Consider the following 57,448-nt stretch of genomic DNA (forward strand, 5'->3'; position numbering starts at 1 on the left):
TGCAAGGTGCGCTGCCGGTACATCTGGTGGCCCGTGACGGCCTCGAGGCCGCGGGCCTTGCGCCATCGGCGGTCAGCTGGGCCAAGGCCAACGGCTTTTCCGGCGAGGCAGGCAGGATGCTCGCCTTGCCCGGCGAAAACGGCGCGCTTGCCGGCGCGCTGTTCGGCATCGGCGACGGGGAGGGCGCGCTCGCGCTCGGCGCACTGTCGAAAACCCTGCCGGAAGGCGACTGGCATTTCGCCTCCATTCCTGCCGAGCCGGAACTCGCGGCAATCGCGCTGGCGCTCGGCGGCTATGTCTTTACCCGTTACGGCAAGAAGCCGGGCAAGGCGCTGCGTTTCGACGTGCCGGCCGGTGTCGACGCGGCGCGCGTTCGCCGCATCGCCGATGGCGTCTTCCTGGCCCGTGATCTGGTCAACACACCGACCAGCGACATGGGACCGGATGATCTGGAGATGGCGGTGCGCACCTTGGCCGCGGCTCACAAGGCCGAAGTCTCTGTCACCAAGGGCGACGATCTGCTGACGCGGAACTTCCCGATGATCCACGCCGTCGGTCGTGCTTCGACCGGCGCGCCGCGTCTGATCGACATGATCTGGGGGAACCCGGGCGCGCCGAAGGTGACGCTGGTCGGCAAGGGCGTCTGCTTCGACACAGGCGGTCTCGACATCAAGCCGTCATCCGGCATGCTCTTGATGAAGAAGGACATGGGCGGTGCCGCCAATGTGCTTGGCCTGGCCTCGATGATCATGGCCGCCGGGCTGAACGTGCAGCTGCGCGTGCTGATCCCCGCGGTCGAGAACTCGATTGCCGGCAACGCTTTTCGACCCGGAGACGTGCTGACGAGCCGCAAGGGCATCACTGTCGAGATCGGCAACACCGACGCTGAAGGCAGGCTCGTGCTGGCGGACGCGCTGGCGCTGGCCGACGACGAGGAGCCGCAGCTGCTGGTCGACATGGCGACGCTGACCGGAGCTGCCCGTGTCGCGCTTGGCCCCGATCTGCCGCCTTTCTATACCGGCGACGAGGCGCTGGCCTCGAACCTCGCCGCGGCGTCGCTGGCTGTCGAGGATCCGCTGTGGCGCATGCCGCTGTGGCGGCCCTACGATGCGAAACTGTCGTCGAAGATCGCCGACATCAACAATGTCACCACGGATGGTTTCGCCGGTTCGATCACGGCGGCGCTGTTCCTCAAGCGCTTTGTCGAGAAGACGGCGAGCTGGGCGCATTTAGACATCTTTGCCTGGAACCCCGCCGACCGTGCGCATGGCCCCGCGGGTGGTGAGGCGCAAGGCATTCGCGCTTTGGAGCGGATCATATCGACACGCTTTGGCTGATGGGGTGGTAGCAAGCAGAGCCGGCAAATCGCTAAAAACTGAAACGGAACCGAAACAATTTGCCGTCATGCTGGCGCGATGTCGATTGCGATGCGCCCGAGCCAGGCCTTGCGACTGTGGCAGCAAGTGATGCTGTCGCAGGTGCGCGACGACGCGCCAGACCTGACCATGCGCCAGACGGCGATCCTGTTCACCATCTATCTCGATCCGCCGCCGCACACCGTGCGCGGGCTCGCCGCCCGCCTCAATGTCACCAAGCCGGTGATCACCCGCGCGCTCGACACGATGGGCGCGCTGAAGCTGGTGTCGCGCCATCGCGACGAACTCGACAAGCGCAACGTGCTGATCAAACGCACGGTCGAGGGCGCGCTCTTTGTCGAGCGCTTCGGCGATGGTATCATCGCCAGAGCCCATGAACTGCCCATCTGACCGTTTGCCCATACAACAGGGTTGCCGATTTTGACCGCTCACGATTCCCGTCTCCACGCCTTCCGTTCCGACCTTGCCGACGCAAGGCTGAAAGGCGAGGTTTCTGCCGAGCGCTTTGTCGCCGGCCGGCCGGCGCGGATCTCGGCCTCGGTGGCCGACATCCGCAAGGCGCCGCGTGCGGATGCCGGCATCAACACACAAGCCCTGTTCGGCGACGATGTGCTGGTTTTTGAGGATGCCGAAGACTGGGCCTGGATCCAGGCCGAACGCGACGGCTATGTCGGCTATGTCGCCAACACCATGTTGGGCGGACGCGACCATGCACCCACCCATATCGTCTCGGTGCCCCGCACCTTTCTCTATCCCGGTCCGGATCTGCGCTTTCCGATCGCGGGACAGCTGTCGATGGGGTCGACGGTGACGGTGACGGGCGCCGCCGAGACGCGCGGCACGCACTATGCCGTCCTGCCGTCGGGCGAAGCGATCATCGCTGGCCACCTCAGGCCAATCGGAGAAAACGCCGCCGACTATGTCGCGGTTGCCGAGACGTTTCTTGGCACACCCTATCTGTGGGGCGGCACATCCGGCTTCGGCATCGATTGTTCCGGCCTGGTGCAACTGGCGATGCGCATGACGGGCGAAAACGTGCTGCGCGATTCCGACATGCAGGCGGCAAGCGTCGGCGAGCCGCTCGAACCCGGCCCGGACTATGCCGGATTGCGCCGGGGCGACCTCGTCTTCTGGAAAGGTCATGTCGCCGTCATGACCGACGCCGAGACCATGATTCATGCCAACGGCCACACCATGCTGGTCTCGCGCGAAGGCCTGAAGGACGCCATCGCCCGGATAGGCTATCTCTATGGCGGGCCGACAGGGTTTCGCAGGCCGTAGCACAAGCGCCTGTCCTTCCCCCAAAAGGGGAGAAGGGAAGAGCGATCCCCTTTTGTTCCGATTTTCCTTGGCGATCGCCCGTAGCCGCGCTAACTCTGGCGCGTGACAGTTGAGCCGCGCCTTGCCGAGCAGAATGCCGCTATTGCCCTGCCTGAGCCATTCCTCAGATGGTTCGGCGAGAAAGGCTGGTCGCCGCGCGCTCATCAGGTCGAATTGCTGGCGAAGGCCCAAGGCGGCCAATCGGTGCTGTTGATCGCCCCGACCGGGGCCGGCAAGACGCTGGCCGGTTTCCTGCCTTCGCTGATCGAACTGGCGGTGAGGCCAAGGCGTAAGCCCGGGCAGGCGCATCGCGGCATCCACACGCTTTACATCTCGCCGCTCAAGGCGCTCGCCGTCGACATCGAGCGCAATCTCGGCAAGCCGGTCGAGGAGATCGGTCTGCCGATCAGCATCGAGACGCGCACCGGCGACACGCCCTCCCACAAGCGCCAGCGCCAGAAGCTGGTGCCGCCGGATATTTTGCTGACCACCCCGGAACAACTGGCGCTTCTGATTGCTGCAGGCGACGCCAGACGCTTCTTCCAGGACCTGCGCTACGTCGTCCTCGATGAGTTGCATTCGCTGGTAACGTCCAAACGTGGACACCTTCTGGCGCTTGGCCTGGCACGGCTGCGCAGCTTTGTTCCAGGCTTGCAGACGATAGGCCTGTCGGCGACGGTGGCCGAGCCGGACGAACTGCGACGCTGGTTGGTCAACCAGAATCCACCCGGCGACATGTCCGAATTGATCGTCGTCACGGGTGGGGCGAAGCCTGAGATTTCCATCCTCGATTCCGAAGAGCGCGTGCCTTGGGCGGGACACTCGGCGCGCTACGCCACGCCGGAGATCTACCGCGAGATCAAGCGCCACAAGACGACCCTGCTGTTCGTCAACACCCGCAGCCAGGCGGAGCTGCTTTTCCAGGAATTGTGGCGGGTCAACGAGGACACCTTGCCGATCGCGCTTCATCACGGCTCTCTCGATGTCGGCCAGCGGCGGCGCGTCGAGAAGGCGATGGGCGAGAACGCGTTGCGCGCCATTGTCGCGACATCGACGCTCGATCTCGGCATCGACTGGGGCGATGTCGATCTGGTCGTGCATGTCGGCGCGCCGAAGGGGGCGAGCCGGCTGGCGCAGCGCATTGGCCGTGCCAACCACCGGATGGATGAACCGTCCAAGGCGATCTTGATCCCTGCCAACCGTTTCGAGGTGCTCGAATGCCGGGCTGCCCTCGATGCCAACTATCTTGGCGCGCAGGACACGCCGCCGCTGGTCGATGGCGGCCTCGATGTGCTGGCGCAACATGTGCTCGGCTGCGCCTGCGGCGCACCGTTCCGTGCCGACGATCTTTATGACGAAGTACGAGCGGCGGCACCCTACACCAGCCTCGATAGGATTACCTTCGACCGCGTCATCGATTTCGTCGCCACCGGCGGCTATGCGCTGAAGAATTACGAGCGCTATGCTCGTATCCGCCTGAACAAGGACGGGTTGTGGCGCGTCTCCAACCCGCGCGTGGCTCAGCAATACCGGCTGAATGTCGGCACCATCATCGAAGTGCCGGCACTCAACGTGCGTTACGTCAAAGCAGGCAGCAAAGGCTCGGCCACACGCGGCGGCGCCGTCCTCGGCAAGATCGAGGAGGCCTTCCTCGAAACGCTGACGCATGGCGACACCTTCATGTTCGCCGGCAAAGTGCTGCGCTTCGAAGGCATTCGCGAGAATGAATGCTTCGTGTCGAACGCGCCCGGCAGCGACGCCAAGGTGCCCTATTATGGCGGCGGCAAGTTCCCGCTTTCGACCTACCTTGCCGAGCAGGTCCGCATGATGCTGGACGATCCGCAGCGCTGGAAGAAGCTGCCGGAGCAGGTGGCCGACTGGCTGCGATTCCAGGCCGACAAATCGGTTCTGCCCAAACGCGATGACCTGCTGATCGAGACCTTTCCACGCGGCAACCGCTACTATCTGGTCGCTTATCCCTTTGAAGGCAGGCTGGCCCACCAGACGCTCGGCATGTTGCTTACCCGGCGCCTCGACAGGGCAGGCGCCAGGCCGCTTGGCTTTGTCGCCACTGATTACGCCCTTGCCATATGGTCGCTGGGCGATATGGGCGCGATGTTCAAATCCAGGAAACCGTCTCTCGGCGCATTGTTCGACGAGGATATGCTGGGCGACGACCTCGAAGCCTGGCTGGCCGACAGCTGGCTTCTCAAGCGCACCTTCCGCAATTGCGCGCTGATTTCGGGGCTGATCGAGAAACGCCATCCGGGCCAGGAGAAGAGCGGCCGTCAGGTCACCGTGTCGACCGACCTGATCTACGATGTGCTGCGCAGCCATGAGCCGGACCATATTCTGCTGCAGGCGACACGTGCCGATGCGGCGGCCGGTCTGCTCGATGTCAGCAGACTTGCCGACATGCTCTCGCGCGTCCAGGGTCGAATCATGCATAAGAATCTCGAGCAGATTTCGCCACTAGCCGTGCCGATCATGCTCGAGATCGGCAAGATGCCGGTGAACGGCGAAGCCGATGAAACACTGCTGATGGATGCGGCGACTTTGGTCGAAGAGGCTATGGGGCCGGAAATGAGTGAGAAATGAATTTTTCGCTGGCGCGCACGTCGCTGATTGCCGAGGCTGAGATGATAGGCGTCGCCGGCGAACGTGCGGTCTGCGATCCGCGCGGCGTGCTCTATTTTCCCGAACTCAGGCTGTTGGCGGTCTCCGACCTGCATCTGGAAAAAGGCTCGTCGCTGGCAAGACGCGGCACGCTGATCCCGCCTTATGACACCGGCGCGACCTTGCTGCGTCTGCAGGCCGTCATATTGGACTACCAGCCGTCGATCGTCATCAGCCTGGGCGACTCCTTTCACGATGGCGGCGGCGCCGAGCGCATGCATGCGAGTTTTCGCGAGCGGCTGGAAGCGCTGATGGCAGGCCGCGACTGGTTCTGGGTCGCGGGCAATCACGATCCGGAAGCGCCGGCCGATCTTCCCGGTGAAACGGTGCGGGAACTGGCCATCGGCTCGCTGCTGTTTCGACATGAACCGTCGAAAGTGCGCGTCGAGGGCGAGATCGCAGGCCATCTCCATCCTTGCGCGCGCATCGTCCAGCGCGGCCGTTCGGTGCGGCGGCGCTGCTTTGCCGGCGATGGCGGCCGCATGATCATGCCGGCCTTCGGCGCCTATACCGGCTCGCTCAACGTGCTCGACCGCGCCTATGCCGGGCTGTTCCGCCTGGAATCGCTGATGGCCTACATGCTTGGCAGCGACCGCATCTTCGCCATCTCCCGCTCGATGCTGCGGCCGGGCTGAGAGCCCTATCTGCAGTAATACAGAGTGACCGTGTGCTTTGCCTCAGCGAAGAATAGCCAGCGCTCGACCAGCATGCCGGCGAACTGGATGATCGCGGCGAGCACCGACGGGATCGCCGCAAAGGGCCACGGCAAGGCGAAGGTGGCGGCGAGCAGCAGGACGGGCAGAGAGAAGGCCAATGCCTGTGCGATCCGCCGCAGTTTCGCGCTATGCTTGCGCGCAATGCGAAAGCCCATTTCCTTAAGCAGATAGTTTTCCTCCGTATGCGGCCATTCCAGCGACCGCACCGTGCCGCCGGCCAGCCCCGTCGCGGTGTTGGCGGTGGTCGAAATCTTGAGCCGGTCGTTGTAGCGCCAGGTCGCGAGCTTCCAGCCCCAGCCGGCAAGAGTGGCGAGCAGCGACAATGCCAGCACGGCCACCGAGGCGACGCCGAAGCCCTGCAGCAGCGCGTTCAACAGAACGCTGCCGGTCATGGCCGCGAAGATCAGATAGGCCGGCAAAGTATAGTGGCTGTGCCACTGGGCGATCGGCTTCAGAGAGGCATATATCATGCCGGTGGTGCAGACGGTGACGGTCGCACCGATGGCGGCCAGCAATCCGGCAATGGCCGCCCAGCCACCAGTGCGGCCAAGGAACACCCAGCCGAGCCCGAACAGTCCCGCCGGGATGAAGGTGATGACCGAGGCAACGCCTTCGCGCGACAGCCAGGAGCTGCGCCATTGTGAGAACGCCCGCCAGGCGCGTTCGGGTCTGCCGAGATGACCTGTCGAGGACAACAGCCCGGCCACGATCAGGCCGAGCGCCAGGCCCATGCCGACGAGGCCGAGCCAGAAATCGGGCGGGATGATCTGGAAGCCTCCGAGCACCCCAAGCAGCGCCAGCAGCCCATAGCCGGCGCCGGTGGCGGTGGTGAAGAAGACGACGGAGAAGGCTGGATGCATGGATGTCAGTTCGAAAGCATGCGATCGACCCAGCCGAGGAAGCCGCCTTCGGCCCGCACCGGCTCCAGCGCCTTCGCCGGCACCGATGCGGCACGCTGCGTATGGGCGCGCGGCGGCAGATATTTGTTGGTCGGGTGATAGCCGAGTTCCGCCATCAGGTCGACGCCGCCGCGCTCCGCCACCAGTTGCGAGACGGCGGAGTGGGGATCGCCGAGATCACCGAAGTGCCGGGCGCTGGTCGGGCAGGCCGCGACGCAGGCCGGCACACGGTCTTCTTCGGCCAGATTGTCGTTGTAGATGCGGTCGACGCAGAGCGTGCATTTCTTCATCACGCCGACATCGGTGTCGAATTCGCGAGCCCCATAGGGGCAGGCCCAACTGCACAATTTGCAGCCGATGCATTTGTCCTCGTCGATCAGCACGATGCCGTCCGAGGCGCGCTTGTAGGAAGCGCCGGTCGGGCAGACGGTGACGCAGGCCGGCGTCTCGCAATGCAGGCAGGAGCGCGGGAAGTTGACCGTGCGCCCGCCCATCTCGGTGGTGTGCTCATAACTGTGCACGCGGTTGAACCAGACGCCGTCGACATGGCCGCCATAGGGGTCGATGTCGGTCAGCGGCGCCATGTGGCCGCCGGTGTTCCATTCCTTGCAGGCGGTGACGCAGGCCTGGCAACCGACGCAGGTATCGAGGTCGATGACCAGGCCGAGTTTCTTGCCGCTTTGGCTTGGCAGGCAGGTCATTGCGCGGCCTCTCTTGCTTGGCGGAATTTGGCGCCGAAGCGAAGGATATCGGGCGAAGGCTCGAAATGCGGCGGTTGGTCGAAACGCTCGAATTGCGGCTCGGTGAAGCCGGCTTCCTCATCAGCGCATTTGACGATGCGCACGCGCAGGTCGAACCACGCGGCCTGGCCGGTGACCGGATCGGAGTTCGAATAGCGTTTGCCCTGCGCGTCGGCCGATGTCTGATCGCCGATGATATGGTTGAGCAGGAAGCCGCGATTGCTCTCGGCGGCATCATCCTTCAGGCCCCAGCTGCCGCGCCTTTTGCCGATCGCGTTCCAGGTCCAGACCGTGCTTTCGTTCACCCCGTCGACCAGCTTGATCTGCCCCTTGACCTTGCCGTTGATGCTTTCGATCCACACCCAGTCGTCATCGACAAGGCCGAGATCTCCTGCGGTCCGGTGATGCACGAACAGCCGGTTCTGGCTGGTGATCTGCCGCAGCCACGCATTCTGCGCTCCCCAGGAATGATACATGTGCATTGGTCGCTGCGTCAGCGCGTGCAGCGGGTATTTTTCCAGGTCGACCACCGCTTCCTCGAACGGCATGTACCAGAACGGCAGCGGATCCATATAGGTCTCGATGCGCTGGCGCTCGGCCTCCGGCGGCTGAACACGGCCATGGCCGCGTGCAGCGAGCCGAAACCGCTGCAACGGCTCGCAATAGAGCTGGAAGATGATCGGCTCCGCTTTAGGGATGAAACCCATCTGCACCGCGAAATCGAGATAGGAGCGGTTGGCCATCTTGTAGTAGCGCTGGTCCTGAGCGAAGTCGTGATGCCAGAAGCCGCCATTGTCGATGTAGCGCTGCAACTGGTCCGGATTGGCCTCGCCCCTGCCGATCGACGTCCCGTCCTTGCCGCGCCAGCCGGCCAGCGGTCCGATGCCCGGTGTGCGCTCGTGGTTGACGATATAGTCGGCATAATCGGCATATCTGGCCGCTCCGTCATCATTGACGAAACCGGGCAGGCCAAGCCGCGCGCCCAGCTCGATCAGCACCGACTGGAACGGCCTGACGTCACGGTCCGGCTCGACGACGGGATGGCGGATGGCATCGCCCGGCCCGTCGGCATGGCTGATCGGCCGGTCGAGCAGGCTGATGCAATCATGGCGCTCGAGATAGGTGGTATCCGGCAGCACGAGGTCGGCGAACGGCACCGTCTCGGAATAGTACGCATCGGAATAGATGATGAAGGGAATCTTGTAGTTGCCTGCCTCGTCATGGTCGGTCAGCATACGAATCGTCTCGACGGTGTTCATCGAGGAATTCCAGGCCATATTCGACATGTACATCATCAGCGTGTCGATCGGGTAGGGATCGCCGGCCCAGGCATTGCGGATGACGGTGTGCATCAGGCCGTGCGCGGCCAGCGGCGCGTCCCATGAATAGGCCTTGTCGATGCGGGTCGGCGTGCCGTCTTCATCGACCAGCAGGTCGTCCGGTCCGCAGACGAAACCAAGCGGCATGCCGTCCAGCGGCGTCATCGGCTTGACGATCTTGCCGGCGGGTTTCGGGCCTGGTGGCGCCGACCGGGGATAGGGCGGCTTGAAGCGGAAGCCGCCTAGAACATCGACCGTGCCCAGAAGCACTTGCAACAGATGGATGGCGCGGCAGGAGTGAAAACCGTTCGAATGGGCTGATATACCGCGCATGGCATGCATCGAAACCGGCCGGCCCTTGATCGTCTCGTGCCGGCGCCCGGCCCAGTCGGTCCATGCGATGGGCAGTTCGATCGCCTGTTCGAAGGCGACATGGGCAAGCTCTGCGGCGATCCGGCGGATCGTATCGGCCGGAATGCCGCAACGCTGCGCGACCGCATCCGGCGCATAGCTGTCATCGAGGTAGCGGTCGGCGATCAATTGGAACACCGGCGCGCAGCGGCGGCCGCCGACTTCGAAGCTGCCGGTCAGCGCCGGCTTTGCTTCCGGGTCGGTTGCCTTGACGGCGGTTTTCGCCATCCTGTCCCAGGCAAGCGGATCGCCGTCGGCGTCCCTGACGAACAGCCCGTCGTCGGCGGCGCCAGGCTCCTGCACGACGAGGACATGGGCGTTGGTGTAGCGGAGCAAATAATCCAGATCGACGCGGCCGGCCTTCAGCAGTTCGTGGATGAGCGCGAACACAAACAGGCCGTCCGTACCGGGCCGGATGCCGATCCAGTCGTCGGCAATCGCATTGTAACCGGTGCGGCACGGGTTGATCGACACCACCTTGGCGCCGCGCGCCTTGAGCTTGCCCAGCCCGATCTTGATCGGGTTGGAATCATGGTCCTCGGCGACGCCGAACAGCATGAAGTATCTTGTGTTGTCCCAGTCAGGCTCGCCGAACTCCCAGAACGAGCCGCCGATCGAATAGAGCCCGCCGGCCGCCATGTTGACCGAACAGAAGCCGCCATGGGCGGCGAAATTCGGCGTGCCGAACTGGCTTGCCCACCAGCCGGTCAAGGATTGCGACTGGTCGCGGCCGGTGAAGAAGGCGAGTTTTTTCGGATCGGTGCGACGAACTGCCGAGAGCCGATCCGTCGCGATCGAAAACGCCTCTTCCCATTCGATCTCGCGGAACGCGCCGGAGCCGCGCGGCCCCGTGCGCAGCAGCGGCTTCTTCAGCCGGGCCGGGCTGTAGTGCTGCATGATGCCGGAACTGCCCTTGCCGCAGATCACGCCGCGATTGACCGGATGGTCCTTGTTGCCGTTGATGTAGCGGACCTTGCCGTCCTTGATGTGCACATCGATGCCGCAGCGGCAGGCGCACATATAGCAGGTCGTCTTGGCGATGCTGTCGGAAATGCCAGGCGAGGTGTCGACGCCGTCCCTTTCATCGGGCGCGCGCGTGTCGGCAAGCGGGCGTTGCGATGGTGCCGAATTCGCGCCGCGCGGCGGTGGATGCCTCATGATCCGGATGTGCCCGCGCGGCCGGCCGATTTGGCCCGCGTCTTCGGCCCGGGGCCGCGCATGTAATGCTCTTCCGGGTGATAGCGATCACCGGCCAGCCGTCTGCGAATGCCGCGGGTCCAATGCGCGAGAAGGGACTTGAACCGCCCGATCATTTTAGTCTCTGCCATCCGCTGGCGAATTTTTTCTAACTTCGCGTGAAAATGTAGAATGAAGCTATCGATCCGTCTAATCAGTTGTTCTTGTAAATTCGATCGATATTGGTTCTTAATATCATCATGACCCTGGATCAGTTGCGCATTTTCGTCGCCGTCGCCGAGCGCGGCCACATGACCAAGGCGGCGGAGCTTTTGGGTATCTCCCAGTCGGCGGCGTCGGCTGCCATCCGCGCGCTTGAAGAGCAGCACGGCGTTCATCTGTTCAACCGCGTCGGCCGCAACATCGAGCTCGCCCAGACCGGCCACCGGTTCCTGCCGGAGGCCAAGGCCGTGCTCGAGCGGGCCGCTGCCGCGCGCAATGTGCTGGAACATGTCTCGCAGACGGTCGCCGGCAGCCTCTCCATCGCCGCCAGCCTGACCATCGCCAGCTACTGGCTGCCGCGAAGGCTGGCGTCCTTTCACGAGGCCTATCCCGCGGTGCGGCTGAGCGTCAGCATCGGCAACACAAGGCAGGTCGAGGCCAGCGTGCTGGATGGAACCGCTGATCTCGGCCTGGTCGAGGGACGCACCGAATCCGACATATTGCGCCGCGCCAAGGTCGACACCGACCGGTTGATGCTGGTGGTTGCCGCGTCACATCCCGATATCGTCGAAACCGCACCGGGCCGTCCCGACATCAAGGGCCTGCGCTGGATCATCCGCGAAGGCGGTTCGGGCACGCGCGAGGTGTTGGAGGATCTGGCGCGGCGCGAGGGGATTTCGCTTGCCGATCTGCAGGTGTTCCTGGTGCTGCCCAGCAATGAGGCGGTTCGCCAGGCGGTCGAGGCGGGCGCCGGCGCCACCATCATTTCAGAGCTCGTCGTCGGACGCGCCGTTGCCGAAGGCAGCCTGCGGTCCGTGCCGCTCGAACTGCCGAAACGCGACTTCGCCATGATCACCCACCGCGACCGCCAGGCAAGCCTGGCCCAGATGGCGCTCAAGGCGCATCTCGGCGCCGAAACGAGCGGAAGCGGTTCAGTGTGATCAGCCGAACTTGCGCTGGGCATCCAAAGCCAGGCCAAGCCCGACCGAGCCGAACATGTCGCCGTCGATGACGGAAGCCTGCGGCACCAGCGACAGGATTTCCCGTCTTGCCAGCGGGATCGCGGTCGACCCGCCGGTCAGGAACACCGCGGTGATGTCGGACGGCTTGACCGCAGCGTCGCGCATGGTCTCAGCCACCGTAGCCGTGACCCGCTCGATCTCCCGGGCGATGGTGGCGTCCAGCCCGTCGCGCGTGATTTCGGCGGCGAACTCCACATCGGATAGCCTCACCGCGACTTCGGCCGATGACAGGTCGGTCAACTCTATCTTGGCCTTTTCGACCAATGCCGCCAGCGCGTGCCCATAACGGTGCTCGACGATATGGATGAAGCGGTCGACCAGGTCGGCGCGGGCGGCCTCGTAGCGGATCTGGCGCAGATGCGTCATCGCCTTGGCGGTGTAGACCAGGTTGATGCGCTGCCATGTCGCAAGATCGATGAAATAGCTCGCCGGTAGATTGCGCTTGCCGTCCTTGGTCGGGGTCAAATAGCCGAGCTGCGGCATCACATGGGCGATGCTGAGCAGCCGGTCGAAATCCGTACCGCCAATATGGACACCCCGGCTGGCCAGGATATCGTCCTTGCGGTCCGGCAATCGGGCACGCTCCGGCGAGACGCGTACGACGGAAAAGTCGGACGTGCCGCCGCCCATGTCGATGATCAGCGCCAGTTCCTCGCGCGTCACCCTCTGCTCATAGTCGAGCGCCGCGGCAATCGGCTCGAACTGGAAGGCGATGTGCTTGAAGCCCTGGGCATGCGCGGCCTTTTCCAGGTCGCTCTGCGCGTTCGCATCGGCCTGCGGGTCGTCATCGACGAACTGCACCGGACGGCCGAGCACCACGGTCTCGACCAGATCGCCGCCATCTTCTTCAAGCTTCTTCCTGAGATGCCCGAGGAACAGGCCGATGATCTCCATGAAGCCGATCGAGCGCGCCTTGATGCGCGTCTTCTCATGCGCCAACGAGCTGCCCAGCACGCTCTTCAGCGAGCGCATCAGCCGGCCCTCCACGCTGTCGGTGTAGTTGGCGATGGCCTGGCGGCCAAAACAGATGCGGCCGTCCTCGAAATTGAAGAACACCGCGCTGGGCAGCGTGACTTGGCCGCCTTCAAGCGCGACGAGGTGGGGTTGCCCGTTGCGGACCACGCCGACCGTGGAGTTCGACGTGCCGAAATCGATACCGGCGAATGCTGGTCGCAAAGCAGCCTCCTGTCATTGGCGGCAGACAGCGGATCGGCGCTCGCGGGAGAAGCGTGCGCTGTGGTTCCGGGCGACCGGACCGCTCTGCCGAATTGAATTGTGCGTGCTTGCCCGTTGGGCGGGGAGGTGCGGTCTATAGCATGGCGCGGGAAAGGGAAACCCCCTTTTGGCCGTCTCAGTCCTTGCGGAAGATCAGCCTGCCGAGCCAGCCCGTCAGCATGGCCAGCGATATGGCGAAGACGCCGTAAAGAAAGGAATAATTGTGCGCGACACGGAAGATCGACTGCTCGAAGCCGGATTTGCGGATTTCGAGCTGGGCCGAGCTCTCCTTGATGAACACGCCGCTCTTGAACAGGAACGCGCGCGCCTTGTGGGTGCCGACCGGCACGTTCGGCGCCAGCCTGACGGTGGCGCGAAACAGGTTCTGCGACAGGAATTGCACGCCGCCGACATTCTCGCTGTAGAGGCCGGTCGCCGCCTTGCGCTCGCGCAGCGCCGCGGTGAATTCCGAGATCGTCGCCGGGCTGTCGCCGGCGTCGGCGGGCTGCATATAGAGGTTGGAGGCGCCGAGCGACAGCTGCTTGTAGCTGTTGGGTTCGGTGATGTCCTGCAGTGGTCGTGTCGTCGCCACCGAATAGGACATCGGCACGTTCTCGAAGGTTTCGGAGTCCAGATTGACCCAGACGCCGAGCACCCGGTCCTTGCGGCGCACCACCACCGATCGTGGCGGCCCCTCGAGCACGACGATGACATCGTATCTGCCTTGACGGGCAACCAGCGGGTCGGGATTTTCCAGCGAGCCGAAGATGGTCAGGTCGGCACCGGAAAAGCCGGCGGTGATCGAGACGTTGTCGGTGGAGAGTCCGATCTGGATGCCTTCCACCAATGGTGTCTGTGCCTTCGCCGGCACGGCGGCCGCCAGCAACGACAGGAGAATGGCGGCTGCGAACGCTTTCGGGCCCGTCATCAGTTGAGGCCCGCGGCGGACAGCGAAAAGAGATTGGGCGGAGTGACGAAGAGATCGATGGCGAGCCGGATCGCCACCGCCAGCACCAGCAGCGCCAGCAACGCCCTGAGCTGCTCGCCGCGCAGCCTTTGGCCGGCCTTCGCGCCATATTGCGCGCCAGCAACGCCGCCCGCCATCAAAAGGAAGGCCAGCACGACATCGACGGTCTGGTTGGTGGTGGCGTGGACCAGCGTGGTGTAGGCGGAGGTGAAGATGATCTGGAACAGCGAAGTGCCGATGACGACGTTGGTCGGCACTTTGAGCAGATAGATCAGCGCCGGCACCATGATGAAGCCGCCGCCGACGCCCATGATCGACGACAGGAAACCGATGCCGGCGCCAAGGCCAAGCACCGGAATGACGCTGACGAACAGTTTCGACGCCCTGAAGCGCATCTTCAGCGGCAGCCGGTGGATCCAGTTGTGCTGGCCGGATTTCTTCAGCACGGGGGCAGCACCACTGCGTGTGGCCCGCAGTGCATTGATGCTTTCGACCAGCATCAGCCCGCCGACCGTGCCGAGCAGCACGACATAAAGCAGCGAGATGAACAGGTCGAGCTGGCCAAGCCGGCGCAGGAAGGCGAACACGTAGATACCGGCGGTGGAGCCAATGATGCCGCCGGCCAGAAGCACGCCGCCGAGCTTGAAGTCGAGCGTCCCCCGCTTCATGTGCGAAAGCACGCCGGAGACGGAAGAGGCGATGACCTGGTTGGCGCCGGTGGCGACCGCGATCGCCGGAGGGATGTTGTAGAAGATCAGGAGCGGCGTGATCAGGAAGCCGCCGCCGACGCCGAACATGCCCGACAGGAAGCCCACTGCAGCGCCCATGGCCAGCAGCACGAAGACGTTGACGGAAATTTCCGCAATCGGGAGATAGATGCCCACCCGTCAGTCTCGATCAGTTTGCCTGTCGGCGAATACAGCCGTTCTGGGCAGTCTCGCACCGAAAAGCCAATTTTTCCTTGCGCCAACGCGGCGGCGGGGTCAAACCCCGTCGCCGCGCTGAAACAAAAAATATCTCAATCAGTTAACAGGCAAATGTGTGGCAAGAGCGTCGTGGAAACGACGCTTCGCTGTTATTTGCGCGCCAGCAGCGCCCGCACCAGTTTTTCATCGACGGCGCCGGTCGCAGGCAGCTTGTTGTCGGTCTGGAAGGCGATGATCGCGTTCTTGGTCTTCTCGCCCATGACGCCGTCGGCGCCGCCGGCGTCATAGCCGTTCTTGTTGAGGATGAGCTGGATGTTCTTGACCGCCTTCTTCATGTCGATGCCGGCGGTCATCTGCGGCGTGCCTTCCTGCCAGGATTCGGGAATGTCGGCCGAATTGGTCGCCGCATTGAGCGGCTTGGCTTTCCACAGTTCGGTCGCGGCGCGCGCCCGCTCGAGCTGCTCGGGCCGCAGCGCATTGGCGATCTCGTCACGCTTGGCGGCCGCATCCTTGTCGCCGGTCTTGGCGACGAGCGCGAACCATTTGTAGGATTCCTCGAGGTTCTGCTTCATGCCGACGCCCTTGGCGGCGAGGATGCCGAGATTGAACTGGCTGTCCTTGACGCCGAGATCGGCGGCCTCCTGGAACCAGTGCGCGGCCGATTCATTGTCGGTCACGCCATCGGCGGCCATGGCGAACAACACAGCCAGATTGTGCATGGCGCTGGCATTGCCCTGCTCGGCGGCCAGCTGGTACCAGGTCTTCGACTTCTTGATGTCGCGGGCGACGCCGATGCCCTTCTCATAGAAATTGCCGATGCGGTATTCGGCCGGCGCGAAACCGAGTTCCGCTGATTTCTCGTACCATTTGGCGGCTGCCGCCATGTCTTCCTTGACGCCGCGCGATTCCGCGTAGCGCGAGCCGATCTCAAACAGCGCCTTGGCGTCGCCACCAGCGGCGGCATCGCGCAGCGCGGCCGGGCCGGCATCGGCCGGAATGTCGAACTTGTTTGCGGCTGCCGTCTTGGAAGCATCTGCCGGCGCAACGGCGCCGGTCGTGTCCTTGGCGATGGTCTCGTTGGCCGCCGTTGGGGCAGCCGCCGCCGGCTGGGCATCGGTATTCGTCGGTTGCGCAGCGCCGGCGACATTGGCCGGCTCGGAGGCCGTCGCATCCATCGGGGTTGTGGCAATAGGTTCCGCCGGCGCCGGAGCGGCCGAAGCCATCGGGCCAGAAGGGGCGGCCGAAGCGGCAGGCGGGGCTGCGGGCTCCGCAACCGGCACCGTATTCGCCATAGCGTCCATGTCCGATGGCATCGCCAGGGCGGTCTGCGCCGCCATGTCGTCCTTGGTCGGGGGCGCGGATGCTTCGGCCTGCCTGACGGCACGGGCCGGTGCGTTGTCCGTCGCTGCCGGCTGGACTTCCGTCTTCGGTTGGCTCGCCGTGTCGACGGATGCCGTCTGCACTGGCTGCGCGGCAACGATCGGTGCGGCGTCGTTGTTTGCCACCTGAACGGGATCCGAGAGGAACGCCTTGCCGAGCTGCAGGCCGGCAAGCGCCAGCATGATCGCCGCCGCCGCCATCAGGATCGGCTTGCGCCGCGCCTTGAGCAGGTCGCCGATCCTGAGCGCCTTCACAGGGCCTTTCACCGTCGACTGGCGCTTCAGGGCGTCGGCCTCCGCGGCGGCGGCCTGCGCCGCGCGCCGCGCGGCTGCGATGAAATCCGATTTCGCGGCGTCGCTTTCGCCAAGCTTTGCCGGCTGACCACGCTCGTCGCGTACCCGCTTCATGATGGCGTTGAGGTCGGGTGCGCCGGAGCCTGGCTCCAGCGGGCGGTTGGCCGCTTTCGGGTCGAGCGGCTCGTCGAGATCGACAGTCGGAATATCGCTGCTCGGCGCCGAACCGGCCAGCGGCGGAATATCAGCCGCCTTCTTGCCCCTGAAGGCGCGGGCCAGCCCGCCGAACATCGATTTGCGGCCTGCCGGCTGATCCCTCTCCGCGATGGTGTCGGAGCCGAGTGCGGCCATGGCGGCGGCAGCGGCGGCTTCCGCCGGCGAGCGCGTGCCCAGGTCGCCACGCATACCGAGGTCGCTGCGCGGACCTTGTTCGTTACGCATTATGGTGGCGGCGCGGCCATCGAGATCGGCCATGTCGCCGGTCAGCGGCATCGGCTCGTCGATATCCATCGACGGCGCTTCGACAGCCATCTTGGCGGTTCGTGTGCGGCGCTTGCCGGCCGCCTCATCCTGGCGCGTGTCAAGGAGTTCGCTTACCGCTTCGGGCGGTTCACCGGTTTCCAGCGAACCCAGCCTGTCGACGATCTTGAGCAGTGTGTCGTGGATGGCCTCGAAAGTCCGCGAATTGCGCTCGTCGGAACGCCGTGTCAGCGTCTCCAGCGTTTTCAGGTCCTGGGCGAGTCCGGAAACCGCCGATGCATTGGCGTTCGACCCGGCCAGCGAACGCACCGCGTTCTCGGCCGCTTCGCGTGCCGCGCCGAGGATGGAATCACGGGTACCGGCCAGCGCCTTCTCGATTTCGTCGAGGCGCGGGCTGATGTCCTCGAATTCCGGTAGCGGCGTGCTGGGCCTGGACAGATGGGCGGACAGGCCGGCGACCTGCGCCTCCAGGCTGCGGATCAGCGCCGGATCGATGCCGGCCACCTGGGCCGCAGAGGCGTCGAGCCGGCTGGAAATGTCCTCGAGCCGGCTTTCCAGTCCGCGGATCGCCGCTTCGCCGCCAGGATCGGCGACGCGCGTCTCCATGCGCGTGGCGAGTGCGGTGAAGCGGGCGTCGATGGCCTCCATGATGCCGGCGCTGTCGATCTGCGGCGCAAGGCGCTGGTCGAGCCGGTCGGCAACCTCATCGAGACGACGTTCGAGATCGCGAAACAGCATGTTTCCCTGTTCGATGGCATCGCCCTGGCGGCGTTCCATCATGCCTGACAGCACGTCGAAGCGCTGCTCAAGCCCGTGGAAGATGTAATCGGCATCGGGCATGGCCGGCGCCTGGTCGATCTTGTCGGCGATGAGGGTGATCTGCTTGGCTAGCCGTTCCATCGCCTGTTCGGGCAAATTGGCGCGGCCGGCGAGTTCGTCGACGCGGCTCGACAGCGTGCTCAGGCGATCCATGACCGCGGTGCCGGGACGATCCTGCGCCACTTCCTCGATCTGCCGGGCGAGCGAGTCGATGCGCTTCTCGATGCGGTCGAAGGCTTCGTGGTCGACCGAATTGGCCTGTGCCGCGACGGTCGAGGCAACGATGGCGCGGGAAATCTCGTCCAGCCGCTCGTCGATCATGGCAAGCGTGTCGCCGCCGCGATTGTCCTGCTGGCCCGCGAAGTGTTCGACGGCGCTGGCCAGCGTGCGCACCTTATCCTCGAGCGAGCGCAGCGACAGCGATTCCGGCAGATTGTTGACGGCGTTGCTGATCTGCTCCAGCCGGTCGGTCAGCCCCGCAAGGGCAGGGTCGTCGGAGCGCTTGCGCTGGTCGGCGTCGACGCGGTCTTCGAAAGCCGTCCAGCGGCGGTCGAAATCGTCCCAGCGGCGATCGACCTTCTGCACGCTCTCCTCGCGCGCCAGCGTGTCGAGCGCGGCCTTCACCTGCTCGAGTTCCAGCCGCAGCATGTTGACGCTTCTGTCGTCGCTTTTCTCCGACAGCGACTTGATGGCGCCGGAAAGCCGTTCGAATTCGACACCGAGTTCGGCGCTGCCCTTGCCCGCTGTGCCGGGCCTGCCGTTCGCCTGGAAGGCGCGATCGATGTCCTTGCGCAGCGCATCGAATTCGCGCTGCAGTCCCGCCGTCATCTGGTGGCGCAGTTCCTCGCGCATGCCGCGCAACTCGCCGGCGATCTTGCCGACCATGGCGACGCTGTCTTCCTGGCCGCGCACGCGGTCGATGTCACGGGCGATGGCCTGGTAGTTTTGGTCGAAGCTGGGGGTCGGCGCCGGGGTCTGCGGGCGCGCCGCCGGCCGCGGATCCTCATACCAGCGCTGCTGACCGGTCGGCTGGGCGGCGGGATAACGCGGGTCGACGGCGGGATAGCGGGGCTCGGTGGCGGGATAGCGTGGGTCGGTGCCGTATTGGCGCGGAGCGGGACGTGCCGTCACCTCTTCGCGGGTCTGCCCCAGCCGCTGTTCCAGCGTCTCCAGCGAGCGGTTCAGTTGCTCGAGCGTGGTCTGCGGCTTGCGCTGCCTGCCGGCGTTGAGTGTGTCGAGATAGGACCGCTTGCTGTTCATCGGTGCGTCCGTCTTTCAGATTGGCCGGCTTGCGACCAGCTCCCCAAGTCCCTGCCGGAACGAAGGCGACCGCGCTTCCACGGTGGAAGACAAGCTTCCCGGGGGTTCACCCGCGCTCCGAAAAACCGTGAAAAATTCGATACAGGATAAACACGGGTAGCCGACGCGCCCACATTTCCCCCAACGTGGTAAACAACGCGTTAACCAAGCTTAAGAAGTTCGAAGGAAGTTCGCGGCCGCTGCCGCGGTGCGGCATAAAGCACCTTCACAGAACGCCCCTTGCGTCATGAGGCGGCTATCGGTATAGAATTGACGTAAACGTAAAAGGCGCATTTGAGTGTGCTGTTTGCGATTTTGTTTGTCGAAACCACGGCCGGAAGCACGCCCCCGCTTCCAGTCAGGCGACGCATGGTCCAGGACCGCGACGCCACCAGACGGGGAAAGCCAGTGACCATGAAGCTTATGTCGGCCGGCGAGACCGCGGCCAATACCAATAATGCATCTGTCGAAGCCGGTGAGGATCTCGCCCGCATCGGCGAAATGGCCAAGAAATACGGCGTGACGCTGCGTACGCTGCGTTTCTACGAAGACAAGGGCCTGCTCAACCCGCAGCGCGACGGTTCCACCCGTCTCTACACGCGCCGCGACAAGGCCCGGCTGAAGCTGATCCTGCTCGGCCGCAAGGTCGGGTTTTCGCTGCGCGACGTCAAGCAGATGATGGATCTATACGATCCGACCGGTTCCAACACCAAGCAGCTGCGGCTGGCGCTGGACAAGTCGGAGAAGCAGCTTGCCCGCCTGCAGAAGCAGCGGGCGCTGATCGACGACGCCATCAACGAGCTTAGCGGCTCGATGTCGGCGGTGCGCCAGATGTTGGCCGAGCGCACAGCGCCGCAGGCGAGCGTCGCGAGCTAAAGCAAACTACCGGTTCCGACTCAGTCGGAGTCTCGACCATTAAAGCCGCGTGGCTCTGCCGCGCGGCTTTTTCGTTGCCTGCTTCTGCCCAGCTGGTTCCCTCGGCGCTGGCCTGCATGACGTCGCGCCGCTACCTTCACCAAGCAGGGGTTGGGCGGGAAATCTTGTCGCACCGAAAAAATTGACGTTTACGCAAACGTCAATTTTTGCTATCCCGGCTTCAACACGGGTCCGCATGCCGCCCTGACATGAATTCGGGGGCTTTCGGACCAGGTCCGCAGGGTGGAGAAAAAGCATGCCGACATACAGGGCACCGGTCCAGGATACGCTGTTCGTACTCAACGAGGTGCTGGGCTATCAGCGCTATTCGAACCTTCCCGGATTTGCCGACGCCGCGCCCGACGTGCTGGAAGCGATCCTGGCCGAAGGCGCCAAGCTCGCTGAAAACGTCATGCATCCGCTCAACCGTGTCGGCGACATGGAAGGCTGTGTGCGTCACGACGACGGCTCGGTGACGACGCCCAAAGGTTTCAAGGAAGCCTTCGACCAGTATCGCGAGGGCGGCTGGATGGGGCTGGCTGCACCAGTCGAGTTCGGCGGCCAGGGCCTGCCCTATGCCGTGCACACCGCCGTCGCCGAATATATGGTTTCGGCCAACATGTCGCTGATGATGTATCCGGGGCTGACGCAGGGCGCGATCGCGGCGATCATCACCCACGGCACCGACGAGCAGAAGGCCAAATGGCTGCCGAAGATGGTGGAAGGCGCCTGGACCGGCACCATGAACCTGACCGAGCCGCATTGCGGCACCGATCTCGGCCTGCTGCGCACCAAGGCGGTGCCGGACGGCAACGGCACCTACAAGATCTCGGGCCAGAAGATTTTCATCTCGGCCGGCGAGCACGACATGTCGGAAAACATCGTCCATCTCGTGCTGGCCCGCATCGAGGGCGCGCCGGAAGGCGTCAAGGGCATTTCGCTGTTCATCGTGCCGAAGTTCAAGCTCGATGCTTCGGGCAATCCGGGCGAACGCAACACGCTCTCCTGCGGCTCGATCGAGGAGAAGATGGGCATCCACGGCAATTCGACCTGCGTCATGAACTATGACGAGGCCGAAGGCACGCTGCTCGGCGAGGAGAATGGCGGCCTCAAGGCGATGTTCACGATGATGAACGAGGCCCGCCTCGGCGTCGGCCTGCAAGGGCTTTCGCTGTCGGAGATCGCCTACCAGAACGCCGTCGCCTACGCCAAGGACCGCTTGCAGGGCCGTTCGCTGTCGGGCGCCAAGGCGCCGGACAAGAAGGCCGACCCGATCATCGTCCATCCCGACATCCGCCGCTCGCTGATGACCATGAAGGCCTTCAACGAGGCCGGCCGCGCGCTGGCGCTGTGGACGGCGATCAAGTCCGACATCGCGCATCGCTCCGCCGACGACAAGGATCGGCAGGCCGCCGACGACTACACCGGCCTGATGACGCCGGTGGTCAAGGGCGTGCTCACCGACAAGGGTTTTGACCACGCCGTCATGGCGCAGCAGGTGTTCGGCGGTCACGGCTACATCGAAGAGCACGGCATGAGCCAGTTCGTGCGCGATGCCCGCATCGCCATGATCTATGAGGGCGCCAACGGCATCCAGGCGCTCGACCTCGTCGGCCGCAAGCTCGGCCTGAATGGCGGCCGCGCCATCCAGGCTTTCTTCAAGGAGGTCGGCGAGTTCTGCGAGGAGAACCGCGCCGACGAGAAGATGGCGCCCTTCACCAAGGGGCTGAAGAAGGGCCTCAACGATCTGCAGGCGGCGACCATGTGGCTGGTGCAAAACGGCATGGCCAAGCCCGACAATGCCGGCGCGGCCTCGACCGACTACATGCATCTCTTCGGCCTTGTGGCGCTGGGCTACATGTGGGCACAGATGGCCAAGGCGGCTCAGGGCAAGACTGGCGCCAACGGCACCCAGTCCTTCTACGACAACAAGGTGGTGACGGCGCGCTTCTTCATGGAGCGGATCATGCCGGAGACGTCGGCCCATCTGGCCCGTATTTCGAGTGGTGCGGACACGCTGATGGCCCTGCCCGCGGAAGCGTTCTAAAGATGGTTGCCCTCTCCCTCGAGGGGAGGGTCGGTTGAGGCAGCGTGAAATGCGCCCACCTCAATTCTGACGATGCGCTCTGGGAGGAGTACCATACCCACATGACCAACCCCGCCGAAATACTTGGCCTTCCCAAGCCCGCCTGGGCCGCGGACGAGGTCGGCATGCTCTACGACATGGCAACCCGCTTCATGTCGGAGGAGATCGCGCCGCGCTACGACGAGTTCGAGAAGAACGAGATGGTCGACCGCGAAAGCTGGCGCAAGGCCGGTGCCGCCGGCCTGCTCTGCGCCTCGATGCCGGAGGAATATGGCGGCTCCGGCGGCACCTTCGCGCATGAGAGCGCCATCATCGAGGCGATCGGCCATGTCGGCGTCGACGGTTTCGGCATCGGCCTGCACAATTCGATCGTCGCGCCTTACATCCTTCACTACGGTTCGGAAGAGCAGAAGAAGAAATGGCTGCCGAAGCTCGCCACCGGCGAGCTGATCGGCGCCATCGCCATGACCGAGCCGGGCGCCGGCTCCGATCTGCAGGGCGTCAAGACGCGGGCCGAGAAGGACGGTAACCAGTACAGGATCAATGGTTCCAAGACCTTCATCACCAACGGCCAGCTGGCCAACTTCATCATCGTCGTCACCAAGACCGATCCGGAAAAGGGCGCCAAGGGCACCTCGCTGATCGTCGTCGAGACCGACGAGGTCGAAGGTTTCGAGCGTGGCCGCAACCTCGACAAGATCGGCCTGAAGGCCAACGACACGTCGGAACTGTTCTTCAACGACGTGCGTGTGCCGACCTCCAATCTGCTCGGCCACGAGGAAGGGCAGGGCTTTATCCAGCTGATGCAGCAGCTGCCGCAGGAGCGCTTGCAGATCGGCACCGGCGCCATCGCCATGATCGAGCGCGCGCTGGCGCTGACCATCGAGTACGTCAAGGAGCGCAAGGCCTTCGGCAAGGCGATCATCGATTTCCAGAACACCCAGTTCAAGCTGGCCGAGCTCAAGACCGAGGCGACCATCGGCCGCGTCTTCTACAATGATTGCGTCACACGCCACATCAATGGCGGGCTCGATCCGGTGACGGCCTCGATGGCCAAGTACTGGCTGAGCGACCTGCAGGGCAAAGTCGTCGACGAATGCCTTCAATTGCATGGCGGCTATGGCTACATGAATGAATACCCGATCGCCCGCATGTTCCGCGACGCTCGCGTCCAGCGCATCTACGGCGGCACCAACGAGATCATGAAATTGCTGATCGGCCGCTCGCTCTGAAAGCGCCGTCGGCAAACCCAAGGAGCACGAAAATGGCCGAAGCTTATGTCTATGACGCCGTGCGCACGCCGCGCGGCAAGGGCAAGAAGGACGGATCGCTGCACGAAGTGCCGGCGGTGCGGCTCGCCGCCAAGACGCTGGAAGCGCTGCGCGACCGCAATGGGCTGGACACAGGTACCGTCGACGACATCATCTTCGGCTGCGTCGATCCGGTCGGCGAGGCAGGTTCGGTCATTCCGCGCGCCGCCGCTTTCGAGGCAGGCTATGACACCAAGGCGCCCGGCATGCAGATCTCGCGCTTCTGCGCCTCGGGTCTCGACGCCATCAATTTCGGCGCCGCCAAGATCGCGCAGGGCGCCGACGAGATCGTCATTGCCGGTGGCGTCGAATCCATGTCGCGCGTCGGCATGGGCGCCTCCGGCGGCGCCTGGTTCATGGATCCTTCGGTTGGCCTGCCCGGCTGGTTCGTGCCGCAAGGCATCTCGGCCGACCTGATCGCCACCAAATACGGTTTCTCCCGTGATGACGTCGACGCTTATGCGGTCGAGAGCCAGAAGCGCGCCGCCAAATCCTGGGCCGACGGCCGCTTCAAGAATTCGGTCATTCCGATCAAGGACCAGAACGGCCTGACCATTCTGGACCATGACGAGCACATGCGGCCTTCGACCGACATGCAGTCTCTGGCTTCGCTCAACCCGTCCTTCGTCATGCCCGGCGAAATGGGCGGCTTCGATGCGGTCGCGGTGCAGAAGCATCCGGAGGTGGAAGAGGTCAACCACGTCCACCACGCCGGCAACTCGTCCGGCATCGTCGACGGCGCGGCGGCCGTGCTGCTCGGCTCGAAGAAGGCGGGGAAAGCCATGGGGCTGAAGCCCCGCGCGCGCATCCGCACCTTCGCCAATATCGGCTCCGAGCCGGTGCTGATGCTGACTGGCCCGGTCGACGTCACCGAGAAGCTGTTGAAGCGCGCCAAGATGAAGCTTTCGGACATCGACCTGTTCGAGCTCAACGAGGCCTTCGCCTCGGTGGTGCTGCGCTACATGCAGGCCTTCGACATCCCGCACGACAAGATCAACGTCAATGGCGGCGCCATCGCCATGGGCCATCCGCTCGGCGCCACAGGCGCGATGATTTTCGGCACGGTGCTGGACGAACTCGAGCGCCGCGATCTGAACACCGCGCTGGTCACGCTGTGCATCGGCGCCGGCATGGGCACCGCAACGATCATCGAACGCGTCTGACGGGGAGAGAACAATGAGCTACATCAATTTCACCCTCGACACCGACGCCGACGGCATTGCGCTCGTCACATGGAACATGCCGGATCGCTCGATGAACGTGTTCACCGAGGAGGTGATGGGCGAACTCGACAAGATCATCGACCAGGTGGTGGCCGACGCCGGCATCAAGGGTGCGGTGATTACCTCGGGCAAGGACAGCTTCTCCGGCGGCGCTGATCTCACCATGCTGCAGAAGATGCTTGCTGTGTTCGCCAGGGAAAAGACCAAGGATCCGGAGAAGGCGGCAAAGCTGCTGTTCGACAATGCCGGCCGCATGGGCGGTCTGTGGCGTAAGCTCGAAACATCAGGCAAGCCCTGGGTATCGGCGATCAACGGCACCTGCATGGGCGGCGCTTTCGAATTGTCGCTGGCCTGCCACGGACGCGTCGCCGCTGATTCAGACAAGGTCAAGATGGCCTTGCCGGAAGTCAAGGTCGGCATCTTCCCCGGCGCTGGCGGCACCCAGCGCGTGCCGCGCCTGACCGATCAGCAGCAGGCGCTGCAGATGCTGACCTCCGGCCAGAATCTGTCGCCGCAGAAGGCGAAGGCCATGGGCCTGATCCACGAGATTGCCGAGCCGGCCAAGCTGGTCGAGACGGCAAAGGCCATGATCAGGAACGGACTGAAAGCCGTCCAGCCCTGGGACGAGAAGGGCTTCAAATTGCCCGGCGGTCAGATCTATTCGCCGGCCGGCTTCAATCTCTGGCCGCCGGCCATCGCCATCCTGCGTCGCGAGACCTATGGCAACTATCCGGCCGCCGCCGCGATCCTGAAATGCGTCTATGAAGGCCTGCTGGTGCCGTTCGACACCGCACTCAGGATCGAACAGCGCTATTTCACCGAGATCATGCAGACCAAGGAAGCGGCGGCGATGATCCGCTCGCTGTTCGTCTCGCTGCAGGAACTGAACAAGGGCGCCCGCCGCCCGGCCGGCGTGCCGGAAACCAAATTCAAGAAGATCGGCATTCTCGGCGCCGGCTTCATGGGCGCCGGTATCGCCTATGTGACGGCCAAGGCCGGCATTCCGGTGGTGCTGCTCGACCGCGACATGGAGTCGGCCGAAAAGGGCAAGGCGCATTCGGACAGCCTCGTCTCGGATCAGGTCAAGAAGGGCCGCGCCAAGCCGGAGGAGAAGGACCAGCTTTTGTCGCTGATCACACCGACGGCCGATTACGCCGACCTTGCGGGCTGCGACCTCGTGGTCGAAGCGGTGTTCGAGGACTCAGCCGTCAAGAAGGCCGCCACCGAACAGGCGGAGGCCGTGCTGAAGTCGTCGGCGATCTTCGCGTCGAACACCTCGACCATTCCGATCACCGCGCTGGCGAAGAATTCGGCGCGGCCGAAGAATTTCGTCGGCATCCACTTCTTCTCGCCGGTCGACAAGATGATGCTGGTCGAGATCATCCTCGGCAAGAAGACCGGCGACAAGGCGCTGGCCACCGCGATCGACTTTGTCCGCGCCATCAGGAAGACGCCGATCGTCGTCAACGACACGCGCGGCTTCTACGTCAACCGCTGCGTGCTGCGCTACATGTCGGAAGCCTACAAGATGCTGATCGAGGGCGTGCCCGCGCCGATGATCGAGAATGCGGCGAAGGCCGCCGGCATGCCGGTTGGTCCGCTGGCGCTGACCGACGAGACGGCCATCGACCTTGCCCAGAAGATCATGAAGCAGACCATCCGGGATCTCGGCGACAAGGCCGTCGACCCCGAGCAGATGGCGCTGATCAACACAATGGTCGACGATCATGGCCGCTTCGGCCGCAAGAACGGCAAGGGTTTCTACGATTATCCGGCCAAGCCCGCCAAGAAGAAGCTGTGGCCGGGATTGAAGGACCTCTATCCGCAGCTTGCGGCCGAGAAGGTCGACTATGAGGAGTTGCAGCAGCGGCTGCTGGTCACCATCGCGCTGGAAGCGGCGCGCGTGATGGAGGAGGGCATCGTCATCGATCCGCGCGAGGCCGATGTCGGCTCGATCCTGGCCTTCGGCTTCGCGCCCTACACTGGCGGCGCGCTGTCCTATATCGACGGCATCGGCGCCAAGGAATTCGTCAAGATCGCCAAGGGACTGCAGAAGAAATACGGCGTCGAGTTCAAGGCGCCCAAGCTGCTACTCGACATGGCCGAAAAGGGCGAAACCTTCTACCAGCGCTTCGACCCCTACGCCAAGGGCGACGTGAAACAGGCCGCCTGACGGCAGGTTATGTATGTCTGGGCGCGCATGGCGCGCATGCTGGCCACGGCGCGCAGCCGTGGCCCCTATATGATGGGTGGTGAGAGCCGGCTGGCCTTTCGCTGCCTGCCGACCGATATCGATTTCAACGTCCACCTCAACAATGCGCGCTACATGATGCTGGCCGATCTCGGCCGCATCGACCTGTTCGTCCGTGCCGGCCTGATCACGCTGGCGCGCAAGAATGGCTGGGCGCCGATGATGGGCGGGCTGCAGGCAGTCTATGCGCGTGAGATCAGGCTGTGGCGCCGCTTCGAAGTGGTGTCGTCGATCGAAACCTGGGAAGGCAGCCAGGTCATCGGCAAGCACCGTTTCGTCCTCGACAATGGCGAGACGGCCGCCTTGATCCTGACGACCGCCGGTGTCTACGACCGCAAGGCGCGCCGCTTTCTCGATATCGACGAGGTCGTCGCCGCGCTTGGTCGCGCGGCGAATCCGCGGCCACCGACCGAGGCGGAGCGGATTTTCATGACGTCGCACCAGGGGCTGCGCGTCCTGACCAAAGGGACCCGCTGACCAGCGGAGATCATCATTTCGGCAGCCTTCACGAAGGTGTGCCATCAGAGTGCGTCCGGTGGACAAACCGGGATGCAGAGACTAGAAGGAAAAGGCATTTTTTCCTGTCTGGAAGGAGAGCACGACATGCTCTCGCACGACCGCGTCTGGGCCGCCATCGATGCTCTTGCAGAGCGTTATTCGCTTTCGGCGTCAGGTCTGGCAAGGCGCGCGGGGCTCGATTCGACTGCCTTCAACAAGTCGAAACGCCTGTCGTCCGATGGCCGGCCGCGCTGGCCTTCGACCGAATCACTGGCCAAGATCATCGAGGCGACGGGTGCCTCGCTCGACGAATTCACCGGGCTGATCGAAGGCCGCATGAGCACCGCGCCCGCCCACAGGCGCTCCGTGCCGCTGCTCGGCTTTGCCCAGGCCGGAGCCGGCGGCTTTTTCGACGATGCCGGCTTTCCGGCGGGGCAAGGCTGGGATCTGGTCGAACTGCCGGCGCAATCGACCGAGAGCTCCTATGCCCTGCAGGTGCAAGGCGATTCCATGCTGCCGCTCTATCGCAATGGCGACGTCCTCATCGTCGAGCCGGGCGCTGTCACCCGCAAGGGCGATCGCGTCGTCGTCAAGACCACGTCGGGCGAGGTGATGGCCAAGGTGCTCGACCGCCAGACCGTCAAGTCGATCGCGCTGGTCTCGCTCAATCCCGATCACCCCGACCGCGACATCCCCATGCGCGAGGTCGAATGGGTGGCGCGGATTGTCTGGGCAAGCCAGTAGGTCGGGCTGGTGCGGTTTCCTCATCTCATCATGGCGGTTGTGATGGTCCCGGTGATGGCGGCCCTGGTCGTCGCCGGCGGCCGCACGCTGAAAGGAAGCCAAGTCACTGTCGCGGTGGATCAGATCGATCCCGGCGCGGACACGATCCCGCAAGCCGGCGCCGAGGCCGGGTCTGAAGAGCCGGCCACGTCAGCCATTCCCGCGCCCGCCGCTGCGCCACCGCCAAAGCCGGCGGTGCATTCGCGGGCGATCGATCCGGATGTCGTCGCGCCGCCGGAGCTGCCCACCGGGGAACTGGAGCGGGTCGAGCCGCGCGAGCCGCTGAGCAAGCTGGCGCTGGCCATGCCGCCCAAGCCGAAGATGCCCGATGACTGGAACGGCACGAAGCTGTTCCAGCCGGTCGCGACGGCCGCCGGGCTGATCGAGGCGAAAGGCTATTCGGTCGCGATTTCCGGCATAGACGCTGTGCCACAGGACGAGTCCTGTACCACCGACGGCAAGTCCTGGCCGTGCGGCATCCGCGCGCGCACGGCGTTCCGCGCCTTCCTGCGCGGCCGTGCCGTGGTCTGCACGGTGCCGCCCGAAGGCGGCCGCGACCGCATCGCGGCGCAATGCCGGATCGGCAAGCAGGACGTCGGTCAATGGTTGGTCGATAACGGCTGGGCGCGTGCCGCCAAGGGCGGACCCTATGTCGAGGCTGGCGAAAAGGCGCAAAGCGCGAAGAAGGGAATTTTCGGACCGGCGCCGAACCTTGGCGGCATATCAGCGGTGCCGCCCGCGCCAGCCCCGGCGCCTCAGGCGCCGGGTTCGATCCTGGAGGAGGTCGACGGCGCCCTCAAGCCAGCTGACCAGCCAGCGCCTGCTGAATGAGCGCGCGGGTCTCGGCGACGCCGTAGAGCGCGGCGAACGAGCCGAAGCGCGGGCCGCGTTCCTGGCCGATAAGCACCTGGTAGATCATCTGGAAGAAGGCGCCCGAAACGCCCGGGCCACCCTCCGGGCTCTGCTTGGAATGATCCTGATAGCGTTCGATCTTGCGCGCCACGTTGAGCGAAGCGTTCTGGATCGCTTCGCCGCCGGCATCCGCCGGCAATGCACCAAGCGCCGCGTCCAGGGCTTCGAGCGCCTCGCGCTCGACCTCGTCTGCCGCACGGAAGGTCTTCGTCGGCCGCACGAAATCGTCGAAATAGCGGATCGCGTGGCCGACCAATTGGTCGAGCTCAGGATGCGTCTTTGGCGTCACGCCTTGCGTATGGCGCGAGATGAAGCCCCACAGCACATCCTTGTTCTGCGCATTGGAGGCGCTGACCAGGTTGAGCAGCAGCGAGAACGGCACCGGCATGTCGATTGCTGGCGGGTTGCCGTCATGCATGTGCCAGACAGGATTGCCCAGCCGCTCCTTCCAGTCCTGCCTGGGGTAGGCGCCCAGGAAGGTGTAATACTCGTCCACCGCCCTCGGAATGACGTCGAAATAGAGCTTCTTGGCCTGCCGCGGCCGCTGGTACATGTAGAGCCCGAGACTTTCGGTCGGCGCATAGGTCAGCCACTCGTCGATGGTCAGGCCGTTGCCCTTTGACTTCGAGATCTTCTGGCCGTTTTCGTCGAGGAACAGTTCGTAGACGAAATGCTCCGGCGCGCGCCCGCCCAATATGTTGCAGATGCGATCATAGACCACCGCGTTGGTCTGGTGGTCCTTGCCGAACATCTCGAAATCGACGCCGAGCGCCGCCCAGCGCATGCCGAAATCCGGCTTCCACTGCAGCTTCACCCGGCCGCCGGTGATCGAAAGCGTGGTCTCGGTGCCTTCATCGTCGAAAGTGATGGTGCCGGCCTTGGCATCGACATGCTTCATCGGCACGTAGAGCACCCGGCCGCTCTTCGGGGAAATCGGCAGGAACGGACTGTAGGTCGCCTGCCGCTCCGGCCCGAGCGTCGGCAGCATCACCGCCATGATCTTGTCGTAGCGTTCGGCGGCCCGCAGCAGCATCGCGTCGAAACGGCCCGACTTGTAATACTGCGTCGCGCTGGCGAATTCGTAGTCGAAGCCGAACGTGTCGAGGAAGCGGCAGAGCATCGCATTGTTGTGATCGGCGAAGCTCGCATAGTCGCCGCCGAACGGATTGGGAACCGATGAGAGCGGCTTATGCAGGTGCGGCTCGAGTGCCGCGCGATCCGGCACATTGTCGGGGATCTTGCGCATCCCGTCCATGTCGTCGGAGAAGCACAGCAGCTTGGTGGCGACCTTGTCCTGCGTCAGCACGCGGAACGCGTGGCGCACCATCGAGGTGCGCGCCACCTCGCCGAACGTGCCGATATGCGGCAGGCCCGATGGACCGTAGCCGGTCTCGAACAGGATCGTTTCGGGAAACTCGCCGCCTTTGTAACGCTCGATGATCTTTTTGGCTTCCTCGAACGGCCATGCCTTGCTTTCGGCCGCAGCCGCCAGCAGCTCGGGGTTGAGATCGATTGTGTTTGATCCCGCCATGGTCCTGTTTTCCAAATTGTTCGCCGGCCAGATTGTTTCGATGGCATGGCCGCAGTGTCGATTTTCAACCGGTCCTCTAGGCGCGCATGGCCGGAGCGTCAACGCGTGGGGCGCTTTTTCCTTGCGACCTTCGACCCCCGTTCCTACCTTCGAAACCCGTTCAAGGAGTAAAGAATGCCGTCGCCGACCCCGCATGAAGCCCTGATCTACCTGATGGTCATCACCTCGGCCTCAGACCGTGACATGACCGATGTCGAACTGGCCCGGATCGGCGACGTGGTCCGCTCATGGCCGGTGTTCGAGGATTTCAAGCAGGACCGGCTGGTTCCTGTCGCCCAGGCCTGTCAGAAGCTGCTGCAAGAAAAGGACGGCCTTGAGGGTGTCCTGGCCCAAATTGCCGAAGCCCTGCCGGAGCGCTTGCACGACACCGCCTATGCCGTCGCCTTCGAAGTGGCCGCCGTCGATCTCGAAATGCGCATGGAGGAAGTGCGGGTGCTGCAGTTGATCCGCCGTAAGCTCGATCTCGATACCCTGACCGTCGCCGCCATCGGCCGTGCGGCAAAGGCGCGGCTGCGCACCCTGACTTAGGGTTCATTGATATTCAGGTGATGCCGGCCTGCTAGTGGCGATTTCCTGTGCTTCCCCGTTCTACTGCGCCGCAGTAGAACTGTGCTCACGTACTTTAAGTACGGTTCTCAGAACCCACCATTGTCGGCTCGGCCTGACCTGAATCTCAACAAACCCTAGACCGTGCTCTGGAATCAGAAAAAGCTGACCGGGACCGGATCAGAAAAAACTTACCGGGAAATAGCGCAGGTAGAATTCGGCGAAGGTGCCCTTCATCGAAATCTCCTGCAGCGCATAGTCTAGTGCCGCGGCCAGCGCCGGATTGTCCGCCCTTGTGGCGATAGCCATGCCCGTGCCCAGATATTCGGGCGCCAGATAAGGACCGCCGGCAAAACGGCAGCACCCGGCTGCATCTGAGCCGCCCAGCCAGAAGGCGAAACGCATGCCGTCACCGAAGGCGGCATCGATCTTGCCCGCCTTGAGATCGCTGTAGAGGGTCTCCGGTCCGTCGAAGGAGACGATTTGGACCGTGTTGAAATAGTCGCGCAGCATGCGCTCATGCGCCGAGCCGGCGAGAACGCCGACGCGCTTGCTGCGCAGCTTGTCGAAGATCGGTTCGGCAAACGCCTTGTTCTTCGGCGTGATGAAGCGCGCCGGAAACTGCAGATACGAGCGCGAGAAGGCGTATGTCTGGCGCGATTGCGGCGTCGCGGCGATGCCGGCGATGATCGCTTCGCCTTCGCCTTTCTCGAGTGCCCCTTCAAGCTCGCCCCAGGGCAATGCCTGGATCTGGCATTTGTCGGCAATGCCGAGTTCGGCACAGATGGCGCGCGCCAGGTCGATGTGGAAACCGGACAGCTTTCCCGTGCCATCGAGGAAATTGAAGGGCGGAAAATCCGTGGTCGTCAGGAAGCGCAGCCGGGGCAGCGCTGAAAGGTCTGGCTTCGGCAACCGTTCCTTGGCGTCCCATAATACCGGCACCTGCGGTTCGGCCGCGCGCGCCCCTGGAGCCGATGGCAGCGCCGCGATCAGCAGCGACGCCAGGACCAGGAACCTCCATTGGAACGCCACGATAGAACTCCGCCGCACTCGTGTTCGCACCGGTTTTGGTACGAAAATGGTACAGGCACAATGGTTTTTGATTTCAACGCGCCAATTTCAGGATATGCTTTAGCACGTTTGCAAACAGCGGTGGCTGCCTTGGTTGGGGGACCAGGGTCGAGAACCACAACCGAGAATGTGCGCGTTGCAATCCGTGGTCGGTGGCCAAATGCAGACAACGCATGGACCATTGATCTCAATGCATGAGGCAACATGGGGTTGATGTTGCGATGGGTCAATTTGATCGTACGCTGGAATACATAGACCAACTGCAACACGCCGGAACGGCGGCGGCGGTCTGCGAGAAACTGTTGGGCATAACGTCGGATTTCGGTCTGACCGCGCTGATGGCGGGAACCGTCCCGCAGCCAGGCACACCGAGCGAGCAGCAAAAGCAGCATGTGCTGCTTTGCGACTGGCCTGTCGAATGGCTGGAGCGCTACGTGGCGCGCAACTATGTCGATCACGATCCGGTGGTCAGCCACATGAAGCAGTTGCAAGCGCCGTTCCAGTGGCGCGAAGCCGCCCAGGGCATTAGCTTCGACAAGAGCAGCGGCGAGGTGATGGGCGATGCCGGCGCGTTCAAGCTGCGCGACGGCCTGGCCTTCCCGCTGATCACGTTGGATGGCCAGATCGTCATGGTGTCGCTGGGTGGCGAGGCCATGCAGTTGTCGGCCGCCGAGTTCGGCCTGGTGTCGCTGGTTTCGACCTATGCCGTTGGCCGCGCCATGCAACTCCACACCATGGCGACCAAGACCATCGACCATATCGAACTGACCCCGCGCGAGCGCGAATGCCTGCAATGGGCCGCCGTTGGCAAGTCGGAATGGGAGATTTCGCAAATCCTCGGCATCTCCGAACACACGTCGGAGAAACATCTTCTTAACGCCAAAAGCAAACTCGGTGCCGTCAACCGGGTCCAGGCGGTCGCCGAAGCGATAAGGCGGGGCTACATTAGCTAGGTCGGCCGTGCCGACCTAGAATTTCTTGCCTACGTGATCACGCAATTTTCTCGTTGAGGCACGGCCGTATCTTCCTCTTAAACCCAGGAGACGACGGCATGCTTTTTTGTCTTACAACTCAAGAATTGATGGAACGTCCCGATCTTTGGGAAGCCGTCCATCGCCTGCGCTACCAGATATTTGTCGAAGAGATGGGGTGGGAGGACCTGCGGCGCCCGGACGGATTCGAGGTCGACCAGTTCGACCATGACGAGGCCGTGCATCAGATCGTCCTCAGAGGCAACGAAGTCGCGGGCTATCAACGGATGTTACCGACCACGCGGCCCCATTTGCTGACCGAGGTCTTGACCGACCTTTCCGAAGGAACGCCGCCATCGGGCCCCAACATCTGGGAATTGACCCGCTATGCGGTGGCTCCCGGTTTTCGCGATGGCCGTCGCGGCGTCTCGACCGTCGGCACCGAATTGATTGCCGGCTTCGTCGAGTGGGGGCTGAAGCGCGGCGTCGACAAGGTGATCATCGAGTTCGAGCCGATGTGGGTGTTGCGCGCCTTGCAGCTGCATTTCCTCGCGACGCCGCTGGGCTATCAGCGCACCTATGGCAATCAGCAGGTCGTGGCGACCCTGCTCTCTTTCAACGAGCACACGCTGGACGTGGTGCGTTCGCGCCGCAATCACCATGCTCCCGTCCTGGCGCGGGGATATCCCGACATGTTCGGCCAAAGGAGGGCGTCATGAGGTTGGAGATGGCCATGAACCCGCACCCGCAACCGGAACTGCGCAACCACACGCTGATCGTCACCGTGTCGTCGAATGACGGCCGGCCGGTGCTCGACAGAAGGGCCTATGAAAGCCTTGCCAGGACATTCCACGAAGCCGCCGACAATGACGAGGTGCGTGTCGTCGTGCTGCGCGGCCTGGCAGGCTGCTTCTGCCTTGGCGGCGACTTTTCCGAATTCCTCGACGCCACCAAGCATCAGAAGCTGATCGCCGCCGTCACCGATATGTTCCGCACGCTGGCGACGTTCCCCAAGCCCATCCTGGCCTGCGTCGACGGCGATGCCGTCGGCGTCGGCTGCACCATCTTGTTCCACTGCGACATGGTGATCGCCTCGAATGAAAGCACGTTCCGGGTGCCGTTCGTCGATTTCGGCCTTGTGCCGGATGCGGCGACCAGCATCCTGGCGCCGCAGAAGCTCGGTTATGCCGGCGCCTTCCGCTTCTTCTGTCTCGGCGACACGCTCCACGCCGAGGACGCGAGGGCACTCGGCCTCGTCGCCGAGATCGTGCATGACGGCGTAGAGGAGGCGACACTCGGCCGCGCCAGGCAGCTCGCCAAGAAGCCGGTTGCCGCCCTGCTGCAGACCCGCGGCCTGCTCAAGGGCAACACCGGTGCGCTGTGCGACCGCATCGACCAGGAGATATCGCTGTTCCAGCAGGCATTGCAGGACGACACCACGCTGCGGCGCCTGCAGCGGATAGCCCGGCTCGCGGCCTAAGCAACCGCGCCGCGCTGCCGATGGCCGCGCGGCGCGAGAAGGCCTAGCCTTCCTTGCCGAGGAATGACGGCCCTTCGCCGATGATCTTCTTGTCTTCCTTGCCGACGATATCGAGATCGCGCCCCTCATAGGGCAGCGACAACAGGATACGCCGCATCACCGCCAGCCGCGCGCGGCGCTTGTCATTGGCCCGCACGATGATCCATGGCGCGAACTCCTTGTGGGTGCGCTTGAACATGCTGTCGCGTGCCTTGGTGTAATCGTCCCATTTGGTGATGCCGGCGACATCGATGGGCGAGAACTTCCAGCTCTTCAGCGGGCTGTAGCGGCGATCGTGAAAGCGCTCGAGCTGCGTTTCCCGGCCGATGTTGAGCCAGAATTTGAAGAAGTGGATATCGTCGTTGACGATCATCCGTTCGAAATGCGGCGTCTCATCGAGAAATTTCTCATGCTGTTCGGGCGTGCAGAAGCCCATCACCGGCTCGACGCCGGCGCGGTTGTACCAGGAGCGGTCGAAGGTGACGAATTCGCCCGCCGTCGGGAAATGGTCGACATAACGCTGGTAGTACCATTGCCCCAGTTCAGTGGGGGTCGGCTTGGTCAGCGCCACGTTGCGCGCCGTGCGCGGATTGAGATACTGGCGCACCACGAAGATCGTTCCGCCCTTGCCGGCGGCGTCGCGGCCCTCGAACAACGCCATCACCCGTTTGCCGGTCGCCTGCAGCCATGCCTGCGCCTTGACCAGCTCGATCTGCAATTTCTCGAGCGTCTCGTCATACTCATCGCTGTTCATCTTCTTGTCGTAGGGGTAGCCGCCCGCGGTCAGTTTGTTGTCCTCGACCCAGTCCGGGAGCTCGGGATTCTCGATGTCGAACTCCCGCTCCTTGCCCCCGATCCTGATCTTCAGCGGACCTGACGTTGGCGTTGCGGGATTTTCCTTGGCCTTTTTCATCGAGACGAACCCTTTTCAGCTTGCGGACTCATGCTATTGGGAGCCTCCATGCCGGTCTAGCAGGAAGTTGCCATGCGGCCGGACAGCGCCCGAGAGGGCTATAGGACGCGCGGATGGCTGAGCAAAGCGCAGAGCAGGCAAGTGTGGCGCAAGCCATGGCCATCCGGCTGTGGAACAGCCGCTGGCTGCTCGTCGCTGGCGTTATCGGTATCCTGATCGCTTTTGCCTTCGCGGGGATCTCCGCCTATGTTCTAGTGCCGGCGCTGCTTCTGCTGCTCGCTGCCGCACTGTTGCCAACCACCGGCCTGCGCCAGTCCGGCGAGAATGCCGCCGCGATCGAGGCGATCGGCCTGCAGCGCCTGTCGGGCGAATATCTGGCGGCGGCCGTCGCCGACCCGCTGATCATCTTCGACCGCTCCGCCACCATCGTCCACGCCAACGCCGCCGCCTTTGCCGCTTTCGGCGGCATCGCGCCGGGCCTGTCGCTGCCGCTGAAATTCCGGGCGCCGGAAATGCAGACCCTGCTCGACAGCGTGCTGTCGGGCACGATCGCTTCCGATGTCGTCGACTATACCGAGAAGCTGCCGGTCGAACGGGCCTACCGGGTCAGCGCGTCCTCGGTCGGGCACGGCACCGACCTCTATGTGCTGGTGTTCAAGGACCAGAGCGAAACGCGCAGGATCGACCGCATGCGCGCCGATTTCATCGCCAATGCCAGCCACGAATTGCGCACCCCGCTCGCCTCGATCGCCGGTTTCATCGAAACGCTACGCGGACCGGCCCGCAACGATCCGGCGGCGCGCGAGCAATTCCTGCAGATCATGCAGAACCAGACCGGCCGCATGGCGCGTCTGATCGACGATCTGCTGTCCTTGTCCCGGCTGGAGATGAAGCCCTATCTGAAGCCCGGAACCGAGGTCGACCTGCGCCAGACCGTCGACAGCGTCATCGATTCACTGGCCCCGCTTGCCCACGAAAACAGCGTCGTCATCGAGCGCGATTTCGCCAAGGGACCTCTCAACGTGCCGGGCGATCGTGACGAGCTGTTTCAGGTTTTCGAGAACCTGCTGGAAAACGCCTGCAAATACGGTCAGTCCGGCGGCCGGGTCGTGGTGTCGATCGCGCACGCCGATGACGGTTCCGAACCCGGCATCGACGTCACCATCCGGGATTTCGGTCCCGGCATTCCCGAGGAGCACATTCCGCGCATCACTGAGCGCTTCTATCGCATCGACGTCGAGACCAGCCGGACCCAGAAAGGCACTGGCCTTGGCCTGTCCATCGTCAAGCACATCCTGACGCGCCACAATGCCAGGCTGACGATCAAATCCGAGGTCGGCAAGGGCGCCGCCTTCTCGGTTCATTTGCCGACGCACTGATACTGCCCTAGTTTTCCTTGGAACCGTTTCTTTTTTCTGTCATCCGGCTAGCGTATCAGCGGGGATTCGAGGAAACGACTCAAGATCAAGAACCCGTGGGAAGGCATTTCATCCATGCAGTCCGTGCACATAATGAGCGCCTTTGACGAGGAGCTGAAATATCTGTCGAAGCGTATCGCGGCGATGGGCGGCCATGCCGAGCGCATGGTCGAGCAGGCGGTCGCCGCTCTCGTCAATGCCGATCCGGGGCTGGCCCAGAAGGTCATTAACGACGATGCCGTGCTGGATGAAGGGCAGCGCGAGATCGACGACAAGGCGATCATCATCATCGCCAAGCGCCAGCCGATGGCGACGGACCTGCGCGAGATCGTCGGCGCCATCCGCATTTCGGCCGACCTCGAACGGGTCGGCGACCTCGGCAAGAACGTCGCCAAGCGGGTGGTCGCCGTCACCGACGGCCGCCAGCCAACCAGCCTGTTTCGCGGCCTCGAGGCCCTGGCCAATTTGGCGCTGACCCAGCTCAAGGAAGTTCTCGACGTCTACGCATCGCGCTCGGTCGACAAGATCGGCTTCGTGCGCGACCGCGACGACCAGATCGACGCCATGTACACGTCGCTGTTTCGCGAATTGCTGACCTACATGATGGAAGATCCGCGCAACATCACACCCTGCACGCATCTTCTGTTCTGCGCCAAGAACATCGAGCGCATCGGCGATCATGCCACCAACATCGCCGAGACCATCTATTACATCGTCACCGGCGACCAGATGCCGGCCGAGCGGCCGAAGGGCGACAAGACGGACAAGATCAGCCTTTCGGCGCTCCCGGCAAAATGAACGTTCATCCTCTCGAACGCTAGATCATATTGCGCTAAACTATCCCGGCGTTAAGCTTCTCAGGCCTTGATAGGGGCCTGCTTTCAGGAGGCTGCGATGGAATATGTCCGAGAGTTCAAGCCCGCGGCGCCGACATCAGGCATTATCGCCTCCAGTGTCTACACGGCCGGGCGGCGTATCGCCGACATTCCGATCGAGGAAGCCGGCGAATGGGCCAAGAAATCGGGACATGTCGTCTGGATCGGGCTGCTCGAACCGGATCGCGAGCTTCTGTTGCGCGTCCAGGCGCAGTTCCATCTGCATGAACTGGCGATCGAGGATGCCGAGCATCCGCACCAGCGGCCGAAGATCGAGCAATATGGCGATGCGCTGTTCATCGTCGCCCGCACCGCGCAATTGATCGAAGGACGGGTGACTTTCGGCGAGACGCATCTGTTCGTCGGCTCGGGCTATATCGTCAGCGTCAGGCATGGCCCGTCGACCTCCTACGCCGCCGTGCGCCAGCACTGGGAAAGCTGTCCGCATTCGCTGGCCAAGGGCGAGGATTTCGTCCTCTACGCCATTCTCGATTTCATCGTCGACAACTACATGCCAGTGCTCGAGCAGATCGAGGACGAGGTCGAGGTGATCGAGGACAGGGTGCTTTTGAAGCCGATGACCGGTCCTGATATCGAGCGGCTCTACATGCTGCGCCGCGATCTGCTGCGCCTGCGCAATGCGGCACTTCCGCTGGTGGAAGTCTGCCGCCGCCTGACCAGCGCCGACCTGCCGCAGATCCATTCGGCCATGCACCCGTTGTTTCGCGATGTGACCGACCACATCCGCACCGTCCAGGAGAAGATCGACAGTCTGCGCGAGGTGCTGGCCTTCGCCTTCGAGGCGAGCCTGCTGGTCGGTCAGAGCCAGGAAACGGCGATTTCCAAGAAACTCGCCTCCTGGGCGGCCATACTGGCCGTGCCGACGGCGTTCGCCGGCATCTACGGCATGAACTTCACCGACATGCCGGAACTGAAGATGGAATATGGCTACCCGATCGTTCTGGCCACCATCGCGACGATCTGCGCGTTTCTCTACTGGCGGTTCCGCAAGAATGGGTGGCTGTGAGGGTAGGCAGTAGGCAGTAGGCAGTAGGCAGTATTGTCCTACTGCTGATCCCCACTGCCTATTTCCTATCTATCGATTCCGCCGCCGCTCCGCCGCCGGCTGGAACGCCACGCGGGCATGATATTTACAATAGGGGCCCGTTTCGGCGGCCTCGTTGCCGCAGAAGTTGAAGTCCTCCGACAGCGGATCGCCGTTCGGCCATTTGCAGGTGCGCTCGGTCAGTTCGACGAGCTGCAGATGCCGTGAGATCGGTACCACGACGTTTTCGACCGGGCGGATATAGTGCCGCGCCACCGGTTCGGCGTCGAATTGTGTCTGCAGGGCGGTCGCACCGATCGATGTCGTGACGTGACGCGTGCTCGCGGCGCGCGCCACCGATTTCTGAACGGTCGAGCCCTGTGTCGTCTTCTTCTGGCGTGCCGGCGTCGCCGTTGCGCGACCGCGGCCCGACAGCTTCAGCCGGTGCACCTTGCCGATGACGGCATTACGGCTCACCCCTCCAAGCTGGGCAGCAATCTGGCTTGCGCTCAGACCCTCCGACCACAATTTTCTGAGAAGTTCGACCCGCTCGTCAGTCCAGTTCATGAGACCGCGCTCCTGCTAGCGTGCGGCAATCAGAATCCTTTCCCGACCCAGCACCACTGCTGGGGCAGACACCACATATATCTGGTGATTAGGTCCGCCGCACGAAATCTAGTTATTTCTCGACTACAATTACCTTATGCGCTGACTCGGTGACAAGAGTCCCAAGGGCAACACGAATCGGTTTTTTCGGTTTTCCCCAACTTGCCCGGTCGCTCATGAGCCGGCGTGCCGTCAGGGGGCTTGTCGCGTGCCACTACGCGACGTTTTCGTTGACTTCATGGCCGAAAAACACGATAAGCCGCACAAGGCCGCCGCTTTGGCGGCTTTTTTGATTTTCCGGTACCGGAGACGCATATAATGAGCGGTTCGGCGCTTTACGAGACCTTTGCTCGCGCTCCCCTGGCTTTCGACCACGGGGAAGGCACCTGGCTGGTTACCGACAAGGGCGAGCGATATCTCGATTTCGCCGGCGGCATCGCGGTCAATTCGCTCGGCCACAGCCATCCGCATCTGGTCGCGGCGCTGACCGAGCAGGCGGCAAAGCTGTGGCACGTCTCCAATCTCTATGAGATCCCCGGACAGAGCCGGCTCGGCCAGCGCCTGGTCGATGCCACCTTCGCCGACAAGGTGTTCTTCACCAATTCCGGCGCCGAGGCGCTGGAATGCGCGATCAAGACGGCGCGACGCTACCATTTCGTCAAGGGCCATCCCGAGCGCTTCCGCGTCATCACCTTCGAAGGCGCCTTCCATGGCCGCACGCTGGCGACCATCGCGGCCGGCGGTCAGTACAAATACCTCGAAGGCTTCGGCCCCAAGGTCGAAGGCTTCGACCAGGTCGGCTTCGACGACATCGATGCCGCCGAGAAGGCGATTACGCCGGAAACCGCCGCGATCCTGATCGAACCGGTGCAGGGCGAGGGCGGCATCCGCCCGGTCCCGACGCAGTCACTGAAGCGGCTGCGGCAGCTTTGCGACCAGCACGGCCTGTTGTTGATCTATGACGAGGTCCAGTGCGGCATCGGCCGCACCGGAAAGCTGTTCGCGCATGAATGGTCAGGCGTGGCGCCCGACATCATGGCGATCGCCAAGGGCATTGGCGGCGGCTTCCCGATGGGCGCTTGCCTCGCAACCGATGAAGCAGCTGTCGGCATGACGGCTGGCGTGCACGGCACCACCTTCGGCGGCAATCCGCTGGCGATGGCGGTCGGCAATGCCGTGCTCGACGTAGTGCTGGAAGACGGCTTCCTCGAGGACGTCCAGCGCAAGGCATTGCTGATGAAGCAAGGCCTGGCGGCGATCGCCGACGAGTTTCCCGATGTCGTCGAAGACATCCGGGGCACCGGCCTCATGCTTGGCCTCAAATGCGCCATGCCCAACACCAAGGTGAACATGGCGCTGCGCGACCAGCATTTGCTGGCGGTTCCGGCCGGCGACAACGTCATTCGCCTGCTGCCGCCACTCACCGTCACCGACGCCGAGATCCACGAAGCGCTCAATCGCATCCGTGCCGGTGCCAAAGGCCTGGCGGATGCCATCGCCGTGGCCGCCGCGAAGTAATTCCGGAAAATTGCTGATGTCAGTTCGCCATTTCACCGATCTTTCCACTGTTTCCGAGGGCGACCTGCGCTTCATGCTGGACGACGCGGTGGTGCGAAAGGCACGCCTCAAGGCCGGCGAGCGCACGAGGCCGCTCGAAGGCAAGGTGCTGGCGATGATCTTCGACAAGCCGTCGACGCGCACGCGCGTCTCGTTCGACGTCGGCATGCGCCAGCTTGGCGGCGAGACAATCATGCTGACCGGCACCGAGATGCAGCTCGGCCGCTCCGAAACCATTGCCGACACCGCCAAGGTTCTGTCGCGCTATGTCGACGCGATCATGATCCGCACCACCTCGCATGACCGGCTGCTGGAGCTGACCGAGAACGCCACGGTGCCGGTGATCAACGGGCTGACGGACGATACCCATCCGTGCCAGCTGATGGCCGACATCATGACCTTCGAGGAGCATCGCGGTCCGGTGGCCGGCAAGACCATCGCCTGGACTGGCGACGGCAACAATGTGCTGCATTCGCTGCTCGAAGCCTCGGCGCGGTTCCGCTTCAACCTCAACGTCGCCGTGCCCGAGGGCAGCGAGCCGGCGCAGAAGCACATCGACTGGTCCAAGGCGCATGGCGGCAAGCTGCATTTCACCCGTTCGCCCGAGGAAGCCGTCGACCAGGCCGACTGTGTCGTCACCGATTGCTGGGTGTCGATGGGTCAGGAGCACCGCGCCCGCGGCCACAACGTGTTCTCACCCTACCAGGTCAATGCCAAGCTGATGGCGCATGCCAAGCCGGACGCGCTGTTCATGCACTGCCTGCCGGCGCATCGCGGCGAGGAAGTGACCGACGAGGTTATCGACGGACCCCATTCGGTGGTCTTCGACGAGGCCGAGAACCGGCTCCACGCCCAGAAGGCGGTGCTTGCCTGGTGTCTTGGGGCTTGAAGTGTCTTGGAGTTTGAAAGGTCTGGGCGCTTGATCTGCGGGGGCGCGATGCCTATCTGCGCCGCATCACGCAAATCAAGCGCGTTTGGACGCATGCACCCCAGGGGGCGGCATGGTCGCGCCCTGGAGCTTTGTCATGTTGGAAACGCATCAAGTGACTGAACATCACCCCAAACTCGGCGAGTTCGGCTATGCCGGCGACGACCATGTCGTGCCGTTCGAGGTTGGCCCGCTCGATGTGCGCGGCCGCACCGTGCAGCTCGGGCCGATGCTCGACGCCATTCTCAGCCGCCACGATTACCCCGAGCCGGTCGCCCGCCTGCTGGCGGAAGCCTGCGTGCTGACGGTGCTGCTCGGCACCTCGCTCAAATTCGAGGGCAAGTTCATCCTGCAGACCCGCACCGACGGGCCGGTCGACATGCTGGTGGCGGATTTTAGCACGCCTTCGGCGCTGCGCGCCTATGCGCGCTTCGATGCCGACAGGCTCGAGGCTTTGGTCGCGGCAGGTGAGACATCCCAGCAGACGCTGCTCGGCAGCGGCGTGCTGGCGCTGACAATCGACCAGGGCGCCCATACGCAGCGCTATCAGGGTATCGTCCAGCTCGACGGTGAAACCCTGGAAGACGCGGCGCGCACCTATTTCCGCCAGTCGGAACAGATCCCGACGGATATCAGGCTCTCTGTCGCCAAGCTTTTGACGCCCGGCGTCGGCGGCGCGCGCGAGCAGTGGCGCGCCGGCGGCATCCTGGCGCAGTTCCTGCCGCAGTCGCCTGAGCGCATGCGCGTTCCGGACCTGCACGGCGGCGACGGCGATCCGCGCGAGGAGATCCATGATCCCACGGACAATTCCTGGCAGGAATTGCTGGCGCTGCTCGGCACGATCGAGCCGACCGAACTGATCGACCCGACGATCGGCGCCGAACGGCTGCTCTATCGCCTGTTCCACGAGCATGGCGTACGCGTCTTCGGCGGCGTTCCCGTCGGCGACCAGTGCTCATGCTCCAGGGAAAAGATCCGCGGCATCCTCGAGGGCTTCTCCGCGCAGGAGATCAAGGACAGCACCGAGGACGGCGGCATCCATGTCGCCTGCGAATTCTGCTCGAAGCAGTACGACTTCGACCCGGCGGAATTCGCGGCGGCTCAGTGAGGCAATCCCTTCTCCCTGTAAAACGGGGAGAAGGACGCTAATTCACCGTCCGTCTGGTCCCCGGCAGGTCCAGCGAGAACGCCGGGATGGCGATGTCGAAGGTCTCGCCACGCTTGTTGCGCATCGTGTAGTGCCCGACCATGATGCCTGATGGCGTCGAGAGCGGGCAGCCAGACGTATATTGATAGCTGTCGCCGGGATTGAGTTCGGGCTGGTCGCCGACGACGCCCGGGCCGCGCACTTCCTCGACCCGGCCGGCGCCGTCGGTGATGTGCCAGTAGCGTGACAGAAGCTGCACGAATTCGTCCGACTGATTGTCGATCGTTATCTGATAGCCCCAGACATAGCGGTTCTCGGAAGGATCGGAGCGATCCTCGAGGTAGAACGGCCTGACCTGCACTTCGATGTTGCGCGTGACGGCGCGGTACATAAGCGGCTCCAAAACAGTCAGAGCATGATCCCGAAAAGTGGGAACCGGTTTTCTCGGAAAAACGGGTTTCCGTTTGTCCAGAGATCATGATCAAACCAACAGAACTTTCGGCGCTCCCGGCGAGCGGGTCAACGTGCGCGTCTTGTCGCGCCTCGTCTTGAAACGCAGGTGCCGGCAAAGAATGTCATTTAAGTGACACATGACAATGGTGGTGTGCACGCACCGGGCGACTCGGCGCTCTGTCGAACTGTTGAAAACGGCCACGATGCGGCCGTCTCTTCTGGAGTGACCAGATCTCGATGGAACTCACTCTCATAGCCGCCTCGCTTTCGATCGCTCTTATCCTTTCAAACGCCGCCAGCATCCTGCTCGCCGCCTCACAGCTGAAACGGCGCACCACGATCGCGCGGCCAGTCCGCAAATCGCCGCCAGTATCGATCGTCATACCGTCGCGCGGCGTCGAGCCGTTCACGCAGGAGACGCTGGAGCGCGCCTTCTCACTCGAGTGGCCGCGCTACGAACTGATCTTCTGCGTTGCCCATGGCGACGACCCGGTGGTCAGGTTGATCCGGGCCGCCATTGGCCGCTTTCCAAAAGTGCCGGCCCGGCTGTTGATCGGCGACGACCGCGTCAGCGCCAATCCCAAGCTCAACAATTGCGTCAAGGGCTGGGAAGCCGCGCGGCACAACTGGGTCGTCCTGGCCGACTCCAACGTGCTGATGCCGAGAGACTACATCCAGCATCTGATGGCGGCGTGGCGGCCGGATACCGGCCTTGTCTGCTCGACGCCGATCGGCTCGCGGCCGGAGGGCTTCTGGGCCGAGGTCGAATGCGCCTTCCTCAACACGCTGCAGGCCCGCTGGCAGTATGCTGGCGAGGCGCTCGGCCTTGGCTTTGCCCAGGGCAAGAGCATGCTGTGGAACAAGCCGATGCTGGATGCCAATGGCGGCATCCGCGCGCTGGCCGCTGAAATCGCCGAGGACGCCGCCGCAACCAAGCTGGTCAATGGGCTTGGCCTGCGAGTCAATCTTGTCGCGGCACCCTTCGAGCAGCCGCTTGGCCGGCGCACGCTGGACGCGATCTGGTCGCGCCAGGCTCGCTGGGCGCGCCTGCGCCGCGTCACCTTCCCGCTGTTCTTCGCGCCGGAAATCCTGACTGGCGCGGTGGTGCCGTTGATGCTTGCACTGGTTGCGGCGGCAAGCGCCGGCTTCAGCCTGCCGCTGACGGCCATCGCCGTGCTGGCCGCCTTCTACCTTCCGGAATGCGCCCTGGCATGGTCCAAGGGCTGGCACCTGTCGCCGCGCACGGTCGCGGCGATGATTGCGCGGGACTTGATGGTCCCAGCTATGTGGGCACGCGGCTGGCTTGGCGGCGCCGTCGACTGGCGCGGCAATGCGATGACCATCGGCACCAAGGCGGCCGAACTGGAAGAGGCGTCGTCGCGCGCCTGATCGCGGCGCCGACGCCGCTGCCTCGACGGCTCCCTATTTGGCGGCCTTCAGCGCCTGCGCGATATCTTCCAGAAGGTCGTCGGTATCCTCCAGGCCGACCGACAGCCTGAGCGTGCCCGGCCCGATGCCGAGTTCGGCGCGCGCCTCGTCGCTCAAATTCTTGTGGGTGGTCGTCGCCGGATGGGTGATCAGGCTCTTGGCGTCGCCGAGATTGTTGGAGATCAGCACAATATCGAGCGCGTTCTGCAGGGCGAAGGCCGCCTGCTTGCCGCCTTTGACGTCGAGGCAGATAAGTGTCGAGCCGCCCGACATCTGCTTCTTGACGATCTCGGCCTGCGGATGGTCGGCGCGGCCGGGATAGATGACGCGGGCGATCTGCGGCTGCTCGGCCAGGAAATCGGCGATCTTGCCGGCGCTCTCCGTTTGCTGGCGCACGCGCAGCGGCAGCGTCTCCAGGCCCTTCAGCAGCGTCCAGGCGTTGAAGGGCGACAGGCTAGGGCCGGTGTGGCGGAAATAGTCATGCAGATTCTCGTCGATCCACTTCTTGTCCGACAGGATCACGCCGCCGAGACAGCGGCCCTGGCCGTCGATGTGCTTGGTTGCCGAATAGACGACGATATGCGCGCCGAGCTGCAACGGCTTCTGCTGCAGGGGCGTGGCGAAGACATTGTCGACGACAAGCCGCGCGCCGATCGAGTTGGCGAGCGCAGCCACGGCGGCGATGTCGACCACTTCCAATGTCGGGTTGGTAGGGCTTTCCAGGAAGAACAGCTTGGTGTTGGGCCTGACCACCTTTTCCCAGTTGGCGATATCGGTGCCGTCGACGAGCGTCGCCTCGATGCCGTAGCGCGGCGCCAGCGTCTCGACCACCCAGCGGCAGGAGCCGAACAGCGCGCGCGCCGCTACGATGTGGTCACCGGTCTTGACGCTGCACAGAAGCGCCGCCGTCACGGCCGCCATGCCCGATGCCGTGGCGCGCGCGTCCTCCGCGCCTTCCAGCGCGCACATGCGCTTTTCGAACATGTCGACGGTCGGATTGGCGTAGCGCGAATAGATGAAACCGGGTTCCTCGCCCTTGAAACGGGCTTCGGCGGCTTGCGCCGTTTGATAGACATAGCCCTGGGTCAGGTACATTGCCTCGGAGGTCTCGCCGAAGCCTGAACGCAGGGTTCCGCTATGCACGAGTGCTGTCTGAGGCTTCCAGTTGCGCTTCTTGTTGCTCATCGCTTTGTTCCAGACACAAAAAAACCGGCCGCGAAAGTCGCAACCGGTCCATACGGCCTCGCGGCCAACGGTCCTTTAGCGACTTGTTTAACGTGGCTGCAAGCCGACCGGCCAAATCACCACGGGATAACGACCCTTTAGACCCGTACCACGCTTGCGTCAATTGCCGGCTTCATTAAGAGGTTTGTACCAGGCAGGTTCCGCAAAACTGTTCCATGTTTTGCGGCGAGAACCTGCTGCAGGAAAATCGTCTGGCCTAGGAGCGGAGCCTTGCGGCAGACAGGCATTCTTCCCGATCAGGACATCTCGGCGCTGTTCCAGTCCGGCGCGCTGAAGTCGCCGCGCGCGCTCGACGCCGACCAGATCCAGCCGGCCAGCCTCGATCTCAGGCTCGGCGACAAGGCCTGGCGGGTGCGGGCGTCCTTCCTGCCGGGTCCGGATCATCGGGTTGTCGACAAACTCGATCGGCTGAAGCTGCATGAGTTCAGCCTCGCCGATGGCGCGGTGCTGGAAACGGGCTGTGTTTACATCGTGCCGCTGCTGGAAAGCCTTGCGCTGCCCCCAACCGTGTCCGCCTCGGCCAATCCGAAGAGTTCGACGGGGCGGCTCGACATTTTCACCCGTGTCATGACCGATCGTGGCCACGAGTTCGACAAGATCGCCGCCGGCTACAACGGTCCGCTCTACCTGGAAGTCAGCCCGCGCACCTTCCCGATCGTCGTGCGCACCGGTTCGCGCCTGTCGCAAATCCGCTTCCGCACCGGCAATGCGCTGCTCTCGGAAGCCGAATTGCATCAATTGCACCGCGCCGAGATGCTGGTCGCCACCGAGCCGCCGAATATTTCGGGCGGCGGCATAGCGCTGTCGATCGATCTCAAGGGCGATGGTGACGGGCTGGTCGGCTATCGCGGCAAGCATCACACCGGCCTTGTCGATGTCGACAAGCGTGCCGCGCAGGATGTCGTCGATTTCTGGGAGCCGATCCACAAGAGCGGCGCCGGCGAACTGGTGCTCGATCCCGATGAATTCTACATCCTTGTCAGCCAGGAGGCGGTGCATGTGCCGCCGCTCTACGCCGCGGAGATGACGCCCTTCGACCCGCTGGTCGGTGAATTCCGCGTCCATTATGCCGGCTTCTTCGATCCGGGCTTCGGTCATTCGGCGGCCGGTGGCACCGGCAGCCGGGCGGTGCTTGAAGTGCGCAGCCACGAAGTGCCGTTCATCCTCGACCATGGCCAGATCGTCGGCCGGCTGGTCTACGAGCACATGCTGAAGCGGCCGCAGGCGCTCTACGGCACCGATCTCGGCTCCAACTACCAGGCACAGGGCCTGAAGCTCTCCAAGCATTTCCGCGCCGCGCGCTGAACCCCGATTGCTGCCAGGCAAGATACTTGCCTGCGCTGGCACATCATGCTTGGCTGGCTTGTCGGCCGTCGAGATGGCGGCGCTCAAGGGGAACAAGAAAATGCAGATCTCGAAATGGATCATGTCGGCGGCAGGCGCTGCCATGTTGGCGATGGCCGCCGGCTCTCTGACGGCGCAGGCTGCCGAGAAATTGAAGATCGGCACCGAGGGCGCCTATCCGCCGTTCAACACCATCACCTCGGACGGCAAGGTTGTCGGCTTCGATATCGACATCGCCAATGCGCTGTGTGCTCAGATGAAGGTCGAGTGCGAGATCGTCACCCAGGACTGGGATGGCATCATCCCCGCCCTGCAGGCCAAGAAGTTCGACGCCATCATCGCCTCGATGAGCATCACGGAAGAGCGCAAGAAGCAGGTCGCCTTCACCAACAAATACTACACAACGCCGCTCGCTCTGGTGGCGCCGAAGGACAGCGATCTGACCTCGGCAGACCCGGCGGCCCTTGCTGGCAAGACGGTCGGCGCCCAGGCTTCGACCACACAGGCCGACTATGCCCAGAACACCTATGGCAAGGCGGGTGCCGAGGCAAAGCTCTACCCAACCCAGGAAGAGGCGATCACCGACCTGACCAATGGCCGGCTTGATGCCGTGATCTCGGACAAGTTCGTGCTGGTGGACTGGCTGAAGAAGGCAAGCGACGGTTGCTGCAAGCTGGTCGGCGACGTCAAGGGCACGGAAACACAAGCCGGCATCGCCGTGCGCCTCGACGACACCGCCCTGCGCGACAAGCTCAATGCGGCCATCGATGCGATCGTCGCAGATGGCACCTACAAGAAGATCCAGGCCAAGTACTTCGATTTTGATATTTATTGAGGTTGAAGAGCGCCTCTTCCTTCTCCCACAGGGGAGAAGGGGAAGCTGGCGCTACAGCGCCTTCACCGCCACCTTCACCGGCTTTTCGATCTCGAGCGGGTTGCGCAGCGGCAGGCCGAAATCCCCGGCTTCGATCTCGAACACATCGCCGGCCTCGGTCTTGACGCCGTCGGCGAAGGACAGTGTCGCCGTACCGAACATATGCACGTGCACGTCGCCCGGCTGGCGGAACGCCGAATATTTGAAGTGATGGTGTTCGAGATTGGCGATGGTATGCGACATGTTGGCTTCGCCCGACAGGAACGGCTTTTCCCACAGCGTCTCGCCGTCGCGCACGATGCGCGAGGTGCCGCGGATGTCGGAAGGCAGGTCGCCGATCAGGATCTCCGGTCCGAACGAGGCGTTACGCAGCTTGGAATGGGCGAGGAAGAGGTAGTTCACGCGCTCGGTCACGTGGTCGGAAAACTCGTTCGACAGCGTGAAGCCGACGCGGAAGGGGGCGCCGTCATCGCCGATGACATAGATGCCGGCGATTTCAGGTTCCTCGCCGGCGTCCTTGGCGAAGGCCGGTGACAGAAGCGCGGCACCCGGCGCCACGGCCATCGTGCCGTTGCCCTTGTAGAACCATTCCGGCTGCACGCCGACCTGGCCCTTGGCGGGCTTGCCGCCCTCCAGTCCCATGCGGAACATCTTCATGGAATCGGTGAGCTGCTCCTCGCCATCGGCGCTGCTGAGCTTCTTGTGCATGGAATCGCGCGTCGCAGCCGAGCCCAGATGCGTCAGGCCGGTGCCGGTGAGATGCAGATGCGCCGGATCGGGGTGATTGATCGGCGACAACAGCCGCCCTTTCTTGTAGGCGGCATCGAGATCGACCGTCTCGCCGAGCCCCTTGCGCTCGATCAGGGTGGCCAGGCCGACGCCGGTGCGGGCCGCCTCCATCGCCAGCGAATAGACGCTGCGGGCGCCGTTGATGATCCGGGTCTTGCCGCCATTGCGGGCAACGACGCGGATGGTCTCGGCGTCATCGAGAATCTGCGAGATCAGCATGATCAATCCTCTCTCATGTGCCTTGGCATGGCTGCCGCCGCGGCAAACCTTCCCAAGCGCGGCTGGGACCTCGCCCATGCCACGGGTGAAATTCTCCGTTCGGATTGCGCTCGCGGGGCCTGGTTCCTTGAGGGAACTTCTACGCACCGGCTGGTTGCCGGCAGCGCCGCGATGTGACCCGTATGCCTTCCTTGTTGCCTCGCTGGAGCGGATCAGCTTTGAGTGGTCGACCCGCTCCCGGTATTTTGTTTCCGCGCAATTCCTGTGGGAAAACCGCGATGCGCTCTTCCTGGAATTGCCCGCTGTCAGGCCTTGTTCTTGTTGTAGACGTCGAAGATCACGGCGCCGAGCAGCACCAGGCCTTTGACCACCTGCTGCCAGTCGACATTGACACCCATGATCGACATGCCGTTGTTCATCACGCCCATGATGAAGCCGCCGACCACGGCGCCGATGACTTGGCCGACGCCGCCCATCGCCGAGGCGCCGCCGATGAAGACGGCGGCGATGACGTCGAGCTCTGAGCCCAGACCGGCCGCCGGCACGGCCTGGCCGAGACGCGCCGCGATGATGAGGCCGCCCAGCGCCGACAGCACGCCCATATTGATGAACACCAGCAGCGTCAGCCGCTCGGTGTTGATGCCCGACAGCTGCGCCGCCTTGGGATTGCCGCCCATCGCGTAGATGCGGCGGCCGATGGTCATGCGCTTGGTGACGAAGACGAACAGCGAGATCAGTACGCCCATGACGAGCAGCACCACCGGCAGGCCCCTGTAGCTGGCGAACTCATAGACCAGGAACAGCGCCAGCGCGCTGGCGACCAGCGTTTTGATGACGAACAGGGGGAAGGGCTCGGCTTCATAGCCGTGGCGTTCGCGCTTGCGTCGTGTCCTCACCCCGAAATAGGCATAGGCCACCACGGCGATCAGACCGAGCACGATCGTCGTCATGTGCAGTGTCAGGCCGCTGCCCACGATGGTCTTGCCGGCGGCGTTCACCGTCGGCGGGATCAGCGTCAGCGGGCCGATAACGTCCGGGATGAAGCCGGAGCTCAGCGCCTTGAAGCCGTCCGGAAGGGGGCCCACCGAAGAGCCGCCGCCCAGCAGCGCCTGGCAGATGCCGCGGAAGATCAGCATGCCGGCCAATGTCACGATGAAGCTCGGTATCCGGTGGTAGGCGATCCAATAGCCTTGCGCCGCACCGATCAGGCCGCCCACGATCAGGCAGACGATCGAAACCACCAGCGGATTGCTGAGCGGTCCGAGCTGCCAGATGACCATCATGTTTGCCGCCAGCGCGCCGATGAAACCGGCGACCGATCCGACGCTGAGGTCGATATAGCCGGAAACGATGACCAGCAGCATGCCCAGCGCCATCACGATGATGAACGAGTTCTGCTGCACCAAATTGCTGAGGTTGACCGGCTTGAACAGCGTTCCCGACGTGGTGAACTGGAAGAACAGCATGATGACGATCAGCGCGATGATGAGACCGTATTCGCGCAGGTTCGTCGTCAGCGCCGAGACGGCGATGCGTGGACGCTGGTCCTCTGCGATGTTGCCCTGCGGGGCGGGGGCGCTGTCGGTGCTCATGCTGCTTTTCCTTCTCCGCGAACGATGGCGCGCATTATTTTTTCCTGGCTTGCGTCCGCCGCGGGCATTTCGCCGACGATGCGGCCTTCGTTCATGACGTAGATGCGGTCGGTGATGCCGAGCAATTCCGGCATTTCCGACGAGATGACCACGATCGCCTTACCCTCCGAGGCAAGACGCGCGATGATCGTGTAGATTTCGTACTTGGCGCCGACATCGATGCCGCGCGTCGGCTCGTCGAGGATCAGCAATTCCGGGTCGGCGAACAGCCATTTCGACAGCACCACCTTCTGCTGGTTGCCGCCGGAAAGATTGCCCGTCATCTGATAGACGCTCGAAGCGCGGATGTTGGTCTTCTTGCGATAATCGTTGGCAACGGCGAGTTCGCGCAGATCGTCGATCACGCTGTGACGCGACACGCCGCCGAGATTGGCAAGCGTGATGTTGTGCTTGATATGGTCGATCAGGTTGAGACCGTAAGTCTTGCGGTCCTCGGTCACGTAGGCGATGCCGTGTTCGACCGCCTTGCTCACGGACGAGACATCGATCGGCTTGCCTTTGAGCAGCACCTCGCCCGTGATGCGGCGGCCATAGGAACGGCCGAACAGGCTCATGGCGAATTCGGTGCGGCCGGCGCCCATCAGCCCAGCTATGCCGACCACCTCGCCCTTGCGCACGTTGATGTCGATGCCCTTGATCACTTGCCGCTCGGCATGGATCGGGTGATAGACCGACCAGTTCTTCACTTCGAAGACGACCTCGCCGATCTTTGGTTCGCGCGGCGGATAGCGGTCGTCGAGCGAGCGGCCGACCATCGAGGTGATGATGCGGTCTTCCGAGATGTCCTTCCTGGCCAGCGTCTCGATAGTGCGCCCGTCGCGGATGACGGTAACCTTGTCGGCGACCCGGTTCACCTCGTTGAGTTTGTGCGAGATCAGGATCGAGGTCATGCCTTGCCGCTTGAACTCGAGCAAAAGGTCGAGCAGCGCCTGGCTGTCCTTCTCGCTGAGCGATGCGGTGGGCTCGTCGAGGATCAGGAGCTTGACTTCCTTGCTCAGCGCCTTGGCGATCTCGACCAGCTGCTGCTTGCCGACGCCGATATTGGTGATCAGCGTCTTGGGGTCCTCCTTGAGGCCCACCTTCTTCAACAGCGCGCTGGTGCGCGCCTCGTTGGCGTCCCAGTCGATCACACCGTATTTGGCGTGTTCGTTGCCGAGGAAAATGTTTTCGGCAATCGACAGCATCGGCACCAGCGCAAGCTCCTGGTGGATGATGACGATGCCCTTGTGTTCGCTGTCATGGATGCCTTTGAACTGGCATTCCTGGCCTTGAAAGATGATCTGGCCGTCATATGTGCCCGCGGGATAGACGCCCGACAGCACTTTCATCAGCGTCGACTTGCCGGCGCCGTTCTCGCCGACCACGGCGTGGATTTCGCCTTCCTCGACGCTGAGGTTGACATTCGACAGCGCCTTCACGCCGGGAAACGTCTTGGTGATGTCGCGCATCTCCAAAATCGTCGAGGTCATAAGGGCAAGCTCCCAGACTTTCTTGTTTTTTACGCAATTCCCAGGGGAAGGCGCTACGCACTTTTCCTGGAATTGCTCTATGCCGGCAGAAACAATACCGGGGTCGCTTGTGAACGAAAAGGGGCCCTGCGTCGCGCAGGACCCCAGATTTTATAACAGAGATTACTTCAGGTCTTCGGCCTTGATGTAGCCGGAGTCGACGACCAGCTTCTGGTAGTTCGACTTGTCGACCTCATGCGGCGTCAACAGGATCGAGGGAACGACCTTGACGTCGTTGTTGTAGGTCTTGGTGTCGAGGCCGTCAGGCTTGCCGCCCGAGAGCACCTTGTCGACCAGTTCGACGGTCGACTTGGCCAGTTCGCGGGTGTCCTTGAACACGGTCGAATACTGCTCGCCCGAGATGATCAGCTTGACCGAGGCGGTCTCGGCGTCCTGACCGGTCACAACAGGCCAGGGCTGAGCGGCCGTGCCGTAGCCTACGGCGCGCAGCGAGGCGGTGATGCCGCGCGACAGGCCGTCATAGGGCGACAGAACACCATCGACGCGGCTGCCGTCCGAGTAGTTGGCCGACAGCAGGTTGTCCATGCGCGCCTGGGCGGTTGCCGCCAGCCAGCGCAGCGTGCCGACCTTGTCCATGCCCATCTGGCCGGACTTGATCTTGATCGAGCCGTCGTCGATCAGCGGCTGCAGGACGGAAATCGCACCGTTGTAGAAGAAGAAGGCGTTGTTGTCGTCGGGCGAGCCGCCGAACAGTTCGACGTTCCACGGCTTGGTGTTCGGGAAGCGCTCCTTGAGGCCCTTGACCAGCGAATTCGCCTGGATCACGCCGACGCCGAAATTGTCGAAGGTGGTGTAGTAGTCGACATTGGCGGTCTTTTTGATCAGGCGGTCATAGGCGACGACGACGACGCCCGCGTCAGCGGCCTTCTGCAGCGCATCCGACAGGGTGGTGCCGTCGATCGAGGCGATGATCAGCGCCTTCGGGCCCTTGGTGATTTCGTTTTCCAGCTGGCTGAGCTGGTTGGGGATGTCGTCCTGCGCATACTGCAGGTCGACTGTGTAGCCGAGGGCCTCGAGCTGGGACTTGACGGCGTCGCCGTCGTTGATCCAGCGCTGCGAAGTCTTGGTCGGCATCAGCACGCCGACGAGACCCTTGTCGGCCGCGTGCGCCGAATAGGTCATGGCAGCGATGCCAAGCGCCGCGACTGCGGCCAGTGTCTTGATGATTTTCACGTAACTCTCCCTGGTTGATGGACGCAGCACCCCGGGGGTCGCGGGCCGCGCAATCGTGCAGAAGCGCCAAGGCACTGCTGCCGTCATATCGATCTCCGGTATCCTCCCATGGCCCCGAGCCGCTGATTTCAATCGATACGATTTTATCGTCGGCGACCGTTGCGTCTCGGAACGCGCTGACGTTGCCGTCCTTTTGCCATAACTGTCAAATGCGATCTTTGATGGTTGCTATACCGCAAGTGGTATATGTTATGACGCTTGACGGGTTGCTGGCAAATGCCAGCGGACCGCGAGCGGAGGCAGGGAAAACCATGGCGGCGTTACGGAATCCGGCTGCGGGTTCAAATGATTACAACGAGACCCCAGGCGATGGCGGAACCCTGCTGCGCAGCGGCCTCAGCCTGCGTCATATGCGCATGATCGTCGCGCTCGACGATCACGGTCGGGTGAGCGCGGCGGCGCAGGTCATGAACATTTCGCAGCCGGCGGCATCGCGCATGATTGCCGAGATGGAGGCGGTGCTCGAGGTCAAGCTGTGCGACAGGCTGCCGCGCGGCATCACGCTGACGCCCTATGGCAAGGCGCTGGCAAGGCGTGGGCGTTCGATCCTGCTGGAAATGCGCGAGGTCGATCGCGAGATTTCCGAGCTCAAGGCGGGCAAGGGCGGTTCCGTATTTCTTGGTGCCGTGACGGCGCCGGCGATCGAGCTGGCGGTGCCGGCGATCCGCGAAATCCGCCGCATCTATCCACGCATCGAGATCACCATGCAGGTCGAGACCTCGAATGTGCTGGCGCGCGAACTGATCGCCTCGCGCCACGATTTCATCATCGCGCGCATCCCCGACGATCTCAATCCGCGGCTGTTCGAATCGCGTGTCATCGGCGTCGAGAAAGCCTGCCTGATCGTGCGTCGTGGCCACCCGCTGACCAGCGGCAGCGTGGTGCGGCTCGAAGACACTGCCGCCTATGACTGGGTTTTCCAGTCGGGCGGCTCGCCTTTGCGTCAGGCGATGGAGAGCAATTTCCTCAACCGCAACATCGCGCTGCCGGACCGGATCCTCAACACCAGTTCGCTGCTCCTGACGCTGGTCATGGTCGCGCAGTCCGACGCCATCGCGCCGGTCTCGGTGCAGGTGGCGAAATTCATCCAGAATCCCGACGGACTCGCCGGCGCTATCGATGTCGTCCAGACCGAGTTCGACATCGAGGTAAGGCCTTACAGCCTGATCACGGTCAGGAACCGCGCGCTGTCGCCGGCCGCCAAGATGCTGCACGATTTCATCCTGCGCGAAGTGGGGTGATGGAACAAGAAGTGCAGTCGCGCGTTCAGGCCAATCGGCATGCTCGCTGGAGTTGTCTTGGGCGAGCGAACGAGGTGCCGATGTCAACAACTCGGGAGGTTTTGATGGAACGTCGGTTGTTTCTCACTGGAATGCTGGGCGTTGCGGGGGCCGTGGCGTTTGCGGGCATAGTCGGACCCGGCCGCGCGGTTGCCGGTATTCCTCAGGGCAACGGAATTCTCGGTGAACTGGACAAGCCGGATCCGGCTGTCTTGGAAGGCGATGACGACGTCGAAGTGGAAAAGGTCTCACACCGTCGTTGGGGTCACCGCTACCGTCACGGAGGAAGACGGCGGCGCGGCGGCTGGAGACGGGTTTGCCGTCGGTATTGGCGCCATGGCCGCCGTGGTGTGCGTTGCTGGCGCGAGCGGGTCTGGTGGTGACGAACCGTTGACGAAAAGGCCGGCTACCGCGGCGTGGCCGGTGTCGTCACTGCGCGGCTTGCATCTGCGATCGGTGCCGGGTTGGCACCGATCGCCCGTCTGTGAGGAAATTGGCCGCTGACATTCCGGCCGGCGCCAGCCCTAATTGGTCAGCGCCATCCGAGTTCGACGTTGCTTATGCGCCTTGCCGCAATCCGCTCTTTTAACGCGCTTATCCTCGTCGCCAATTCTGGCGAAAAGCGCTCGTGTGTCTCGGCGACGATCAGGTCGATCTTTGTCTCAACCCCAGCATCAAGAATAGCCTCCAACACCTCAGCCTCTGTTCCTTCGATGTCAAGTTTAAGGATGGAGACCTTCTGCGGCAGTGCATTGATGTAGGCCACGAGGTCGACAACTTCGACGCTCGTTATGGCATCATCGTGCACGTCGCGCCGATCAAGCGATGACCATTCTGTTTGATAGATGGCACCTTTTCTGACGGCTGCGGTTTGAAAGAAAGGTGCGTGGCCGGCTTTCGCGCCGACTGCCTTGTTTTCGATGGTCACCTTGTCGTTGCCGGAGAACCTTTTTTGAAGAATCGCCAGCGCTGTCGGATCCGGCTCAAATGCGATCACTCGCATTCCCTTGCCTAGAAAATATGCCGTTACATCGCCGACATTGGCACCCGCATCGATAATGAGAGAATTGGTGGGAAGGCGCCGCATCAGAGATATGAGCTTGAAGCACGCCCGATTGAGCGAGTGGCGGCTACGGCGCTTGTATTTCCTGTAACCATGCCATCTCAACCACATCTCAAAAAAGCTGCTTGGAAACGCAAACATATTCCTGATCTACCCGTTTTTATCTGGGGTAAACTGAGGGGCCGCCTAGGCGCACAGCGTCAACTTTCTCTGTCGACAAGAAATTCCGGTTGCGCAAGTACCAGAAAATGCGCGTCGCCTCGGAATGGATCCTGTCGGCCATTCGCTTGTCTACATGGGGTCTGGGAGCAAGTTGGATCAAGCTCAAAGGTCCGTCCGTCCCAACGACAGCCGCTTGGGCGCAGAGAGCCGGCATCAATTGGTAGATCGTGTTGCGCGCGGCCGTCATCTGATTTGGGCTGAAAAGGGCGACGTCGACTGCTGCCCTAAAGCGTTCCGTGTTCCTGAGCAGGCCATAGGCGGCACTTTTAGAAATCACGTAGCCGCACGAACCTAAGTGTTGCCCGAGAAGCCGTCTTGCTGAGTATCCGTTTTTGACGGGGATGTGCCGGCTCCCGAGCCTTACTCGGCTGAGGAATGTTTCCAGCTTGATGATATCGGCATTTGGCGGGATCCAGCTATCATCAGCCAGAACGCTACCCGCGTCCTGGCTAAAAATAACGTCGTCCTCGAATACCGCGCCATACTCGTCGGGACCATCCGCGATGGTTTTCCAACAACGGCGGTGACTGAGAAAGCAACAGATTTCCGTTTCGATCAGCGGCGGCGCGGCAAACGGAACCCCATTCATTGCGTCGATACCGGCCACACGCTCGAAATCAATCCCAATACGAGAAAATTCCGCCGCAGCCGAGGCCAACCGATCAACTGATCGGTCAAGATTAATCACCAGACATT

The 57,448-nt window shown here is 63.3% G+C and carries 47 protein-coding genes and 1 riboswitch (2 of these 48 cut by a window edge); of the genes, 28 read left to right on the forward strand and 19 right to left on the reverse strand.

The window, feature by feature from the left end:
- From MAFF_RS22950 to pdeM, 5 genes are all read left to right on the forward strand, one after another.
- Nucleotides 1–1,337, forward strand: partial view of a leucyl aminopeptidase family protein gene (locus MAFF_RS22950; RefSeq protein WP_080511915.1) — the 3' portion only. 28 nt of this gene lie to the left of the window's left edge; the window shows 1,337 of its 1,365 coding nt (coding positions 29–1,365); its start codon lies beyond the left edge, outside the window; the stop codon is at nucleotides 1,335–1,337.
- Between the two features lie 78 nt (nucleotides 1,338–1,415).
- The gene (locus MAFF_RS22955) at nucleotides 1,416–1,766 is read left to right on the forward strand and encodes a MarR family winged helix-turn-helix transcriptional regulator (protein WP_010913361.1); all 351 of its coding nucleotides are present in this window, start codon (nucleotides 1,416–1,418) and stop codon (nucleotides 1,764–1,766) included.
- 30 nt (nucleotides 1,767–1,796) lie between these two features.
- On the forward strand, nucleotides 1,797–2,657 hold the full coding sequence (locus MAFF_RS22960; RefSeq protein ID WP_044551174.1) for an NlpC/P60 family protein: 861 nt from the start codon (nucleotides 1,797–1,799) through the stop codon (nucleotides 2,655–2,657).
- A 102-nt stretch (nucleotides 2,658–2,759) separates the two neighbouring features.
- Nucleotides 2,760–5,294, forward strand: coding sequence for a ligase-associated DNA damage response DEXH box helicase (locus tag MAFF_RS22965; RefSeq protein ID WP_010913363.1), 2,535 nt, complete (start codon nucleotides 2,760–2,762; stop codon nucleotides 5,292–5,294).
- Nucleotides 5,291–6,007 (forward strand): ligase-associated DNA damage response endonuclease PdeM, encoded by a 717-nt coding sequence (gene pdeM / locus MAFF_RS22970; protein ID WP_010913364.1) that lies wholly within the window; start codon nucleotides 5,291–5,293, stop codon nucleotides 6,005–6,007. The genes MAFF_RS22965 and pdeM overlap by 4 nt, the downstream gene beginning before the upstream one ends.
- Nucleotides 6,008–6,012: 5 nt before the next feature.
- On the opposite strand, the gene MAFF_RS22975 is transcribed toward pdeM, so the two are convergent.
- From MAFF_RS22975 to MAFF_RS22985, 3 genes are read right to left on the reverse strand one after another with little or no spacing between them, the layout of a single operon-like run.
- Nucleotides 6,013–6,948 carry a dimethyl sulfoxide reductase anchor subunit family protein gene (locus MAFF_RS22975; RefSeq protein WP_010913365.1) on the reverse strand — a complete coding sequence of 312 codons (936 nt, stop codon included), beginning with the start codon at nucleotides 6,946–6,948 and terminating at the stop codon, nucleotides 6,013–6,015.
- 5 nt (nucleotides 6,949–6,953) lie between these two features.
- Nucleotides 6,954–7,688 carry a 4Fe-4S dicluster domain-containing protein gene (locus tag MAFF_RS22980; RefSeq protein WP_010913366.1) on the reverse strand — a complete coding sequence of 245 codons (735 nt, stop codon included), beginning with the start codon at nucleotides 7,686–7,688 and terminating at the stop codon, nucleotides 6,954–6,956.
- Nucleotides 7,685–10,615, reverse strand: a complete 2,931-nt coding sequence (locus tag MAFF_RS22985; RefSeq protein ID WP_010913367.1) for a molybdopterin-dependent oxidoreductase — start codon at nucleotides 10,613–10,615, stop codon at nucleotides 7,685–7,687. Before MAFF_RS22985 ends, MAFF_RS22980 begins: the two co-directional genes overlap by 4 nt.
- A gap of 278 nt (nucleotides 10,616–10,893) precedes the next feature.
- Between MAFF_RS22985 and MAFF_RS22990 the strand changes: the two genes are divergently transcribed.
- Nucleotides 10,894–11,796 carry a LysR family transcriptional regulator gene (locus tag MAFF_RS22990; protein WP_010913369.1) on the forward strand — a complete coding sequence of 301 codons (903 nt, stop codon included), beginning with the start codon at nucleotides 10,894–10,896 and terminating at the stop codon, nucleotides 11,794–11,796.
- On the opposite strand, the gene MAFF_RS22995 is transcribed toward MAFF_RS22990, so the two are convergent.
- From MAFF_RS22995 to MAFF_RS23010, 4 genes are all read right to left on the reverse strand, one after another.
- Entirely contained in the window at nucleotides 11,797–13,053 is a 1,257-nt protein-coding gene (locus tag MAFF_RS22995; protein WP_010913370.1) for an Hsp70 family protein, read from the reverse strand. It abuts the gene before it with no gap.
- A 175-nt stretch (nucleotides 13,054–13,228) separates the two neighbouring features.
- Complete coding sequence (locus tag MAFF_RS23000; RefSeq protein WP_010913371.1) at nucleotides 13,229–14,020, reverse strand: TIGR02186 family protein; 792 nt, start codon at nucleotides 14,018–14,020, stop codon at nucleotides 13,229–13,231.
- Nucleotides 14,020–14,943: a sulfite exporter TauE/SafE family protein gene (locus MAFF_RS23005; protein ID WP_010913372.1), complete on the reverse strand. Its 924-nt coding sequence runs from the start codon at nucleotides 14,941–14,943 to the stop codon at nucleotides 14,020–14,022. The genes MAFF_RS23000 and MAFF_RS23005 overlap by 1 nt, the downstream gene beginning before the upstream one ends.
- A gap of 191 nt (nucleotides 14,944–15,134) precedes the next feature.
- Nucleotides 15,135–19,217 (reverse strand): peptidoglycan-binding protein, encoded by a 4,083-nt coding sequence (locus MAFF_RS23010; RefSeq protein WP_010913373.1) that lies wholly within the window; start codon nucleotides 19,215–19,217, stop codon nucleotides 15,135–15,137.
- Nucleotides 19,218–19,670: 453 nt separating this feature from the next.
- Between MAFF_RS23010 and MAFF_RS23015 the strand changes: the two genes are divergently transcribed.
- From MAFF_RS23015 to MAFF_RS23050, 8 genes are all read left to right on the forward strand, one after another.
- Nucleotides 19,671–20,132: a MerR family transcriptional regulator gene (locus MAFF_RS23015; RefSeq protein ID WP_080512094.1), complete on the forward strand. Its 462-nt coding sequence runs from the start codon at nucleotides 19,671–19,673 to the stop codon at nucleotides 20,130–20,132.
- A 295-nt stretch (nucleotides 20,133–20,427) separates the two neighbouring features.
- Entirely contained in the window at nucleotides 20,428–22,218 is a 1,791-nt protein-coding gene (locus MAFF_RS23020; RefSeq protein ID WP_010913375.1) for an acyl-CoA dehydrogenase, read from the forward strand.
- Between the two features lie 101 nt (nucleotides 22,219–22,319).
- The gene (locus MAFF_RS23025) at nucleotides 22,320–23,489 is read left to right on the forward strand and encodes an acyl-CoA dehydrogenase family protein (protein WP_080511916.1); all 1,170 of its coding nucleotides are present in this window, start codon (nucleotides 22,320–22,322) and stop codon (nucleotides 23,487–23,489) included.
- Between the two features lie 32 nt (nucleotides 23,490–23,521).
- Nucleotides 23,522–24,730, forward strand: coding sequence for an acetyl-CoA C-acetyltransferase (locus tag MAFF_RS23030; RefSeq protein ID WP_010913377.1), 1,209 nt, complete (start codon nucleotides 23,522–23,524; stop codon nucleotides 24,728–24,730).
- 13 nt (nucleotides 24,731–24,743) lie between these two features.
- The gene (locus MAFF_RS23035) at nucleotides 24,744–26,963 is read left to right on the forward strand and encodes a 3-hydroxyacyl-CoA dehydrogenase NAD-binding domain-containing protein (RefSeq protein ID WP_010913378.1); all 2,220 of its coding nucleotides are present in this window, start codon (nucleotides 24,744–24,746) and stop codon (nucleotides 26,961–26,963) included.
- A gap of 9 nt (nucleotides 26,964–26,972) precedes the next feature.
- Nucleotides 26,973–27,518 (forward strand): thioesterase family protein, encoded by a 546-nt coding sequence (locus tag MAFF_RS23040; protein WP_010913379.1) that lies wholly within the window; start codon nucleotides 26,973–26,975, stop codon nucleotides 27,516–27,518.
- 126 nt (nucleotides 27,519–27,644) lie between these two features.
- Nucleotides 27,645–28,283, forward strand: coding sequence for a S24 family peptidase (locus MAFF_RS23045; RefSeq protein ID WP_010913380.1), 639 nt, complete (start codon nucleotides 27,645–27,647; stop codon nucleotides 28,281–28,283).
- A 9-nt stretch (nucleotides 28,284–28,292) separates the two neighbouring features.
- Entirely contained in the window at nucleotides 28,293–29,153 is an 861-nt protein-coding gene (locus tag MAFF_RS23050) for a thermonuclease family protein (protein WP_348624194.1), read from the forward strand.
- On the opposite strand, the gene MAFF_RS23055 is transcribed toward MAFF_RS23050, so the two are convergent.
- Nucleotides 29,119–30,765 carry a lysine--tRNA ligase gene (locus MAFF_RS23055; protein ID WP_010913382.1) on the reverse strand — a complete coding sequence of 549 codons (1,647 nt, stop codon included), beginning with the start codon at nucleotides 30,763–30,765 and terminating at the stop codon, nucleotides 29,119–29,121. The genes MAFF_RS23050 and MAFF_RS23055 overlap by 35 nt on opposite strands.
- 174 nt (nucleotides 30,766–30,939) lie before the next feature.
- On the opposite strand from MAFF_RS23055, the gene MAFF_RS23060 reads away from it, so the two are divergent.
- Complete coding sequence (locus MAFF_RS23060; RefSeq protein WP_010913383.1) at nucleotides 30,940–31,353, forward strand: tellurite resistance TerB family protein; 414 nt, start codon at nucleotides 30,940–30,942, stop codon at nucleotides 31,351–31,353.
- Nucleotides 31,354–31,551: 198 nt separating this feature from the next.
- Here MAFF_RS23060 and MAFF_RS23065 read toward each other — a convergent pair whose 3' ends face one another.
- A complete protein-coding gene (locus MAFF_RS23065) occupies nucleotides 31,552–32,364 on the reverse strand; it encodes a transporter substrate-binding domain-containing protein (RefSeq protein WP_425280338.1) in 813 nt (270 codons plus the stop codon).
- A gap of 299 nt (nucleotides 32,365–32,663) precedes the next feature.
- On the opposite strand from MAFF_RS23065, the gene MAFF_RS23070 reads away from it, so the two are divergent.
- From MAFF_RS23070 to MAFF_RS23080, 3 genes are all read left to right on the forward strand, one after another.
- Nucleotides 32,664–33,395 carry a helix-turn-helix transcriptional regulator gene (locus MAFF_RS23070; protein ID WP_010913385.1) on the forward strand — a complete coding sequence of 244 codons (732 nt, stop codon included), beginning with the start codon at nucleotides 32,664–32,666 and terminating at the stop codon, nucleotides 33,393–33,395.
- A gap of 98 nt (nucleotides 33,396–33,493) precedes the next feature.
- Complete coding sequence (locus tag MAFF_RS23075) at nucleotides 33,494–34,132, forward strand: acyl-homoserine-lactone synthase (RefSeq protein WP_010913386.1); 639 nt, start codon at nucleotides 33,494–33,496, stop codon at nucleotides 34,130–34,132.
- Entirely contained in the window at nucleotides 34,129–34,893 is a 765-nt protein-coding gene (locus tag MAFF_RS23080) for an enoyl-CoA hydratase-related protein (RefSeq protein WP_244420589.1), read from the forward strand. Before MAFF_RS23075 ends, MAFF_RS23080 begins: the two co-directional genes overlap by 4 nt.
- Nucleotides 34,894–34,936: 43 nt before the next feature.
- Here the strand turns inward: MAFF_RS23080 and ppk2 are convergent, their stop codons facing one another.
- Nucleotides 34,937–35,845 carry a polyphosphate kinase 2 gene (gene ppk2, locus MAFF_RS23085; protein ID WP_010913388.1) on the reverse strand — a complete coding sequence of 303 codons (909 nt, stop codon included), beginning with the start codon at nucleotides 35,843–35,845 and terminating at the stop codon, nucleotides 34,937–34,939.
- Nucleotides 35,846–35,958: 113 nt separating this feature from the next.
- Here ppk2 and MAFF_RS23090 point away from each other — a divergent pair, with 113 nt between their 5' ends.
- From MAFF_RS23090 to MAFF_RS23100, 3 genes are all read left to right on the forward strand, one after another.
- Entirely contained in the window at nucleotides 35,959–37,224 is a 1,266-nt protein-coding gene (locus MAFF_RS23090) for an ATP-binding protein (protein WP_010913389.1), read from the forward strand.
- 114 nt (nucleotides 37,225–37,338) lie between these two features.
- Entirely contained in the window at nucleotides 37,339–38,061 is a 723-nt protein-coding gene (gene phoU / locus MAFF_RS23095) for a phosphate signaling complex protein PhoU (protein WP_010913390.1), read from the forward strand.
- A 96-nt stretch (nucleotides 38,062–38,157) separates the two neighbouring features.
- Entirely contained in the window at nucleotides 38,158–39,165 is a 1,008-nt protein-coding gene (locus MAFF_RS23100; protein WP_010913391.1) for a magnesium and cobalt transport protein CorA, read from the forward strand.
- 69 nt (nucleotides 39,166–39,234) lie between these two features.
- On the opposite strand, the gene MAFF_RS23105 is transcribed toward MAFF_RS23100, so the two are convergent.
- Entirely contained in the window at nucleotides 39,235–39,750 is a 516-nt protein-coding gene (locus MAFF_RS23105; RefSeq protein ID WP_010913392.1) for a GcrA family cell cycle regulator, read from the reverse strand.
- Nucleotides 39,751–40,107: 357 nt separating this feature from the next.
- Here MAFF_RS23105 and MAFF_RS23110 point away from each other — a divergent pair, with 357 nt between their 5' ends.
- The 3 genes from MAFF_RS23110 (at nucleotide 40,108) to MAFF_RS23120 (ending at nucleotide 43,382) form a co-directional block, all read left to right on the forward strand.
- On the forward strand, nucleotides 40,108–41,307 hold the full coding sequence (locus MAFF_RS23110) for an aspartate aminotransferase family protein (RefSeq protein ID WP_010913393.1): 1,200 nt from the start codon (nucleotides 40,108–40,110) through the stop codon (nucleotides 41,305–41,307).
- Nucleotides 41,308–41,323: 16 nt separating this feature from the next.
- Complete coding sequence (argF, locus tag MAFF_RS23115) at nucleotides 41,324–42,235, forward strand: ornithine carbamoyltransferase (RefSeq protein ID WP_010913394.1); 912 nt, start codon at nucleotides 41,324–41,326, stop codon at nucleotides 42,233–42,235.
- A 112-nt stretch (nucleotides 42,236–42,347) separates the two neighbouring features.
- Nucleotides 42,348–43,382 carry an Hsp33 family molecular chaperone gene (locus MAFF_RS23120; protein ID WP_080511917.1) on the forward strand — a complete coding sequence of 345 codons (1,035 nt, stop codon included), beginning with the start codon at nucleotides 42,348–42,350 and terminating at the stop codon, nucleotides 43,380–43,382.
- Between the two features lie 37 nt (nucleotides 43,383–43,419).
- Here MAFF_RS23120 and apaG read toward each other — a convergent pair whose 3' ends face one another.
- A complete protein-coding gene (gene apaG, locus MAFF_RS23125; protein WP_010913396.1) occupies nucleotides 43,420–43,812 on the reverse strand; it encodes a Co2+/Mg2+ efflux protein ApaG in 393 nt (130 codons plus the stop codon).
- 299 nt (nucleotides 43,813–44,111) lie between these two features.
- On the opposite strand from apaG, the gene MAFF_RS23130 reads away from it, so the two are divergent.
- Nucleotides 44,112–45,263 (forward strand): ceramide glucosyltransferase, encoded by a 1,152-nt coding sequence (locus tag MAFF_RS23130; protein WP_010913397.1) that lies wholly within the window; start codon nucleotides 44,112–44,114, stop codon nucleotides 45,261–45,263.
- Nucleotides 45,264–45,296: 33 nt separating this feature from the next.
- Here the strand turns inward: MAFF_RS23130 and MAFF_RS23135 are convergent, their stop codons facing one another.
- On the reverse strand, nucleotides 45,297–46,487 hold the full coding sequence (locus MAFF_RS23135) for an O-succinylhomoserine sulfhydrylase (RefSeq protein ID WP_010913398.1): 1,191 nt from the start codon (nucleotides 46,485–46,487) through the stop codon (nucleotides 45,297–45,299).
- Nucleotides 46,488–46,542: 55 nt separating this feature from the next.
- Nucleotides 46,543–46,620: riboswitch (SAM riboswitch) on the reverse strand.
- A 137-nt stretch (nucleotides 46,621–46,757) separates the two neighbouring features.
- Between MAFF_RS23135 and MAFF_RS23140 the strand changes: the two genes are divergently transcribed.
- Together MAFF_RS23140 and MAFF_RS23145 are read left to right on the forward strand one after the other, a co-directional pair.
- Nucleotides 46,758–47,852: a 2'-deoxycytidine 5'-triphosphate deaminase gene (locus MAFF_RS23140; RefSeq protein WP_044548899.1), complete on the forward strand. Its 1,095-nt coding sequence runs from the start codon at nucleotides 46,758–46,760 to the stop codon at nucleotides 47,850–47,852.
- Between the two features lie 100 nt (nucleotides 47,853–47,952).
- On the forward strand, nucleotides 47,953–48,726 hold the full coding sequence (locus MAFF_RS23145; protein ID WP_010913400.1) for an ABC transporter substrate-binding protein: 774 nt from the start codon (nucleotides 47,953–47,955) through the stop codon (nucleotides 48,724–48,726).
- Nucleotides 48,727–48,777: 51 nt separating this feature from the next.
- Here the strand turns inward: MAFF_RS23145 and araD1 are convergent, their stop codons facing one another.
- The 4 genes from araD1 to chvE all read right to left on the reverse strand — a co-directional run bounded on the left by araD1 (nucleotide 48,778) and on the right by chvE (nucleotide 54,127).
- On the reverse strand, nucleotides 48,778–49,773 hold the full coding sequence (gene araD1, locus MAFF_RS23150) for an AraD1 family protein (RefSeq protein WP_032934021.1): 996 nt from the start codon (nucleotides 49,771–49,773) through the stop codon (nucleotides 48,778–48,780).
- Nucleotides 49,774–50,078: 305 nt separating this feature from the next.
- Nucleotides 50,079–51,365 carry a multiple monosaccharide ABC transporter permease gene (mmsB, locus tag MAFF_RS23155; RefSeq protein ID WP_010913402.1) on the reverse strand — a complete coding sequence of 429 codons (1,287 nt, stop codon included), beginning with the start codon at nucleotides 51,363–51,365 and terminating at the stop codon, nucleotides 50,079–50,081.
- Entirely contained in the window at nucleotides 51,362–52,894 is a 1,533-nt protein-coding gene (gene mmsA / locus MAFF_RS23160) for a multiple monosaccharide ABC transporter ATP-binding protein (RefSeq protein WP_010913403.1), read from the reverse strand. The genes mmsB and mmsA overlap by 4 nt, the downstream gene beginning before the upstream one ends.
- A gap of 162 nt (nucleotides 52,895–53,056) precedes the next feature.
- Nucleotides 53,057–54,127, reverse strand: coding sequence for a multiple monosaccharide ABC transporter substrate-binding protein (chvE, locus tag MAFF_RS23165; RefSeq protein ID WP_010913404.1), 1,071 nt, complete (start codon nucleotides 54,125–54,127; stop codon nucleotides 53,057–53,059).
- A 311-nt stretch (nucleotides 54,128–54,438) separates the two neighbouring features.
- On the opposite strand from chvE, the gene MAFF_RS23170 reads away from it, so the two are divergent.
- Complete coding sequence (locus MAFF_RS23170; protein WP_032932949.1) at nucleotides 54,439–55,428, forward strand: LysR family transcriptional regulator; 990 nt, start codon at nucleotides 54,439–54,441, stop codon at nucleotides 55,426–55,428.
- A 571-nt stretch (nucleotides 55,429–55,999) separates the two neighbouring features.
- Here the strand turns inward: MAFF_RS23170 and MAFF_RS23175 are convergent.
- Together MAFF_RS23175 and MAFF_RS23180 are read right to left on the reverse strand one after the other, a co-directional pair.
- Entirely contained in the window at nucleotides 56,000–56,671 is a 672-nt protein-coding gene (locus MAFF_RS23175; protein ID WP_010913406.1) for an FkbM family methyltransferase, read from the reverse strand.
- A 19-nt stretch (nucleotides 56,672–56,690) separates the two neighbouring features.
- Nucleotides 56,691–57,448: the 3' portion of a glycosyltransferase family 25 protein gene (locus tag MAFF_RS23180; RefSeq protein ID WP_052292094.1), read on the reverse strand. The gene runs 4 nt beyond the window's last position; the window shows 758 of its 762 coding nt (coding positions 5–762); the start codon falls outside the window, past its right edge; it ends in the stop codon at nucleotides 56,691–56,693.

This window comes from Mesorhizobium japonicum MAFF 303099 (assembly GCF_000009625.1).
Classification (GTDB): Bacteria; Pseudomonadota; Alphaproteobacteria; order Rhizobiales; family Rhizobiaceae; genus Mesorhizobium; species Mesorhizobium japonicum.

What these genes read in the sequence shown, in the direction of transcription:
- MAFF_RS22975 (WP_010913365.1), bottom strand. Translation starts at nt 6,948, where the DNA reads ATGCATCCAGCCTTCTCCGTCGTCTTCTTCACCACCGCCACCGGCGCC.
- MAFF_RS23000 (WP_010913371.1), bottom strand. Translation starts at nt 14,020, where the DNA reads ATGACGGGCCCGAAAGCGTTCGCAGCCGCCATTCTCCTGTCGTTGCTG.
- MAFF_RS23055 (WP_010913382.1), bottom strand. Translation starts at nt 30,765, where the DNA reads ATGGCGGGATCAAACACAATCGATCTCAACCCCGAGCTGCTGGCGGCT.
- mmsB (WP_010913402.1), bottom strand. Translation starts at nt 51,365, where the DNA reads ATGAGCACCGACAGCGCCCCCGCCCCGCAGGGCAACATCGCAGAGGAC.
- MAFF_RS23070 (WP_010913385.1), top strand. Translation starts at nt 32,664, where the DNA reads ATGGGTCAATTTGATCGTACGCTGGAATACATAGACCAACTGCAACAC.
- MAFF_RS22990 (WP_010913369.1), top strand. Translation starts at nt 10,894, where the DNA reads ATGACCCTGGATCAGTTGCGCATTTTCGTCGCCGTCGCCGAGCGCGGC.
- MAFF_RS23135 (WP_010913398.1), bottom strand. Translation starts at nt 46,487, where the DNA reads ATGAGCAACAAGAAGCGCAACTGGAAGCCTCAGACAGCACTCGTGCAT.
- MAFF_RS23145 (WP_010913400.1), top strand. Translation starts at nt 47,953, where the DNA reads ATGCAGATCTCGAAATGGATCATGTCGGCGGCAGGCGCTGCCATGTTG.
- MAFF_RS23040 (WP_010913379.1), top strand. Translation starts at nt 26,973, where the DNA reads ATGTATGTCTGGGCGCGCATGGCGCGCATGCTGGCCACGGCGCGCAGC.
- MAFF_RS23020 (WP_010913375.1), top strand. Translation starts at nt 20,428, where the DNA reads ATGCCGACATACAGGGCACCGGTCCAGGATACGCTGTTCGTACTCAAC.
- MAFF_RS23010 (WP_010913373.1), bottom strand. Translation starts at nt 19,217, where the DNA reads ATGAACAGCAAGCGGTCCTATCTCGACACACTCAACGCCGGCAGGCAG.
- MAFF_RS23060 (WP_010913383.1), top strand. Translation starts at nt 30,940, where the DNA reads ATGCCGTCGCCGACCCCGCATGAAGCCCTGATCTACCTGATGGTCATC.
- mmsA (WP_010913403.1), bottom strand. Translation starts at nt 52,894, where the DNA reads ATGACCTCGACGATTTTGGAGATGCGCGACATCACCAAGACGTTTCCC.
- MAFF_RS23170 (WP_032932949.1), top strand. Translation starts at nt 54,439, where the DNA reads ATGGCGGCGTTACGGAATCCGGCTGCGGGTTCAAATGATTACAACGAG.
- MAFF_RS23035 (WP_010913378.1), top strand. Translation starts at nt 24,744, where the DNA reads ATGAGCTACATCAATTTCACCCTCGACACCGACGCCGACGGCATTGCG.
- MAFF_RS23030 (WP_010913377.1), top strand. Translation starts at nt 23,522, where the DNA reads ATGGCCGAAGCTTATGTCTATGACGCCGTGCGCACGCCGCGCGGCAAG.
- MAFF_RS22980 (WP_010913366.1), bottom strand. Translation starts at nt 7,688, where the DNA reads ATGACCTGCCTGCCAAGCCAAAGCGGCAAGAAACTCGGCCTGGTCATC.
- MAFF_RS23090 (WP_010913389.1), top strand. Translation starts at nt 35,959, where the DNA reads ATGGCTGAGCAAAGCGCAGAGCAGGCAAGTGTGGCGCAAGCCATGGCC.
- MAFF_RS23120 (WP_080511917.1), top strand. Translation starts at nt 42,348, where the DNA reads ATGGTCGCGCCCTGGAGCTTTGTCATGTTGGAAACGCATCAAGTGACT.
- MAFF_RS23045 (WP_010913380.1), top strand. Translation starts at nt 27,645, where the DNA reads ATGCTCTCGCACGACCGCGTCTGGGCCGCCATCGATGCTCTTGCAGAG.
- MAFF_RS23175 (WP_010913406.1), bottom strand. Translation starts at nt 56,671, where the DNA reads ATGTTTGCGTTTCCAAGCAGCTTTTTTGAGATGTGGTTGAGATGGCAT.
- argF (WP_010913394.1), top strand. Translation starts at nt 41,324, where the DNA reads ATGTCAGTTCGCCATTTCACCGATCTTTCCACTGTTTCCGAGGGCGAC.
- MAFF_RS23130 (WP_010913397.1), top strand. Translation starts at nt 44,112, where the DNA reads ATGGAACTCACTCTCATAGCCGCCTCGCTTTCGATCGCTCTTATCCTT.
- MAFF_RS23100 (WP_010913391.1), top strand. Translation starts at nt 38,158, where the DNA reads ATGGAATATGTCCGAGAGTTCAAGCCCGCGGCGCCGACATCAGGCATT.
- MAFF_RS22985 (WP_010913367.1), bottom strand. Translation starts at nt 10,615, where the DNA reads ATGAGGCATCCACCGCCGCGCGGCGCGAATTCGGCACCATCGCAACGC.
- phoU (WP_010913390.1), top strand. Translation starts at nt 37,339, where the DNA reads ATGCAGTCCGTGCACATAATGAGCGCCTTTGACGAGGAGCTGAAATAT.
- MAFF_RS23075 (WP_010913386.1), top strand. Translation starts at nt 33,494, where the DNA reads ATGCTTTTTTGTCTTACAACTCAAGAATTGATGGAACGTCCCGATCTT.
- pdeM (WP_010913364.1), top strand. Translation starts at nt 5,291, where the DNA reads ATGAATTTTTCGCTGGCGCGCACGTCGCTGATTGCCGAGGCTGAGATG.
- MAFF_RS23025 (WP_080511916.1), top strand. Translation starts at nt 22,320, where the DNA reads ATGACCAACCCCGCCGAAATACTTGGCCTTCCCAAGCCCGCCTGGGCC.
- MAFF_RS23080 (WP_244420589.1), top strand. Translation starts at nt 34,129, where the DNA reads ATGAGGTTGGAGATGGCCATGAACCCGCACCCGCAACCGGAACTGCGC.
- ppk2 (WP_010913388.1), bottom strand. Translation starts at nt 35,845, where the DNA reads ATGAAAAAGGCCAAGGAAAATCCCGCAACGCCAACGTCAGGTCCGCTG.
- MAFF_RS22955 (WP_010913361.1), top strand. Translation starts at nt 1,416, where the DNA reads ATGTCGATTGCGATGCGCCCGAGCCAGGCCTTGCGACTGTGGCAGCAA.
- araD1 (WP_032934021.1), bottom strand. Translation starts at nt 49,773, where the DNA reads ATGCTGATCTCGCAGATTCTCGATGACGCCGAGACCATCCGCGTCGTT.
- MAFF_RS23105 (WP_010913392.1), bottom strand. Translation starts at nt 39,750, where the DNA reads ATGAACTGGACTGACGAGCGGGTCGAACTTCTCAGAAAATTGTGGTCG.
- MAFF_RS23110 (WP_010913393.1), top strand. Translation starts at nt 40,108, where the DNA reads ATGAGCGGTTCGGCGCTTTACGAGACCTTTGCTCGCGCTCCCCTGGCT.
- MAFF_RS23015 (WP_080512094.1), top strand. Translation starts at nt 19,671, where the DNA reads ATGAAGCTTATGTCGGCCGGCGAGACCGCGGCCAATACCAATAATGCA.
- apaG (WP_010913396.1), bottom strand. Translation starts at nt 43,812, where the DNA reads ATGTACCGCGCCGTCACGCGCAACATCGAAGTGCAGGTCAGGCCGTTC.